The 56,882-nt window shown below is 61.0% G+C and carries 53 protein-coding genes (2 of these 53 cut by a window edge); 15 read left to right on the forward strand and 38 right to left on the reverse strand.

Going from position 1 to position 56,882, the window contains the following annotated elements; all coding sequences use genetic code 11:
• The 3 genes from HU754_RS19005 to HU754_RS19015 form a co-directional block, all read left to right on the forward strand.
• A protein-coding gene (locus tag HU754_RS19005; protein ID WP_186624634.1) for a curlin crosses the window boundary here: on the forward strand, positions 1-863 show its 3' portion. 589 nt of this gene lie to the left of the window's left edge; the window shows 863 of its 1,452 coding nt (coding positions 590-1,452); its start codon lies beyond the left edge, outside the window; its stop codon occupies positions 861-863.
• 325 nt (positions 864-1,188) lie between these two features.
• On the forward strand, positions 1,189-1,380 hold the full coding sequence (gene relB, locus HU754_RS19010; protein WP_026000469.1) for a type II toxin-antitoxin system RelB family antitoxin: 192 nt from the start codon (positions 1,189-1,191) through the stop codon (positions 1,378-1,380).
• The gene (locus HU754_RS19015) at positions 1,370-1,654 is read left to right on the forward strand and encodes a type II toxin-antitoxin system RelE/ParE family toxin (RefSeq protein ID WP_186624635.1); all 285 of its coding nucleotides are present in this window, start codon (positions 1,370-1,372) and stop codon (positions 1,652-1,654) included. The genes relB and HU754_RS19015 overlap by 11 nt, the downstream gene beginning before the upstream one ends.
• A gap of 74 nt (positions 1,655-1,728) precedes the next feature.
• On the opposite strand, the gene HU754_RS19020 is transcribed toward HU754_RS19015, so the two are convergent.
• From HU754_RS19020 to HU754_RS19125, 22 genes are all read right to left on the reverse strand, one after another.
• On the reverse strand, positions 1,729-1,947 hold the full coding sequence (locus HU754_RS19020; RefSeq protein ID WP_186624636.1) for a hypothetical protein: 219 nt from the start codon (positions 1,945-1,947) through the stop codon (positions 1,729-1,731).
• A 269-nt stretch (positions 1,948-2,216) separates the two neighbouring features.
• Positions 2,217-2,585: a DUF6124 family protein gene (locus HU754_RS19025; protein ID WP_186624637.1), complete on the reverse strand. Its 369-nt coding sequence runs from the start codon at positions 2,583-2,585 to the stop codon at positions 2,217-2,219.
• A gap of 2,048 nt (positions 2,586-4,633) precedes the next feature.
• Positions 4,634-5,494 carry a CsgG/HfaB family protein gene (locus HU754_RS19030; protein ID WP_186624638.1) on the reverse strand — a complete coding sequence of 287 codons (861 nt, stop codon included), beginning with the start codon at positions 5,492-5,494 and terminating at the stop codon, positions 4,634-4,636.
• A 29-nt stretch (positions 5,495-5,523) separates the two neighbouring features.
• Complete coding sequence (locus HU754_RS19035) at positions 5,524-5,955, reverse strand: curli assembly protein CsgF (RefSeq protein WP_093439234.1); 432 nt, start codon at positions 5,953-5,955, stop codon at positions 5,524-5,526.
• Positions 5,952-6,344 (reverse strand): curli production assembly/transport protein CsgE, encoded by a 393-nt coding sequence (csgE, locus tag HU754_RS19040; protein ID WP_186624639.1) that lies wholly within the window; start codon positions 6,342-6,344, stop codon positions 5,952-5,954. Before csgE ends, HU754_RS19035 begins: the two co-directional genes overlap by 4 nt.
• Positions 6,341-6,892 (reverse strand): type II secretion system protein, encoded by a 552-nt coding sequence (locus HU754_RS19045; RefSeq protein WP_093439240.1) that lies wholly within the window; start codon positions 6,890-6,892, stop codon positions 6,341-6,343. The genes csgE and HU754_RS19045 overlap by 4 nt, the downstream gene beginning before the upstream one ends.
• Positions 6,867-7,241, reverse strand: a complete 375-nt coding sequence (locus HU754_RS19050; protein ID WP_186624640.1) for a type II secretion system protein — start codon at positions 7,239-7,241, stop codon at positions 6,867-6,869. The genes HU754_RS19045 and HU754_RS19050 overlap by 26 nt, the downstream gene beginning before the upstream one ends.
• A gap of 5 nt (positions 7,242-7,246) precedes the next feature.
• Entirely contained in the window at positions 7,247-7,720 is a 474-nt protein-coding gene (locus HU754_RS19055) for a type II secretion system protein (RefSeq protein ID WP_016987878.1), read from the reverse strand.
• Between the two features lie 2 nt (positions 7,721-7,722).
• Positions 7,723-9,570: a secretin GspD/PilQ domain-containing protein gene (locus HU754_RS19060; protein WP_093439246.1), complete on the reverse strand. Its 1,848-nt coding sequence runs from the start codon at positions 9,568-9,570 to the stop codon at positions 7,723-7,725.
• The gene (locus tag HU754_RS19065) at positions 9,567-10,079 is read right to left on the reverse strand and encodes a hypothetical protein (protein WP_186624641.1); all 513 of its coding nucleotides are present in this window, start codon (positions 10,077-10,079) and stop codon (positions 9,567-9,569) included. The genes HU754_RS19060 and HU754_RS19065 overlap by 4 nt, the downstream gene beginning before the upstream one ends.
• A complete protein-coding gene (locus HU754_RS19070) occupies positions 10,079-10,627 on the reverse strand; it encodes a GspMb/PilO family protein (RefSeq protein WP_186624642.1) in 549 nt (182 codons plus the stop codon). The genes HU754_RS19065 and HU754_RS19070 overlap by 1 nt, the downstream gene beginning before the upstream one ends.
• Positions 10,614-11,159 (reverse strand): PilN domain-containing protein, encoded by a 546-nt coding sequence (locus tag HU754_RS19075; RefSeq protein WP_034152599.1) that lies wholly within the window; start codon positions 11,157-11,159, stop codon positions 10,614-10,616. Before HU754_RS19075 ends, HU754_RS19070 begins: the two co-directional genes overlap by 14 nt.
• Position 11,160: 1 nt before the next feature.
• The gene (locus HU754_RS19080; RefSeq protein ID WP_186624643.1) at positions 11,161-11,964 is read right to left on the reverse strand and encodes a hypothetical protein; all 804 of its coding nucleotides are present in this window, start codon (positions 11,962-11,964) and stop codon (positions 11,161-11,163) included.
• Positions 11,945-13,651 carry a GspE/PulE family protein gene (locus tag HU754_RS19085; RefSeq protein ID WP_186624644.1) on the reverse strand — a complete coding sequence of 569 codons (1,707 nt, stop codon included), beginning with the start codon at positions 13,649-13,651 and terminating at the stop codon, positions 11,945-11,947. The genes HU754_RS19080 and HU754_RS19085 overlap by 20 nt, the downstream gene beginning before the upstream one ends.
• 81 nt (positions 13,652-13,732) lie before the next feature.
• Positions 13,733-14,263 (reverse strand): response regulator, encoded by a 531-nt coding sequence (locus HU754_RS19090; RefSeq protein WP_034152602.1) that lies wholly within the window; start codon positions 14,261-14,263, stop codon positions 13,733-13,735.
• Between the two features lie 219 nt (positions 14,264-14,482).
• Positions 14,483-15,244 (reverse strand): peptidylprolyl isomerase, encoded by a 762-nt coding sequence (locus HU754_RS19095; RefSeq protein WP_186624645.1) that lies wholly within the window; start codon positions 15,242-15,244, stop codon positions 14,483-14,485.
• Between the two features lie 15 nt (positions 15,245-15,259).
• Positions 15,260-16,810, reverse strand: coding sequence for an ABC transporter substrate-binding protein (locus HU754_RS19100; RefSeq protein WP_186624646.1), 1,551 nt, complete (start codon positions 16,808-16,810; stop codon positions 15,260-15,262).
• 9 nt (positions 16,811-16,819) lie between these two features.
• On the reverse strand, positions 16,820-17,440 hold the full coding sequence (locus tag HU754_RS19105) for an SCO family protein (protein WP_093439276.1): 621 nt from the start codon (positions 17,438-17,440) through the stop codon (positions 16,820-16,822).
• Entirely contained in the window at positions 17,437-18,087 is a 651-nt protein-coding gene (locus HU754_RS19110; RefSeq protein ID WP_099758579.1) for an SCO family protein, read from the reverse strand. The genes HU754_RS19105 and HU754_RS19110 overlap by 4 nt, the downstream gene beginning before the upstream one ends.
• Before the next feature lie 14 nt (positions 18,088-18,101).
• Positions 18,102-20,024, reverse strand: coding sequence for a YncE family protein (locus HU754_RS19115; protein ID WP_186624647.1), 1,923 nt, complete (start codon positions 20,022-20,024; stop codon positions 18,102-18,104).
• Positions 20,025-20,324: 300 nt separating this feature from the next.
• The gene (mnxG, locus tag HU754_RS19120) at positions 20,325-26,159 is read right to left on the reverse strand and encodes a manganese-oxidizing multicopper oxidase MnxG (protein WP_186624648.1); all 5,835 of its coding nucleotides are present in this window, start codon (positions 26,157-26,159) and stop codon (positions 20,325-20,327) included.
• 200 nt (positions 26,160-26,359) lie between these two features.
• Positions 26,360-26,968: a lytic transglycosylase domain-containing protein gene (locus HU754_RS19125; RefSeq protein WP_186624649.1), complete on the reverse strand. Its 609-nt coding sequence runs from the start codon at positions 26,966-26,968 to the stop codon at positions 26,360-26,362.
• A gap of 205 nt (positions 26,969-27,173) precedes the next feature.
• Here HU754_RS19125 and gspG point away from each other — a divergent pair, with 205 nt between their 5' ends.
• The 3 genes from gspG to HU754_RS19140 all read left to right on the forward strand — a co-directional run bounded on the left by gspG (position 27,174) and on the right by HU754_RS19140 (position 29,463).
• Positions 27,174-27,602, forward strand: coding sequence for a type II secretion system major pseudopilin GspG (gene gspG, locus HU754_RS19130; protein ID WP_064120121.1), 429 nt, complete (start codon positions 27,174-27,176; stop codon positions 27,600-27,602).
• A gap of 14 nt (positions 27,603-27,616) precedes the next feature.
• On the forward strand, positions 27,617-28,804 hold the full coding sequence (locus tag HU754_RS19135) for a type II secretion system F family protein (RefSeq protein WP_186624650.1): 1,188 nt from the start codon (positions 27,617-27,619) through the stop codon (positions 28,802-28,804).
• Between the two features lie 74 nt (positions 28,805-28,878).
• A complete protein-coding gene (locus HU754_RS19140; RefSeq protein ID WP_217827565.1) occupies positions 28,879-29,463 on the forward strand; it encodes a hypothetical protein in 585 nt (194 codons plus the stop codon).
• A 677-nt stretch (positions 29,464-30,140) separates the two neighbouring features.
• Here the strand turns inward: HU754_RS19140 and HU754_RS19145 are convergent.
• On the reverse strand, positions 30,141-31,040 hold the full coding sequence (locus HU754_RS19145; protein WP_095120153.1) for a LysR family transcriptional regulator: 900 nt from the start codon (positions 31,038-31,040) through the stop codon (positions 30,141-30,143).
• A 161-nt stretch (positions 31,041-31,201) separates the two neighbouring features.
• On the opposite strand from HU754_RS19145, the gene HU754_RS19150 reads away from it, so the two are divergent.
• Together HU754_RS19150 and HU754_RS19155 are read left to right on the forward strand one after the other, a co-directional pair.
• Positions 31,202-32,224, forward strand: coding sequence for an alpha/beta hydrolase (locus HU754_RS19150; protein WP_186624901.1), 1,023 nt, complete (start codon positions 31,202-31,204; stop codon positions 32,222-32,224).
• 108 nt (positions 32,225-32,332) lie between these two features.
• Positions 32,333-33,760, forward strand: a complete 1,428-nt coding sequence (locus tag HU754_RS19155; protein ID WP_186624902.1) for a mechanosensitive ion channel family protein — start codon at positions 32,333-32,335, stop codon at positions 33,758-33,760.
• 212 nt (positions 33,761-33,972) lie between these two features.
• Here the strand turns inward: HU754_RS19155 and ycaC are convergent, their stop codons facing one another.
• From ycaC to HU754_RS19190, 7 genes are all read right to left on the reverse strand, one after another.
• The gene (gene ycaC, locus HU754_RS19160) at positions 33,973-34,596 is read right to left on the reverse strand and encodes an isochorismate family cysteine hydrolase YcaC (RefSeq protein ID WP_007913541.1); all 624 of its coding nucleotides are present in this window, start codon (positions 34,594-34,596) and stop codon (positions 33,973-33,975) included.
• A 70-nt stretch (positions 34,597-34,666) separates the two neighbouring features.
• Positions 34,667-36,505, reverse strand: coding sequence for an amidohydrolase (locus tag HU754_RS19165; RefSeq protein ID WP_099758574.1), 1,839 nt, complete (start codon positions 36,503-36,505; stop codon positions 34,667-34,669).
• Positions 36,506-36,548: 43 nt separating this feature from the next.
• Positions 36,549-37,175 (reverse strand): antibiotic biosynthesis monooxygenase, encoded by a 627-nt coding sequence (locus HU754_RS19170; RefSeq protein ID WP_186624903.1) that lies wholly within the window; start codon positions 37,173-37,175, stop codon positions 36,549-36,551.
• Entirely contained in the window at positions 37,168-37,584 is a 417-nt protein-coding gene (locus tag HU754_RS19175; RefSeq protein WP_186624904.1) for a DoxX family protein, read from the reverse strand. Before HU754_RS19175 ends, HU754_RS19170 begins: the two co-directional genes overlap by 8 nt.
• 215 nt (positions 37,585-37,799) lie before the next feature.
• Positions 37,800-38,159: a DUF6124 family protein gene (locus HU754_RS19180; RefSeq protein WP_016987821.1), complete on the reverse strand. Its 360-nt coding sequence runs from the start codon at positions 38,157-38,159 to the stop codon at positions 37,800-37,802.
• A gap of 520 nt (positions 38,160-38,679) precedes the next feature.
• Positions 38,680-39,603, reverse strand: a complete 924-nt coding sequence (locus HU754_RS19185) for a LysR family transcriptional regulator (RefSeq protein ID WP_186624905.1) — start codon at positions 39,601-39,603, stop codon at positions 38,680-38,682.
• 54 nt (positions 39,604-39,657) lie between these two features.
• Positions 39,658-40,641 (reverse strand): MBL fold metallo-hydrolase, encoded by a 984-nt coding sequence (locus tag HU754_RS19190; protein WP_186624906.1) that lies wholly within the window; start codon positions 40,639-40,641, stop codon positions 39,658-39,660.
• A gap of 248 nt (positions 40,642-40,889) precedes the next feature.
• On the opposite strand from HU754_RS19190, the gene HU754_RS19195 reads away from it, so the two are divergent.
• Both HU754_RS19195 and HU754_RS19200 read left to right on the forward strand, forming a co-directional pair.
• Positions 40,890-41,321, forward strand: coding sequence for a helix-turn-helix domain-containing protein (locus tag HU754_RS19195; RefSeq protein ID WP_099758570.1), 432 nt, complete (start codon positions 40,890-40,892; stop codon positions 41,319-41,321).
• Between the two features lie 125 nt (positions 41,322-41,446).
• On the forward strand, positions 41,447-44,335 hold the full coding sequence (locus HU754_RS19200; protein WP_186624907.1) for an ATP-binding protein: 2,889 nt from the start codon (positions 41,447-41,449) through the stop codon (positions 44,333-44,335).
• Here HU754_RS19200 and HU754_RS19205 read toward each other — a convergent pair.
• Both HU754_RS19205 and HU754_RS19210 read right to left on the reverse strand, forming a co-directional pair.
• Complete coding sequence (locus tag HU754_RS19205; protein WP_186624908.1) at positions 44,312-45,769, reverse strand: ATP-binding protein; 1,458 nt, start codon at positions 45,767-45,769, stop codon at positions 44,312-44,314. The genes HU754_RS19200 and HU754_RS19205 overlap by 24 nt on opposite strands.
• Positions 45,770-45,859: 90 nt before the next feature.
• Complete coding sequence (locus tag HU754_RS19210; protein ID WP_186624909.1) at positions 45,860-46,810, reverse strand: GlxA family transcriptional regulator; 951 nt, start codon at positions 46,808-46,810, stop codon at positions 45,860-45,862.
• Between the two features lie 215 nt (positions 46,811-47,025).
• On the opposite strand from HU754_RS19210, the gene HU754_RS19215 reads away from it, so the two are divergent.
• The gene (locus HU754_RS19215; RefSeq protein ID WP_186624910.1) at positions 47,026-47,748 is read left to right on the forward strand and encodes a pirin family protein; all 723 of its coding nucleotides are present in this window, start codon (positions 47,026-47,028) and stop codon (positions 47,746-47,748) included.
• 49 nt (positions 47,749-47,797) lie between these two features.
• Here HU754_RS19215 and HU754_RS19220 read toward each other — a convergent pair whose 3' ends face one another.
• Both HU754_RS19220 and HU754_RS19225 read right to left on the reverse strand, forming a co-directional pair.
• Positions 47,798-48,193 (reverse strand): hypothetical protein, encoded by a 396-nt coding sequence (locus tag HU754_RS19220; protein ID WP_186624911.1) that lies wholly within the window; start codon positions 48,191-48,193, stop codon positions 47,798-47,800.
• Between the two features lie 250 nt (positions 48,194-48,443).
• Positions 48,444-49,319, reverse strand: a complete 876-nt coding sequence (locus HU754_RS19225; protein WP_186624912.1) for a LysR family transcriptional regulator — start codon at positions 49,317-49,319, stop codon at positions 48,444-48,446.
• A 111-nt stretch (positions 49,320-49,430) separates the two neighbouring features.
• Here HU754_RS19225 and HU754_RS19230 point away from each other — a divergent pair, with 111 nt between their 5' ends.
• The 3 genes from HU754_RS19230 to HU754_RS19240 all read left to right on the forward strand — a co-directional run bounded on the left by HU754_RS19230 (position 49,431) and on the right by HU754_RS19240 (position 52,747).
• Complete coding sequence (locus HU754_RS19230) at positions 49,431-50,630, forward strand: YbfB/YjiJ family MFS transporter (RefSeq protein WP_186624913.1); 1,200 nt, start codon at positions 49,431-49,433, stop codon at positions 50,628-50,630.
• Between the two features lie 61 nt (positions 50,631-50,691).
• Positions 50,692-51,690: an NAD(P)H-quinone oxidoreductase gene (locus tag HU754_RS19235; protein ID WP_186624914.1), complete on the forward strand. Its 999-nt coding sequence runs from the start codon at positions 50,692-50,694 to the stop codon at positions 51,688-51,690.
• Between the two features lie 112 nt (positions 51,691-51,802).
• Positions 51,803-52,747: an alpha/beta hydrolase gene (locus HU754_RS19240; protein ID WP_186624915.1), complete on the forward strand. Its 945-nt coding sequence runs from the start codon at positions 51,803-51,805 to the stop codon at positions 52,745-52,747.
• Here HU754_RS19240 and HU754_RS19245 read toward each other — a convergent pair.
• A complete protein-coding gene (locus tag HU754_RS19245; RefSeq protein ID WP_186624916.1) occupies positions 52,744-54,555 on the reverse strand; it encodes an ABC transporter ATP-binding protein in 1,812 nt (603 codons plus the stop codon). The two genes, HU754_RS19240 and HU754_RS19245, sit on opposite strands and share 4 nt — an antisense overlap.
• Before the next feature lie 223 nt (positions 54,556-54,778).
• On the opposite strand from HU754_RS19245, the gene HU754_RS19250 reads away from it, so the two are divergent.
• Complete coding sequence (locus tag HU754_RS19250) at positions 54,779-55,192, forward strand: VOC family protein (RefSeq protein WP_186624917.1); 414 nt, start codon at positions 54,779-54,781, stop codon at positions 55,190-55,192.
• Between the two features lie 57 nt (positions 55,193-55,249).
• On the opposite strand, the gene HU754_RS19255 is transcribed toward HU754_RS19250, so the two are convergent.
• The 3 genes from HU754_RS19255 to HU754_RS19265 form a co-directional block, all read right to left on the reverse strand.
• The gene (locus tag HU754_RS19255) at positions 55,250-55,579 is read right to left on the reverse strand and encodes a hypothetical protein (protein WP_093439361.1); all 330 of its coding nucleotides are present in this window, start codon (positions 55,577-55,579) and stop codon (positions 55,250-55,252) included.
• Positions 55,580-55,731: 152 nt separating this feature from the next.
• Positions 55,732-56,757 (reverse strand): RNA 3'-terminal phosphate cyclase, encoded by a 1,026-nt coding sequence (gene rtcA / locus HU754_RS19260; protein ID WP_186624918.1) that lies wholly within the window; start codon positions 56,755-56,757, stop codon positions 55,732-55,734.
• A gap of 8 nt (positions 56,758-56,765) precedes the next feature.
• Positions 56,766-56,882: the final stretch of a nucleotidyltransferase domain-containing protein gene (locus HU754_RS19265; RefSeq protein WP_186624919.1), read on the reverse strand. Its footprint extends 672 nt past the window's final position; 117 of the gene's 789 nt are visible here — the last part of the coding sequence; the start codon falls outside the window, past its right edge; it ends in the stop codon at positions 56,766-56,768.

Below are 56,882 nucleotides of genomic sequence, written 5' to 3' on the forward strand. Positions count from 1 at the left end.
GCAACTACGCCTACGGCGATCAGCGCAACGGCACCGGCGGCAACATCACCATCAACCAGTTCGGCAACCTCAACGGCAGCGAAATCTGGCAGGACGCGCAACTCGCCAGTCAGGCCACCGTCAACCAATACGGCGACAGCAACGAAACCGTGGTCGACCAAAGCTTCGGCGCAAACAACAGCGCTGCCGTCACCCAGGTCGGCAACAGCAACGCGATCTACGCCGACCAATTCGAATCGGTCAACTCGACACTGGCGCTGTACCAGGTTGGCAACGGCAACGTGCACTACACCTATCAGAGCGGCGACGGCCACACACTCAGCGCCACCTCCGTGGGCAACGACAACAAGGTCTACGCCAGCAACTGGAAAGGCCCGCAATCGGGTGGACAGTTCGGCAGCAACCAGCGTGCGACCGTTACTCAGGCGGGCAATGCCAACGTGGCCAGCTTCACTCAGGATGGCGTCGGCCATGTGATGACCACGCACCAGACCGGGACGGGCAACAAGACCACGGTCAGTCAGGCGGAGTCGTATAACGAGCTGTATTTTGATCAGAACGGCAGCGACAACATTTTGATCTCGGATCAGCGCGGCACGGGCAACCTGGTGCAGGGTTCTTCGAATGGCACGGGTAACAGTGCTGAGTTTGATCAGTCCGGGTCTGGCAACCAGGCGTATACCGCGCAGTTGTATGGCAGTGACAACATGATCACGGTGAAACAGGCGGACACGATGAACGTGGCGTATGTGACCCAGGGCGGGACGGGGAACATTGCCAATGTCGATCAGAGTGGGGTTACGCAGACGGCGAATATTCAGCAGTTTGGGTCGGCTAACCAGGCGACGGTGTTGCAGCAGTAGGGGTTGGGTGTTGATGGGCCGCGATTCTCTGGTGAGGGGGGTCGCGGTTTTTTTGTGTCCGTAGGACCGATCAACGACACGCGTTGTTTAAAGCCCAGACGCGCCACGTCCTACAGAAAAATGAATGGTTTATGGAAAAGCTGCACGTTTTCCTACCACGTCTAGCGGTTGGCCGTCGGAAGCGCAGCGACTAGGATTTTTCGGGACAACCTGAACCCTACGGAGCTCGACCGACGTGCAAATCATCCAGACAACCACGACAACATTCCCCTTACCGAATAGACTTCCAGGCATTGATCCCGGAGGTGCCATGATCGACCCAAAGATGATTGACCCACTGTGCCCAGTCGTCTCGGACCTTGATCCTGAAGAACAGGCTGCGAGTTATGACCGTTGGTTCAGGGCGGAAGTACAAGCGTCTCTCGATGATCCGCGCCCGAGTATTCCCCATGAGCAAGTGATGGAGGAGATCAATGCCTTGATGGAATCAATGCGCAAAAGCGCTGATGCAGATTAAGTGGCGACCCAAGGCTCGGGTCGAACTCTCGAAAATCCTGAAGTACATTGGCGAGCGAAATTTTGTAGCGGCGACTGCACTTCACAAGTCCGTCGTAAAAACTACATCTGCGCTTTGTTGGCATCCACACCTGTATCGCAAAGGCCGCTCTCCCGGCACTCGAGAGATTGTGGTAAGCCCGAACTATCTCGTCGTTTATCAAGTGGCGGACCAAATTGAGATTGTGAGCATCTTGCATGCGCGTCAGGAGTACCCTCGATGCGACCCCGGTTAAGATCGCTTCCTCGTCTCAACACAAGACACCGTGCTTCCCGTGGAGGTACGGTTTTTTTGTATCTCAGTACTCAGTTAATTGATATGAAATATGCGATTTATTGCAGCTCGAGCCTTCTTGCCGTCTGCCTCGTAAAGCCCCTGTAACAAAACCTGATCGTTTAACCGATGGAGGCGAAAATGGTTGTAGAAGGCTTGTCCCAATCGCTGGTTATTAAAAGAACCCATTTCCCACAGGCCTGAGAATTCTGCATAGGCTGCGCTGTCGATTTCGAGTGGTGGTGAAAGATTCATACGCTCCTCAAAAAATAGTTAGCCGTCAGTAAGCAGTAGAGTAGCCAAAATCGGCATTACGCTTTTCTACTTTTCACATTGCCACCGCCAAGCACTTACCCCGCTTCATGCTTTCTTCGTTTTCCTCCATCAGGGCCGACATTTGATCGTTCCCCTGCGCAGCAAAGGAATGCCTCTCGGGACGCTCCGTATTTCGACTCGGGAATCTGACGCAGAGCGTCAACGGCTGTATTCCTTTGCTGCACGTGGGAACGATCAATCAAGAGCGATCAGTTCTTGAGTTCGACGTGATCAAGGGCCTGGTTGACGGCCAGTTCGCCCAACATCACGACCTGTGCGATGCCCAGTGCGGTTTTGCGCTGTGAGGTTTCCAGGGAGGCGGCGAAGTTGATGAGCATTTCGCTGGCCGAGCCTAGGGTTTCGCTGGCGTTGGCGAGCAGGGATTCGGTGTTGTACCTGGGGTTGGCGAGGTACATGGGTTCCGGCTCGTTGGCGCTGGACATGATGTGGGCGGTGGGGTTGAGGTAGAAATCGAGGGCGCGGTCGGCGGCTTCGTGGAGTTTTTTGCTGTCGACTGAGGCGTAGGGGGATGTGGTGTTGGTGTCTGATTCTGGGGGATTGGGTGTTGGTTTTTTCATGGTTATTTACCCTGTATGACGGTTATAGCTGGCCCCCCATTCGGTTTCCAAGCGAATAGGTGGCAGCTGTACGCAGGTTGGAAACCCGGGACAGAGGCAACCCGGCAGACACAAGGTCTCCCACGCACAGCCGCCATAACAAAGTGCACACAGTGAAGGTGCGCAAGGATACGTTATGAATGGCGCTTGTGCGCTCTGTAGTTACTCGGGTTTCCACGCCCGGTCGCTGAATTGGCAGCGACGAACACAGGCTAGAGACCGGACGTCCGACGGACAACCTGAAAACCTTGTGGGAAGGTTCCGCCGATTTAGACACTTCTTTAAACAAACTTCAGATCGCAGCCCTCACCCTAGCCCTCTCCCGGAGGGAGAGGGGACTGACCGAGTGGTTTGGTAAAGGTACGCCGACGTGAAATACCGAGTCGAACTCAGGTTTTGAACGGCCCACAAATCGGCTCCCTCTCCCTCGGGAGAGGGCTGGGCGGGCGGCGTTCCGATGAGGGGCAGCAACAACACAAATCCAAAGCCGAGCTCGCTGTTGCTCCAACACAAATCCAAAGCCGAGCACGCTGTGTTCTTCACCACTCAACAGGATGAGCGTTAGCTCGGCTGCGGCTTTTGATCTGTAAGGCGACATCGGAAGGCTGAGTGGAGGGATTGATCCGGGCGTGGGAGCGCAGCGACCGTTTGGCGCAGCCAAACACAGCGAGAGGAGGTGCAGCGAAGCAAACCGTAGGCGCTGCGTCCGGATCGATCCCGGAGCGAAGGAACCCCGAGCTTTAGCGAGCGGGCCGCACGCAGGAGCAAGCCTTTTGGGTTACCTTTTCGGCGTTTGGAAAAGGTGACCCGCCGTCAGGGCGGAACCCTAAGTGGCCGTTACCGCAGGAATGGATATGTACTCGGTCAGCCAGAAAATCATTGCCTGAGCCGACGCCTTCGCGAGCAGGCCCGCTCCCACAGTTTGACTGGGTACATCTGCCAGAGATTGGTAGGGTCTTAGGCCGCGATCGCCAGCAGGCTCAGTGGGGACCGAGTACATCGGCAAGAACTTGGTCGGCCCGAAGGCCGCCATGTTTACTCGGCATCCGGATCAACTTTGTTTGATAGTTGCAACTGGCCCATTCGACTTCCAGGAAAAATGGGTGACAGCTGTACGCAGGCTGGAAATCCGGGAGAGAGCAACCCGGCAGACACGAATGTCTCCCGCGCACAACCGCCATAACAGAGTGCACACAATGAAAGTGCGCAAGCATACGTTATGAAAGGCGTATCTGCTCTCTCGTGTCTTCGGGTTTCCATGCCCGGTCGCTGAGTTGGCAGCGACGAACACAGGCTAGAGAGCGGACGTCCGACGGACAACCTGAAAACCTTGTGGGAAGGTTCCGCCGATTCAGACACTTCTTTAAACACACTTCAGATCGCGGCCCTCACCCTAGCCCTCTCCCAGAGGGAGAGGGGACTGACCGAGTGGTTTGGCAGAGGTACGCCGACGTGCGATACCGCGTTGAACTCAGGTTTTGAAAAGCCCAAAAATCGACTCCCTCTCCCTCGGGAGAGGGCTGGGGTGAGGGGTAGCCACAACACAAATCAACAGCCGAACACCGCTTGGCCCTTAACCACTCAATAGGCCGAGTGTCAGCTCGCCTGCTTTTGATCTTGATCCACGGGCGACGTCGGAAGGCTGAGTGGAGGGATTGATCCGGGCGTGGGAGCGCAGCGACCGTTTGGCGCAGCCAAACACAGCGAGAGGAGGTGCAGCGAAGCAAACCGTAGGCGCTGCGCCCGGATCGATCCCGGAGCGAAGGAACCCCGAGCCCCAGCGAGCGGGCCGCACGTAGGAGCAAGCCTTTTGGGTTACCTTTTCGGCGTTTGGAAAAGGTGACCCGCCGTAAGGGCGGAACCCTAAGCAGCCGTTACCGCAGAAACGGATATGTACTCAGTCAAAAAGAACCCCGCCGCCTGACAAAAAACCTTCGCGAGCAGGCTCGCTCCCACAGTGGGAACTGGGTACATCGGCAAGAACCTGGTCGGCCCGAAGGCCGCCACGTTCACTCCGCCTCCGGATCAACCTTGTTCTGAGTCAAATACCGATTCAACACATCATCCTGCCCAGGCACAGAAGCGTCCCCCGCCACCTGCCACAAATGCCGCTCAATCCCCTGCGCCACCATATGCCCCACCGCCGCCTCAATCGCCGACAGAACACAAAGCTGCGCCGGCTCATTCGTCGTATACCCAACCTCAGCCTCAAGCAACTTCTTGAACTCGATAAACTTGAAAATCCCCGCGCTACGCGCCACCGAATAAATCGTCTTGCTGGTCATCACATTCGCCAACACCTGCCCGCTGCGAACATCCACCGCCCGCAAATTCACGGTCACCTGATCCACCCGATACTCACGCTGCAAATCAATCCCCAGATACCGCGCCCCTTCCCCACCGCTACGCACGTTAGTGTCATAAGCGATGATCCCACCCTCGAGCATCATGTTCGCCGCCTGCAACGGCGGCAGCTCACCCTGAATATTCACCGGCGTATTCGGCTTCTTCTGCGACGCGCGAATAATCTTGCGCTCGGTCAACAGGTTCTGCAGCCCTTCCCTTTCCAGCACCACAAACCAGCCACTGGCCTGCATCGCGTCCATCAACATCGACGCCGCACCCTGAGTCACGCTGGTGGAAAACGAACTCGCCGGCGTCGGCTTGTACTGCCCGGTCTGGTCACGGAACCCGTACACCACCGCCATCAACCGCCCCTTGGGCCGCGGCATCTTCAGCAAGTCGTAATAAGTCGAAGCCCTTGGAGTCAGGGTCGGGGTTTCGGTGTCCTGCTCGGCCGACATCGGCTCACGCAGACTGCACCCTTGTAATGTCGCCAACAGCAGCCCTAGCGCGATTAATTTTTTCATGTCCATCACTCCCCGGAACCGTCAGCCCGTCATGGGTTGAGGCCGTTCACCTGAATTTCCGAAACCTCACCGGTCGCTCGATCGGTCACTTCAATGCTCAGTGCCCCGGAGTCGTCGATGACGTTGACGATAAAAGAGTCGGTGGACAGGCTCCCCGTGTTGCCGGTGGAGATGTTGTCCAGCAACTGCCCTAGCAGCCGCGATTGCAATTGACTGGTGAAGCGCTCCAGCGCCGAGGTGCCGGCCACGGTCGAACGGCTCTTGAGATCAGGGTCGTCGTAATCGTTTTGCGCCTGCGCGTTGTTGAGCAGCCAGGTGCCGTTGAGCGGGTTGCCGCCGAACGACGGGTTGACCGGCGTGTAGACCAGTTCAGTGGCCTGGACAGCCGCAACGCTGGCGAGCCCGATCAACAACCCCGAGATCCAGAATCCGCTGCGCCGTGAGAACGTTGTGCTGTTCATAGTTCGTCCTTCTCAAGGTCGGTGGTGTCCTGCAACAGAGCCTCCAGCTTGCGCTGGACAACCTGGCGTCGAACCCAGTCGGCGGCCGCGTAGGCCTCGTCCTTCAGTTCCACGGTGTTCGGCGGCAGGAAGCGCCGATAAACCAGGCGTTGCTGATATTCCACGGTCACCAGGCTGCCCCAGCGCGCGTCGGGCCGCTCGCGCACCACCAGGTTGAAGTCCATCGGGCTGGTGTCGCGCAGGCGTTCACTGAACGAGTAGTAAAAGTCGTGGCCGATGTGCGAGATCGTGTCGTCGACGATGAAGCCCATCATTTCGTCTTCTTCACCGGCGTGGGCGCAGCCCGCCGCCACGGTGAGAATCAGCGCGCACCACCATTGGCGAGTCATGGCTGCAACGCCTGCGGCAAATTTGACTGGCCTTTGGCCGGGCCCCCGCTACTAGTGCCAGTGCCCTCAAGAAAGGCTTTTTCAGCCACGAACTGCCAGTCCGAATAACGCTGCATGCCTTCGAAATCCGACCACTGCGACGGGAAGCCCGCCTGCTTCAACGGCAGCTCGGTCGACGGGCTGTTGAGGCCGGTGATGCGTCCATCGAAACCGCGTTGTACTGCCCATTCACCCTGACCGATCGGGTCTGGATAAAGCTGACGCAAATGATGTTTCGCTTCTGGAAAACGTTGATCGTCGAGCAGGTCGACCAATTCTTTCGGGTACTGCGCCAGCCCCGGCGAACTGCGGTAGTAGCTGCGCAGCGCCTGTGCGTATTGAGTACCGACCCAGAGCAACTGGCGTTCACGGTCACGGCGCGAGGCGGTCGACCACAACTCGCCAGCACTGGCCAGGCCCATGCCCATCACCACAATCAGGAACAGCACGCCCAGGTAAGTGAAGCCGCCCTGCTGCGCGCGGTTACCACTCGGAATACTGGCTGCCATCACGCGCCCTCCCGGTAGCACCGCTTTTGATATCGGCCACACCACCGGCAACGCCGTCCGGTGGCGCGATCAGCACCCACAGGTCTTTGCGTTCGGTGATCGGATCGAGTGGCGCGTTGCGCAGGTAACGTTGTTCGATCAGTTGCTCGATGGAATCCGGGTAGCGCCCGGTGTCGCCGTAAAAGTGATCCAGCGCCTCGCGCATCGCCGACAGGCTCTGGCGCAAGGTGGTTTCCTTCGACGCTTCGAGGCTGTTGAAGTAGCGCGGCAGCGCGATGGTCATCAGCGTGGCGATGATCGCCATCACCACCATCAGCTCCAGCAAGGTAAAACCTTTTTCCCGGCGCATGAGGTTCACCACTCGCGATAGGCGATGCCGTTGAGGCCCTTGCCCCGGGCGTGGGAGTAGACGTCGAACACGTCCTCGCCATCGCGCGGGTTCTGAGCCGAACTGTCGTAGGCGCGCACGCCCCAACCCCCTTCGTCATCCCGTTTGGCCGGCACCAGCGGATCGCGCGGGATGCGGCGTAAAAAGTAGAACTTGGCGCCCTTCGCACTGCGCACATCGCGCACGCCTTCGACCAGCACTTTCAGGTTCGGCGGGTAGCCGCTGCTGTTCAGCGACTTCTCGATGTACCCGGCATCGAAGGCGCGTTTGTAGGCGTCGATGGCATCGCGAATCTGGTACAGCGCGTTGCGCAATTCCTGCTCCTTGCCACGCCGCACCAGCGTCTCGGTCAGCGGCGCGGCCATGCTCGCCAACAGGCCGATCAGGGCCAGCGTCACCACGACTTCGATCAGGGTGAAACCGCGTTGGGAGGCGTTCATGATCAAGGCTTCTCGACAGTGACGCGGGTGGTCGCCACGGCCGATTCACCGACGGCACGCGGCTGCGCGGCAGGCGATGGCATCACGTAACTCTGCGAACGATCCGGGGCCTGGATGTGCATGCTGGTTTCGGTACCGGTGGAGAACTCCATGTCCGAGGGGCTCTGGTACGGCAGGTTGCGCACGATCCGTGGGGTGATCGACAGCACCAGTTCGGATTTGCCGATGGTGTCTTTGTTGCTGCCGAACAAGCGGCCGAGTCCGGGAATGTCACCGAGGCCGGGAATCTTGTTGCCGGTGGCGCCGTGGTCGTTGCGCACCAGCCCGGCGAGGATCTGGGTTTCGCCGTCGTGCAGACGCAGCGAGGTCTGCGCGTTGCGGGTATCGACCTGCACCGGGATCGTGCCTTGGCGGGTCGGCTCCAGCGGCGTGGCATTACTCACTTCCAGGGCGATCTTGATCGCCACTTCGTTGTTCAGGTGTACGGTGGGGGTCACTTCGAGCTTCAGACCGACATCCAGATAGGTCACGCTTTCAGTGATCACCGGGCCCTGTGTCGACGGCACCGAGGTGGCGCTGATGATCGGCACACGCTGGCCGATGTGGATGCGCGCCTGCTCACGGTTGCTGACGCGAATGACCGGGCTGGCAAGGGTGTTGATGTCGTTGTCCTGCGCGTTGATCTTGGCCTGCGGCGACGGGCCGATGGAGATGCGGTCGGAGTTGATGCCCTTGAGCTGGCCCAACAGGGTGACCGGCGAACCATCGCTGTTAACCACGCCGAAAGTGCTCGGCCATTGCAGGCCAAGGTCGAGAATGCGCTGGGTGGCGACTTCCATCACCTCCACTTCGAGCACCACTTCCGGGTTGGACTGGTCCTGCGATTGCAGGAGTTTCTCGGCCATGCGCACGGCGTCTTCGGTGTCGCGCATGGTCAGGGTGTTGAGGCGTTCGTCGACGAACACGTCGCGAGTCTTGAGCATGGTTTTGACCATGTTCAGCGCGGTGTTGGCGTCGATGCTGGTCAGGTAGAAGGTGCGCATCACCAGTTCCTGGTAATCCTTCACTTTCTGCGGCGAATCCGGGTAGATCAGCAAGGTGTTTTCGTTCACCACTTTCTGGTGCAACTGGTTCTGTTGCAGCAGCAAGGTCACGGCGTCTTCGATGCGCACGTCACGCACGAAGATCGTCGCTTTCATGTCCGGGCGCAGGTCTTTGTCGAAGATGAAATTCAGTCCGGCGACCTGCGACAGCACTTCGAAAATGGTCTTCAGGTTGGCGTCACGAAATTCCAGGGTCACCGGGCGATCGAGCTTGGTGCGCAGTTGCGGATAAGCAATCACGTTGCGGCTCTGCACCAGGCGAATGTTGCCTTGCAGCTCCAACGCACCTTCATTGGCCGGGTCGAGTTCGAGGATCTGTTTGACCTGACGATCAGCGCCGTAGATGTCGCCGCGACGCAGATCGCCACGGGCCAGCTCGAGTTTTTCATCCATGCTGCGCAGGTACTCCATCTGCTTCAGGGCATCCTGGGCGCGGCGGTTGTTCGGCTCGATGGTCAGCACGCGCATGTAAGCGGTGCGCGCCGAGGTGAAATCGCGACGCGCGCGGTCGGTGTCGCCGGCCGTCAGCAACGCCGTGATCGCCTTGGCCCGGCCGGTGTTAAGCAGCAGGTGCAATTCGGTGTCGCGAGGGTTTTCACGCAGGCCTTCTTCGATCCGCGCCAGCCCCGCCTCGTACTGACCCTGTTCAATCAGGTCGGCGGCTTCCTTATTGGCCACCTGCGCAGTGCTGCACGCGGCCAGCCCGGCACACAGGCCCAGGCTCATCAGCAAACGGGAACGGTTCATTGCGTACTCCCCACAGACAAGGTCTGCGACAAATGCAAAGGCAGGTAAACCAGGCTCAATTCCACATCGGAAATGCCGGTGATCTTCCAGGTGTCGTCGATCACATCCCCGTTGCGCACGACGTAGATCTTTTCGCCGTTCTGCAAAAACACTTGCAGGTCGCTGCGGTCATGCAGCCGACCGACGAACTGAAACGGCACCGGTGGCAGGCTCGGGGCTTGCACCACTGTGGCCGGGTTGATCGCTTGTTCGGTGACCGTGGCCAGGGTCGGCGCGGCCTTCCAGGATTTCGCCGCGAACAGATCGCCGGCCGGGCTCAGGTCCCTGATCGGCGCGTCTTTGGCCTTGGCGGTGCTGGCCGGCAGCGCGCCCCGGGTTTTCCCCGGCGTGGCGACGGCGACTTCGTTGGAATCGGCGTCTTCGCTCGGCGAGAAATACGCCGGCAACCACGCCAGCGCCGCCGCTACGCCGAAGAACGCCAGCCACCCTGTCACGCGCTTGGTATTCATCACGACCTCGACAGGTAAAGGGTCATACGGATCCGGCCATTGAGGTCGGTGTCGCCAATCTTCTTGCGTTGCAATTCGAGGTCTTCCACCACCACTGCCGGCAACTGACCGAGCAAGGCGTGCACGAAGCGGCGCAGTTGCGGGTAGCTGCCGCGCACTGGCAAGAGGATCTGATAGCGCGCCAGATGGGTTTTCGGGTCGACACCGAGGGCGTACTCACCGCGCGCCAGGGTGATGTGCTCCTGGGCTGCGAGGGCGTAGATGCGGTCGATGGCGACCGTGGCTTGCGGCTGCGCCGGCAGTTTGTTGCGGAAGTCGTCGAGCTGACGCTGCGGCACCACCGGCGGCGCGATGCTGCCGTCTTCAACCTTGGCCAGGTACGCGCTGGCTTCCTGAGTCTGCTGGCTCAAGTGCTGCAACGATTGCCAGCCCGGCAGCAAGCCACCGAGTGCCCAAGCCACGGCGACCAGCATCAGCGCCAACCCGGCCAGGCCCGGAATGCCGAGGCCTTGCAGGTATTCGTGGACGATCAGTCTAGGGATTCGCATCGCCCATCTCCCAGGTCGCCGACAGGTTGAATTGCACCGGTTGTTCCGGCGATTTGACGACAATTTCGTGGCTCAGCAGCGACACGTCGGACAGCTCGTCGCTGGCTTCCAGTCGTTTGTGGAAATCGAGCATCGCTTGCAGATCCCGCGCTTCAGCGCTGATGCGGACCTGGCCTTTACGGGCATCCGGGGTCAGGCTCAGCAGCGCGACGTCATCGCGCGGCATCGCTTCGAGCATGGCGAACAGGCGTTCCCACGGCCGGCGCAGTTGTTGCGAGACCTTGCGCATCTCGGCGAGGTTCGCCGCTTGCTCGCGGATTTGCGCCGGGCTCAGGGTGGACTTGGCGCCGCTGTCACCGGTGAGCTGACGCTGCGTGGTTTGCAGATGACCTTGTTGCTGTTCGGTGTGCGCGTCGAGGTGCTGTTGGACGCCGAAGCACAGCAGCGCCAGCAGCACGCCGCCGCCGAGCAGGCTCCAGCCCAACGGGCCGGAACGTGGCCGTGGCTGAAAATCGAGATTAAGCGCGCGCATGTCAGGCCACCGCCCGGGACATGACGTACAAGCCGTCACGCACGGTCATCGCGTCGTCTTCAAGGGTGCGCAGTTGCACCCCCGCCACGTCCGGATGCGCATCGAGCCGCGCCGGCGCATGCAGATATACATTGAAGGCGCGTTCGCTGGTCGAGGCTTGCAACTGCCGTTCGCGACCGATCAGGGCATTCAACGCGGCATCGCTGTCGCTGCCGCCCACCGAACGCACGCCAGCCCAGCGCCCTTCCCTTGCGAGCAACAACACGCTGCGCTGCGGCTCGGAGACGACGAAGAGGAAGTCGCCGGCATCGAGACTTTTGTCGAAGCGGTTGAACGCCGCCATCAGGTACGGCTGCACCGAGCGCAGGCGCAAACCGCGAGCACTGACCAGCGTGCGCAGGCGTTCGAGCAGGTCTTGCGGCAAGGCGCTGGCGATGCGGTCGTAACCGGCAGGTTCAGCGGACAACACCAGACTCCACGGCTGGGTTGGTGCACCGAACAGGTCTTCGAAACACAGTTGGGCAAAGCCGCGCAGTTCTTCCGGGCTGCTGATCTGCGCGCTCCATGGCACCAGGCAGAAGCGGCTGAAATGCCCGGAGATGACCACGCTCAATTCGGCACCGGCGCGGGCGTGTTCACCGAGCAGGCGATCGAGGGTGTCCAGCGCCACCGCGTAACTCTGGAAGCCTTCGTCGATGTAGCCGACGCTGCCCAGCCACAGGGTGTCGCTACCGCGCCGCTGACCGAGGCCAACACCGCTGGCGCCGAGCACGGCGACAAAACGCTCACGAGATAAATGTGACACGATTGATCTCCTCCAGCGTGGTGCGACCTTGTTCCACCAGCTCCAGCGCCGATTCGCGCAACAGGCGCAAACCACGGGCACAGGCCAGGGCTTTGATTTGGGTGATCGGTTGGCGCTCGACGATCATCTGGCGCAGTTCGTCGTCGAGGTGCAGCAGCTCGGCAATCGCCGTGCGCCCGCGATAGCCGCTGCCCCGGCAGTGTCCGCAGCCCTTGCCGTGGACGAAGTGGTAGTGGTCGACTTTCTGCGGATCGAGGCCCGAGGCGCGCAGTTCTTCATCGCTTGGATTGACCGGTGCGCTGCAACTGGCGCACACCAGCCGGATCAGGCGCTGGGCGAGAATCGCGTTGAGCGCCGAGACCAGGCTGTAGGGGTCGATTTCCATTTGCGTGAAGCGGCCAATCACGTCGAAGACGTTGTTGGCGTGGATGGTGGTGAACACCAGGTGGCCGGTGAGCGCCGACTGAACGGCGATCTGCGCGGTGTCGGGGTCGCGGATCTCACCGACCATGATTTTGTCCGGGTCGTGGCGCAGGATTGAGCGCAGGCCCCGGGCAAAGGTCAGGCCTTTTTTCTCGTTGACCGGGATTTGCAGCACCCCCGGCAATTGATATTCAACCGGGTCTTCGATGGTAATGATCTTGTCCACGCCGTGGTTGATCTCGGTGATCATCGCGTACAGCGTGGTGGTTTTGCCGCTGCCGGTCGGGCCGGTCACAAGGACCATTCCATAAGGTTCGGCGGCGAGGCGACGCAACTGGCGCAGGGTTTCGTCTTCAAAGCCCAGCGCCTGCAATTGCACGCCGCAGACCTTGTCGGCGAGATCCTGTTTGTCGAGCACACGGAGTACGGCATCTTCGCCAAAGATGCTCGGCATGATCGACACGCGAAAGTCGATCTGGCGGCCACTGATGCCGATCTTGAAGCGACCGTCTTGCGGCACGCGTTTTTCGCCGATGTCCAGTTCGGCCATGACCTTGACCCGCGAAATCACCTGCTCGGCGAATTCGTTGCCCTGGACTTTGCTGATGTTGTTGAGCACGCCGTCGATGCGGTACTTGATCACCAGGCCATGGCCGGTGGTGCCGAGATGGATGTCGCTGGCGTGCATTTTCAGCGCGTCGTACAGGGTCGAGTTGACCAGTTTCACCACGCTGCTGGCGTCTTCGCTGATGCTGGTCAGCGACAGGCTTTGCAGGGTGTCGATTTCGTGGTGAGTGTCGCCCTGAGCGTTCAGCGATTCGACGGCATGAAAGCTTTCTTCGTGGCGGGCCAGATACGCCTTGAGGTCATCGGCGTGCACCAGGTACAGCGGCGCGCCGTGCAGGCAATCGTCGATCCAGGCCAAGCGCGCCGGGTCGAAGGGGTCGGCAAATACGCCGATGACTTCGTCGTTGTGGCGCAGCAGGATGAATTCACGTTTCAGGCATTGTGCGAGGGTGACCCGGTCGAACACCGGCGTCGCGGCAAACAGGCTGTCCGTGTCGAGCACCGGGTAATGCAGGGTGGCGCCGAGGGTGTGTATGAACGGCATCGGCGCCAGTTCACAGAGTACGGCGAGGGCTTCCAGGACGCGTTCGCCGGAGGTGGCGGCCCGCGCCCGGGCCTGGGCAAGCTGTTCACTGGAAAAGCGTTCTGGCGCGCTTTCGGCCAACAGCGGTTCGACGACAACGGACAGACGTTCCATGGCTTGCTCTCCAACCGGGGCTCAGAGCCCTGTCGGCGCGGCAAACCTTGGCGGCAAGTGCCGGAACGTCTGATCGCGCCATTACTCCCCGGTGAGCATTTGATCGTCGTCCGGTGCCATGGCGTGCAACTGTCGTCGCCGATCCGCCAACACCCAACTGCCATCGTACAACTGCAACGGGAAGCTCTCGGTCCTGCTCTGGCGTCGTTCGACAAAGCCCTCGGAAGGGCTCGCACCGGGTTTCGCTTCACGCTTGATGCCCAGAAGGTCGCAGACCGCCCGCGCCAGTTCCGCCAAGGGAAACGGTTTGAACAGGATGTGGCTGACCCCCAGTTGCCGCGCCCGCTCACAGACTTCAGCGGTCGGGTGACCCGTTATCAGCACAAAATGGCACGTCCTGTTCTGGCGGACCGCGTCGAGCACCTCAAAGCCTTCCATATCGGGCAAGCGGTAATCGAACACCAGCACGTCGGGGGCAAAGGTTTCGGCCAAACCGATAGCCGTCGCTCCGTCATGTGCAATCGCGACGTCCAGCCCTTGCGCCGACAGATAATCCTGAAGGTTCTGTGCAAGCAGCTGTTCGTCTTCGACAACCAGTACTTTGTTAACCAAGGTCGACTCCTTGAAACAGCAGGTCCGATGACCCCGCCCTGAGAGTGCGCCTTACCAGGGGTAACGCACACTTCATGCCAGGCTGAGCGCCGGTAATTTTATCTGTTCATGTCCTTGAATTTAATGACAATGCCCGCTCGTCCCGGTACCCCGTTCCCCAGAAACGGGGAAGCACCTGAATGGGCATCGAAGCCATTCCCCACTATTGGGGGGGAACCTTCAGTCGTCGTCAATTCGTTCGATCCTGTTCTGCACCCGTAATTGCGCGAGCACCTGACGACGAGCCTGGGTCTGTTGCTGTCGGGCGAGCTCTGCCCTGACTGTATCCAGCCCCTGTAAATCTGGGACATCGGCGGCCTCCAAGTGGTTCGGCAAATAAATCACATGCCAGCCAAACGGTGAACGCAGTGGTTGGCTGGCAAAACTCGCCCCGCTGACAATCGAGGCGCGCATTTGCATCAAGCGTAGACGCGCTTGAGCCACTGTGGCTGCATCGGCTTGCGCGGGCACGCGAATCAACAGGTGCCGGGGTTGCAAGGTATTGGCGCGGATCAGTTCGGCGAACATCTGCTGCGCCGCCAGTTCGCGGCGGGTGTACTCGGTGAAGGAGGCCTCATCGAAACCGGCGTCCTGCAAGCGCCGGACGAATTTTTCCGCGCCGCCGATGGCCATGCGGGTTTGCTCGATCTGCTGACGCAGCGCTTGCTCGTCGATCTGCCGGCCACGTTTCTGCGATTCCTGCCACAGCAATTCTTTGTCGATCAGCATTTGCAGCGCCGCCTGGCGCAGTTCCTTGTAGGCCTTGGGGCTGCGAATACTCGTCACCGCGCGGCCCTGATCTTCCAGGTATTCGGCGAAGAAGCGCTCGAAGCGAAACCCGGAAATCTCCGTGCCGTTGACCCGTGCCACGGCCGGCTCGTTATTCGCCCACGCCAGCGGCAGCCAGCAAGTCAGCAGCAAGATCAGCGTTGTGCGTTTCATGATCGGGCCCTCCGTTCAGGGGCTGGCAACCATCGGTTTATAGGGTGCGACCAGATAGAAACGTTGATCGGGCAAATCCACGGTAACCACATGCGCGCCGCTCAAGCCCAGCCGTCGACCGGGACCGAAACTCAGGCGCGGGGTCAGGCCGGTGTCGAAGTCGTGCAGGCCTTCCAGCGCCGTCACCAGTTTCTCGCGGCTGGCGTCGCGGCCAGCCTGTTTCATGCCCTCGCTGAGCAGCAGCATCGAGGCATAGGCGCCGACTTGCAGCACCGCGTGCTGGGCGCCGAGGCCTTGGCCTTCACGCAGTAACGTCAGGGCCATGCGCCCAGCCTGGGTCCAGTCGCTGGGCACGAACGGATAGGCGAGAAACACCCGCCGGGTGAATCCGTCCGGCACTTGCAGCAGATCGCCGGCCACCTGGCTTGAAGCGGCGAACAAGTACGGCACCTGTCCGGCCCTTTGCAGCCGCGTCGCCAGACGACTGAAGCCGCCGCCAGTGCCCAGATAAAACACCGAACGCGAACCCAGCGGCAGCGCATCCGCCGCCGGGTCGTAGGCTTGCAGATGGACTTTCTGCCAGCCGTGATCCTGCAAGTACTGGCCGAGGTTTTGCGCGGCTTGCGTCTGGATCGGGTCATCGGGATAAGCAATCAGCGTCGGCCCTTGCAGCACGCGCAAACTGGCCGTGGCGTAATCGGCCAGCGCGATCAACTGCTCACGCAATCCCGGTAATGGCTCGAATATCTGCGGACTGGCCTGCAGGGTGCCGAGGATCGACATCGGCCCGATCAGCGGCATACCGGCCTGTTCCAGGCGTGCCCCCAGTTCGCTGTCAAGAGCCGGTGCCAGTGGTGCGATCAGGGCGAAAACCTGCTCCTGCTCGATCAATTGCTGCAAGGCTTGCTCGGCACTGGCGCGGTCCGGGCCGGGATCGATCACCGTCAAGCGCAACTGCCGGCCGTGAATGCCACCGGCCTGATTGATCCGCGCGACACTGCCGTTGAGCACCGCCGCAACGGTCATGCCCTCCTCGGCCAGCGGCCCTTGGCTGGGCAGTAAGGTGCCCAGATGCAAGGTCTCGGCATCGAGGCCAGGGTCGCGTTCGTCGGCGAGGCGTTTGAGATAGGCGGTAAGGTTGCGCTGATCCTTCATCGACAGCAGAAAGCGCGGCATGCTCGGGTCGAGACGGTTGTGGCCGGGGTCTCGGCCCTGCTCAATGGCCGTGGCCAGCGTGCTTTCGCTGTAGGCCGGATAGCTGCGGCCGTTGACCTGTTGCTGGCCATACGTGCTGGTCAGTCGCGCCCAGTTCAATTCGGGGGGACGCACGCCACCTTCAGGTCGGCCGAGGCCATCGGCGCCATGGCAATTGGCGCACGGCAGGCTGGTCGCCGGCAGCAACACATCCGCCGCGCCGAGCCGTGCCATGATCGCTTCGCCACTGACCGACAAGCCTTGGCGGTACAAGCGTTTTCCCGCCGCCTCTTCGGGTGTCAGCGGCGCAGCGCTCGTGCCAAGGCTGACGCCGGCGAGCAGGACCAGGGCGAGGACGCGGCAGCGTTTCATGGCGCGGACTCAGCGGCCGGCCACGGGCATTGTCAGCAACTGCAAGCGCTGGGCAATGGCGGCAGCCGGGGCGTCGGGACGGATTTTGCTCCAGCGTTTATTGGCGACATCGCCGACGATCAACTGCGTGGAGTGTTGCTCGGGCGTCGGTACGATCTGGCCGATGCGACTCAATACCAGGTCCATCTGCGCCTTGTCGCCGGTAAGAAAAAGCCAATGAGGGTCATCGGAACCCTGCTTCAAGGTGTAAGCCTTGAGCACCGCCGGCGTGTCGCGCAGCGGGTCACTGGTAAGGGAAATGAAGGTGATGTCTTGCGCCTTGTCGCCCAACAGCTCGCGGACTTCCTTGAGCTTTTGCGTGATCAGCGGGCAGGCGTCATTGCAACTGGTGAAGATCACGTTAAGCAGGACGATGCGGTTTTGCAGCGCATCGCTGTAGAAGCGCAGGGTCGCGCCGTTCTGATCCTGTAAAGGCGTGTCGGTGAACCAGGTTTTCGCGTCGTGGGTACCTTTGGCCGGCGCGGCGGCCACAGCGGCTGGCGGCTCAGAGACGTGGTCTTCGTGAGCAAACGCGACGTTACCAAGAATCCAGAAGCACACGGTCAGGGCGATCCAGTCGAGCAGTCTCATGGCTGTTGCTCCATGGCGATGGCTGTGTGTTTGGCGTGGGTGCGCAGGCCGCTGAGTTTTTCCACTTCCTTGGCCAACAGTGCTGGATCGGTGAAGCCGTAATAGCGCATCCAGTGACGATTGTTGCCGTCGCCGACGAGGATCAACGGTTGGTGATTCTTGAAGTCGCCACTGAAACTGCCGAGGCCCTTGAGGGTTTCATTGATCGACTGCGGCGAGCCGGTCAGCCAGCTCCAGCCCGGCCCGCGCTGGAAGGTGCGGGCATAATCCTGCAGGCGTTTCGGGTCGTCGCGCTGTGGGTCGATGCTGATCGACACCAGTTGCACTTCCTCGCCTACCCGCGCACCGAGCTGTTTCTGCACCTTGCCCATGATCGACGAGACCACCGGGCACACCGTAGTGCAACTGGTGTAGATAAAGCTCATAACGACGATTTTGCCCTGCACCAGATCCTGCTCCAGGCGCACTGTTTTGCCGTTCTGGTCGAGCAGCGGCACGTTGGCGAATTTCACCTGGGCGTGTTCCTGAGTGCTGCTGGCCGGGGCTTTGTGCCCAGCGTGTTCGTCTGCCGAGTGAGCGTTGGCGTATTGGATGCCAAGGCTCAACAGGCACAGGGTCAGCAGGCCACTGGATGCAAATCGGTTCATGTCGAAACTCCTCTTCAACGGGCCTGGCCGGGGGCTACCCGAACACTGGCAAAGGTCTTGTCATCGAAACCGGCGCCCAAAGAGGCCGCACGCACATGCAAATACCAGGCGCCGCTGCGGTCGAGGGTGATCGGCGCTTCGTACACGCCGTCGGCGACTTCCAGCGCCGCCACTTCGCGGGGATGCGAGGTGGGCGCGAGGTAGTAGCGCAATTGCACGTCTTTCACGCCTCTGCGCTGGGTTTTGTCTTTGCCCTGCACGATGCGGAAACGCACGACGTAGGGGTCGTTGAGCGCCACGGCAGTCTTGTCGAGGAGGAACTCGACTTTCGGTGCGCCGAAGTGTTTTACCAGGGCGCCATTGGTTTCGATCTGCGCGGTAAAGCAGTGAATGATGTTCGGTTGATTGAGCAGGAACGCCACGTCAAAGCGCCCCGCCGCCGGCAGCTTCACCCGCGCGCTGTACAGTCCCGGCGAGACTTCGCGCAAGCTGCGATCGATGACCAGGGCGGCGCGGGCGATCTGGCCACGGTTGGGGTAGCCGGACATCGGCGCGTTCATGCCTTCGGCGTAGAAGTAGGTGGTGTTGTCGACCGGGTTGACCACGAACACCGCGTTGTCATCGCGCGACACCGCCAGGCTTGAGGCCAGTGGCAAATCCCCAGCCAGACGCGGCGCTTGCGGGCCGGCTTCGAAACTCTGGCTGATCGGCTGGCGGCCTTCGCCTAAAGAAGACAGGTTGATCATGGTGACTTTCGGTGAAGCGAGTCCGCGGATGTAGGCGTAGGCCTGGGTGAACACCACTTGGTAGGGTTCGGCGCTGACGTCGAGGTCGTGAATGGCGCCGTTGGTCGCGGCGTCGATGATGCTGGCGCGGTTTTCCACGGTGTTGAGCACCACGCCGAAGCGGCCGTCGGCGCTGAAACCCATGGGGCCGAGGCCTTGTTGCAGTTTGATCACCCGGCGGACGGCGTGCGTGTTGGCGTCGATCACGGTCACCGTGCCGTCCTTGCCATCGGCCACATACACCGCGCCGGACAGCGCTGAATAGGCGACTGACAGCGGATGCGAGCCGGTTTTGATTTGCTCGACGATGTTCAGGCTGGCGATGTCGACCACGCTGACGGTGCCGTCGTCACGGTTGCTGACGAAGGCGAAGCGGCTGTCCTTGCTGAAGCTGATTTCGTGGTGGCCGCGCCCGGTCTGCAAATGTTTGAGGGCTTTTAGGCTTTGCGTGTCGATCACCGTGACGCCGGAGTCTTCGCCTTTACTGGCGTTGTTGCCGACCCAGAGCAGGCGTTCATCCGGTTGCAGTGCCACACGCACGGGTTGGCTGCCGGCGCTGATCGAATCGAGGACTTTGAATTGTTCGCTGTCGATGACCGCGATTTCGCCTGCGGTCGGCATCGAAACGAACACGCGTTTGTTGTCTTTGGGCGTGACCCAGTCCATCGGCGGTTGCTTGAGTTCGATTCGCGCGAGCGTGCTGGTGATGCCGCCGACCGACACCGACGGATCGACCACGGCGATGCTCGCGTCGCGGTTCATCACCAGCAGGAAATAGCTGTTGAGGTCGAGCAACGGCCGCGCACCGATGTTGGATTTGAGAAACACCCCGACCCGGGCCTTGCAGCTCTGGTCGCGGCCCTGGGCCTGATCGGCGGCGAGGGTTTGCGGATCGACCCAGGCCCCCGGCGCTACCCCGGACAACGGCTGGCCGGAGGCGCTGTCGGTGACGTAGAACTGCACATCGGCGAATTCACCTTCACGCAGTTTGCCGTCAGCGGCCAATGGCTTGAGGTTGAAATCCACCGCCACGCCGTCGCGGTTCAGCGTCTGACCCGCACCGGTTTGTGCCAGCGCAATCTCACTCAGCGTCAGCAACGCACCGGCCATGGCCAGCGTGCAAATACCGATGATGTTGATGATCCTGTTCATCTAACTCTCCCCTACCTCTTCACCTGGCAAAACACCGCCCCCCATGTGGGAGCGAGCCTGCTCGCGAAAGCGTCTTCAGCCTCACCCTCACAAACCGAGTTGCCCCCATTCGCGAGCAAGCTCGCTCCCACAAGGGATTTGCGTACATCCACTTCCTCACAGCCAACCACTGTCCCCTGTGGGAGCGAGCTTGCTCGCGAAAGCGGTCTGTCAGCCAACACACCTTTTGCATGTGCCGCCCTCTTCGCGAGCAAGCTCGCTCCCACAGGGATTTGCATCCACCGGGGCATTGCCGCTCTGCTACTGCCCCTGTGGCGCCGGTTCCGGTTCGTTGGTTACCCGCAGCAAGCCCCATAACCCGGAGGTGTTGCCGTAGGCGGCGTAATCGCGGAACAGGTAGTCCCCCGGGATCGCATTGCTGCCACCAGCGCTCGGGATCATGAAGCTGAAGTGCGCGGCCGGCAGGACGCTTTCGTGGGCGCCGATGTACATCGACATCGGGTTGTAGCCGAAGCGCACTGAGCCGACGCCCGGCGACCCCATCGGATAACCACCGGTATCGCTCTTCTCGGCCTGGAACGGATTGACCGACCAGACGTGCCCATCGAGCTGGAACGTGGTGCCACGACTGCCACCGCTCGGCATCAAAATATGCGTGCGGAACGGTTGCCCGGGTTTGGCATACAGCACCGGCGTCTGCGGATCACCGCCCACCAACGCGTTGCTGTAGGCCATGTGCGCATTACTCATGTCGCCGTAACCCGCGCCATCGGCATGCCCGAACGGTGCGTCCGGAGCGAGGCCGAAGCGGTACCACAGCGGTTCGGTCTTGTAGTTGATCGCCATGCTCGAGTTGTCCTGCGGATCGGTCGGCACGCCGAAGCCTTCAGCCGCAATCCCTTCCACCGGCCGGCCATTGGCCCAACGGGTGTTCAGCGCCTTGTGCCAGACCATCGCAAAGTCGCGGTAGCTGGTTTGCCCAGGCGCGGTGACCGTGGCGTTGACCTTGCGTGCATCGTCAACCCAGGTCGCGCCGATCGGCAGGATGCTCATCGCACCACCGAGGCCTTTTTGCGGTTGCTTGATCACGTCCGCCGGGGTGATGTTCAAGCCGCCGAACTCCACCGCTGTGGCGTTGATGTTGTCGACGCTGCGGCCCAGTTGAGTTACCGGTTTGCCTTCACGCTCCAGGTGCCCGGCGTAGTACTGATAGGTACGGGTCGGGTACGCGCCGCTGTTGCCGACACGCGGTGGCACGGTCTGAATCGGGTTGGCGCCGACATTGGCCCCGTCGGATTTGGTGATGTCGTACGCCAGCAACTGCGCGTGCAGGCCGACATGGCTGGACGGCCGCATCAGGTTATTGCTGAAGGTGGTCGAGCCCAGACCACTGTTGCGATCACGCTTGACCATGCCTTGCATCACCGCGGTTTGCGTCAAGTCGGGCATCACGCTCGGCAGACGGTTTTCCAAAGTGATGTTGATGCAATCCCCCGCCGCTGCACGCAACACCAGCGGTTCAACCGGAATACCGGGTTTGAGCTTACCGCTGAGCGGATCCAGGTCGGATTTGCGCACGTACAGGATCGCGGTCGGGTCATGCAGCGGCCCGCTCTGCCCGCCGATGGTGATGGTTTCGCCATCCTCCGGATCGGTCACGGTGACTTGTGGAATGCTCACCGTGCGCGAGTTCAGCACCAGGGTGCCGCCCGCCGGATTCAGCGACCCGCCGACATGTTGACCAAGCCCTTCGGGATCGCCGATGGTCAGGCCCAGCGCATTGCCGAGAATGTCGTTGGCCAGCGCCGCGACCACTTCGTAGTTACGCTGCACCGTAGGCCGGGTGCCAATGCCGTTAGGGTTGGCGCCATAGCGCGGGCAACTGCCCTCGAACGCCACGGTGTTGCGCATGCCCGCCGGATTCGGGTTGTTGGGGATGGCGAACAGGTCGGCGCGTTTGGCGGTGTAGTTGCGCATCACGCCCCAGATACCGCTCCAGTAGCCTTCGATCGAAGCGTCCATCGAGTACAGATAATCACCCGTGGTCGCCGCCGAACTGGACAGCATCGACACCGGCGCAATAAAGCCCATCTGCTCGGAGATGCCGATCATCTGCGACGCGCGCCAGCCGGAGTTGGAGCTGTTGCCGAAACCGGAACCGCTCTGCAGCCATTTCACACCGTGCAGGGTGACGTTGTGCTCTTCTTCATGGCCGCCGGCATGCACACGTAGCCGCACGTTGTCGCCAGTGTAAGTGCGCAGCATCGGCGTGAACGGATCGCCCGGTTCGGCGCCGCCCTTGTTGATGTGCGGCGGGAACAGCGTGGTACCGCCGGTGGGTCCGGTCGCCGAAGTGAGCAGATTCGGCGCCAGGTTCATCGCCGGGATCGCCCGATCGGTGCGGCTTTGCATGGCGAACGACAGATCGCCGCCGAGGCCGTCAGCCTGCATGCCGCGTTTGCCATCCGGGCCGACCTTGTTCGGGTCGTATACGCGCAGGGCCAGCGGTTCGTTGCGATAGTTGACGACGAACATGCCCGGATCATCCACCGAGATCGCCTGCGGACATGGCCGGCTCGGGCAGCCCGGCACCTGACCGCCCTGCACTTCCAGCACGCCTTCTAGCAAGTTGCTGGCGTTGTTGCGCACTGGCGGGTTGATCGCGTAACGGAAGCTGTCGGCGGTGGCCGGGAACGCCTGCGCGTTGGGCACACCGTTAGGGCCAGCCCCCACATAGACGCCAGCTTCATAGGCGTGCTGGAAGTCGCTGTATTCGAGGAAGAACTCGCGGAAGCTGTCGTTCTTGCCGTCGCCATCGAGGTCGCCGGTGTTGATCACCGCCTGCCATGAGGTCGGCCCACCATCCTGGCGCGCGCCGCTGTACAACGGCTCGCCGGTTTCGGCGTGGAACCAGGTGGAACCGGCCGGCTCGGCAAGCACAGTCGCGTACAGTCCAATCTGCTGATGCGTCGATGGGCCTAAGTGGTCGTGGGTGAAGATGGTGCCGAGGCCGCGATCGACGCCTTTGGCGTTGACCACCGGATCGACGAACCAGCGCTGCATCGCCGTGCGCGCACCCAGCCAGTCGGCGCGACCATACTGGCCGAAGAATGGGTGGTTCCTGGCTATCGGGCAGGCCTGGGTGCCGTCACGTGGATCGGTGCCGGCGCACTGGTTGAACTCGCGGATCGCATGAATGCGTTCCTGCACGGCGCCGGGTGAGAGCACGCCGTCCTCGTAGTTCCAGCCGTTGGAGGAGCCGTCCGCCGAGGTCAGATCCCACTTCGGCAAGTGAATGTGCTGGCCGATTACGTCGGTCGGCGTGCGCACCTGATAGTCGTCCATCTCATAGGTGGCCGGGACCAGGTTGGTTTGCTGGTATTGCACGCAATCGAAAGTGTTCATGCGCATCACCAGCGGCTCTGGTGGACGTTGCTTGGTGATCACCGGCCAGGCGTCTTCCCACAGCGCGAGAATGCGCGCCTGCGGAAAGTGATAACCGACTTTGTTGTACACCGCGTCGAACTGAATGTTGGCGGCTTTGTAGATCCGTGGGCGGTCGGCGGTGAAGCTCGAGGCGCCGACAAAGGACATGCCGTCGATGCGCTCACCGCTGGCGAACTCGCCGCTGCCGGCGTTGCTGGTCAGGCGTTTTTGCCGATCGTCCATGCACGGCTCGTAGTACGGCGCGCCGGCCATCGGCAAGGCACCGTTGGTGCGGAACGCCTTGGCCACCACTTGATTGCCGGGCAGCAAGGCGTAGCTTGGGTGATCTTTTTTCGCGTGGAAAGCCATCGCGGCCTGTTCGACTTCAGTGCCTTCTTCCGGCAGGTAAATCGGCTTGGCACGGCTGACTTCCTTGGAGAAGTCCAGCGAAGTGGTCACGGTGTGCGCTTCGCCACCGGCCGCGACGCCATCCAGTGCGTGACGCTGCAAGCCGCCATTCCAACCGCCGGACTGCGCCGGGTCGAGATTGGCCCACAGTGCCTTGCCGCTGGCCTTCAAAGACTGCGCGGTGGCCGCGTCGAGCATGTCCAGCGGCGGCGTTGGCGGACGTTGGCCGACCGAGCTTTCCATGCCGCCGATCCAGAACGGATAGCCAGGGTTTTTCAGGCTGCCGTCGGCATTGCGATTGGCTTCGCTGCGATCGACCAGCGCCAGCGAACCGATGGCTTGACCAGCGGCATTGCCGCCATGGTGCTCACCGTCGTCATCGCCCTCTTCTTCGTCATCGTCGTCATCATTGCCGGCGACCAGGGTTTCGCCGATTTTCGGCACCACCACGACTTTGCCCGGCATCGGTGCCATGGCTTTGCCGGGCAGCGGCACGATGGCCGGAATCGGCGTACCGGCGACGATTTCGCCATCGGGCAAGGCCCGTGCACCCGCCGCCGGTTTGCCACTGCGCAAGGCAAACGGTTCGCTGTGATAGCCGTCGGCGCCCTGCTGCGAAACATCGAGTCGCGTGCCTTCTTCGAACACATCGTGCACCCGCCACATGGCCCACATGCCTTGGGCAAAGTGCGGATAGAAATGGCAGTGATAGATCGCATCGCCGGCCACGCGGTTGCGGTTGCCCGAACCGCCATTGGCGATTTCATAGGTGTAACCGGCGCCCGGGCCAATGCCTTGGGCGTCGACGTAATCGGAGTTGTCGTCGTTGGGGTTGAACAGCCACTGATGGCCGTGCAGGTGGAAGATGTGTTGCTCGTGGCCATTGTGGGTATTGCGGAATTTGACGAAGTCACCGATGTAGCTGTGGTTGACGTTCGACGGCTCCGACGGATACAGCGCCATGGTGGCTTTCACCCCGATCTGATCGGCGCGCGGTGTCTGCCCTGGGGCGATGTTCTCCAGCCCGGTGTTGGCCGGCACATCCACCAGCATCGCTACATCGCCGACGGTGTGCGAGCTGAGGAAGAACTCTTCGTAAGCGCACGACAGGCAGTCGTGCATCGGCCCCACGCCCAAGCGGTTGGCGACCACTTCGGCGCCCATACCGCCGGAGCCGTAGTTGATCATGAACGAGTCGCGTGTCGGCTCCAGCACATGGGCCATTACCGGGTCAGCCCAATAGGCCGGGAATGCTTGAGTAGCGGCGGTTTCGTCCTGGAATTGCGAGGCGAAATCGCGGAACGCTTCGAGGCGATTGGGAATCGCCGGGTTGCGTTTGCCCATCGACTCCAGCGGGTAGGTGCTGGATGGGAAACTGCCGTCGGCGTTGCTGCCCATGACAATCGCATCGCTTTCGCTGGAGATGATTTCATTGCCGTCGACCATGCCGATGATCGGCGTACCGGCCTTGCCTTCGCGCAACCACGGTTCGCGCTGCGGGTAGCGCGCCTGGTAATCGACGATCGGTTGGCCGGTGGGTGCGCGGCCGGTGGTGGCCAGGCGCATTTCTTCTTCGGTGAGGGTATTGCGATAGGTGCGACCGCCCTTGGGCAGCACGACGACCTGGCCGAACAGACCATTGGCAACGTTGCCGGCCGCGCCCTCGCCACCAAACGTCGCGCCTCGGCTGCTGACGGCAAACGCGCCCTCGCGTTCGGCGTACAGCGTGTAGGAGCGGCTCGCCCCCGGTGGCACCAGACTGTTGGCGTTACGTCCGGTGAATGAAGAGATGTCATCAATGCTGTTCACTGCTTGCAGGCCGTTGACCTGGAAACCGACGTGACGATCCGCCACCTGCTCATCGACTTTGAAGGCTTCGGCGCCGTTGGCGTTTTCCGCGCCCTCTTCTTCGCCCAGGTTTTCAAAATGCTTGTTCGGGTTGGCCTGATAGTCGAGCAGGTTCTGCAGATTGATCGTCAGGCAATCGCCGGCGGCCACACGCAATACCAATGGCCGAGGGCGCTTGTCCGGACGCAGCGAGACTTTGCCCGGCACTGCGGCGCCGCCGTAAGCCAGCGACTGCTCATGTTCATCGACCACGTCGCGGCGCAGGGCGAACATCATGCCGTTGATGTTCTGCGCACCGAGGCGGTTGAACATCAGTGGTTGATCGAAGGCGACGACGTTGGCCACCAGGTTGCGCTCGCAACGCACGGCCGCGCCGGCCAGCTCGACGCTGAGCATCGAGGCCAGAATCACCAGCCAATTCAACAGAGACGGAGCGTGATGAATGCCAACCATGATCAGTAACCTCGTAGTGGGTGCTCTTGGGAACACTTCTCGACAAATGCCTCGGAGCAATCCGCGTGCCACAAAAAATCTCATTACCGTTCAACCAGTTACCGCAACCATTTGAGGGTCCGGGGGATATTCCCCACCGGTTTTCCCCACTTTTCGGGCCTCTGCGGTTTGCCCCCGAATGTGGGGAAAACCGGGTTGGGTCACAACGGCGCATCCATGGCCAGGCCCTGCAGACGCCGGTACTGACGCAATACGTTCGGTACATAACGCTGGGTTTCGGCGAACGGCGGAATCACCCGGCCACGGCTGAGCACCGCGTCGGGCCCGGCGTTGTAGGCCGCCACGGCGAGAGCAATGTCGTTGTCGAACAAGGTCATCAGGCGTTTGAGATATTTCGCCCCGCCCTGGATGTTGGCCTTGGGGTCGTAGACGTCGGTCACACCGAGTTCGCGCGCGGTGTCGGGCATCAACTGCATGAGTCCGCCTGCGCCTTTGGCTGAGGTCGCACCGGGGTTGTAGTGGGATTCGGCGTTGATCACCGCGTGCAGCAGCGCTTCGGGTAATTGATTGACTTTGGCGGCTGCCGAGACCAGTTCCGCGTAGGGCTGGTTGGCGATCATTTGTGGCTGTTGATCGAGGCTGGCCACGGCGGCGTCCGCCTCGTGGATCACCCGTTCGTAGGTGCGTCCGGGCCGGTGAACGTTGGACAGGACATAGCTGCCCTTGGCGTCCACGGAGATGAATACGTCGGCTTGCGCGGCGCCGCTGAGCAGCACACATCCGAGCAATCCGCTGGCGAGAAATTTCATGTCGGGCCTCCCCGGATCGACCCCGATAAATTGGGGGAAATGCCCCAATGGCCGATCACGTTTGAGCCATACGCAAGCACTGTGCCGACTCTTGAAATGCCCGATTTACAAGGGCTTCAGCCAATCATCCGGTTTTCAGTGAGGCTGAGCATGGCAATTGCATAGGCCCTTCAGGCGACACGGCTGCCACTCACGGGAGGTCATCATGAAGCTGCAATTTCGTCCGCGTGGCCAACGCGGTTTTACCCTGCTCGAATTGCTCGTGGTGCTGGTGGTGCTCGGCCTGTTGGCCGGGATCGTCGCGCCGAAATACTTCGCCCAACTCGGTCGCTCGGAAGTGAAAGTGGCCAAGGCGCAGATCGAAGGGCTGAGCAAAGCGCTGGATATCTATCGACTGGAAGTCGGCCACTACCCGTCCACCGAACAAGGCTTGCAGGCCTTGGTCACTGCACCGAGTGACGAAGCGAAATGGACCGGCCCGTACTTGCAGAAAAAGCTCCCGCAGGATCCGTGGGGACGTAATTACACCTACCGCTATCCCGGCGAAAACAGCGAGTACGACTTGCTCTCGATGGGCAAGGACGGCCAGCCCGGTGGTGAAGGTGAAAACGCTGAAGTGACCAACTGGCAGTAAACGGAGCGCGGCCCATGCGATTTCATTTGAAAGCGGTCGGCAAGGCGGGCGTGGTGTCCTTGAGCGTCGAAGCGGCGGGTGACAGCGACGCACGGCGGATCGCCGAGGATCAGGGCTTGCGTGTGCTCAGCTCGCACGCCGACAAGCATTGGCGCTCACTGAAACTGCGCCAGCGCGAGACCTTCAACCTGGTGTTATTCAGCCAGGAATTGACCACCCTGCTCAATGCCGGCCTACCGTTGATCGATGCGCTGGAAAGCCTCGCCGAAAAAGAAACAGCGCCATCTGCCCGGAAAACCTTGAGTGAGCTGGTGCGCCTGCTTTATGAGGGCAAATCCTTCTCGCAGGCGTTGGGCCAGTTGTCGGCGGTGTTCCCGCCGTTGTACGTGGCGCTGGTACAGTCCAGCGAGAAGACCGGCGCGGTCGGCGATGCATTGGGCCGTTACGTCAGTTACCGGCAGCGCATGGACGAGGTGCGGCAGAAGATCATCAGTGCCTCGATCTACCCGATGCTGTTGCTGATCGTCGGTGGTGGCGTGGTGTTGTTCTTGATGGGTTACGTGGTGCCACGCTTCAGTCTGGTGTTTGAAGGCTTGGGCAATAACCTGCCGTGGCTGTCGCAGGTGCTGATGAGCAGCGGCATGTTTTTGCATGCGCATCAGGCTGAGTTTTTTGGCGGGCTGGCGGCGCTGGTCATTGCCCTCGCCGTCCTGCAGAAGCAACCGGCGTTTCGCCGTGGGCTGGATCGGCTGGTGGAGAAACTGCCAGCCGTGCATCAACGGATTTTCATGCATGAGCTGGCGCGGTTTTATCGTTCGCTGGGGATCTTGCTGCAAGGCGGAATTCCGCTGGTGACCGCCATGAGCATGGTGCGCGGCTTGCTCACCGTGGCCTCGCGGGTACGCCTGGATCAGGCCTGCGAGCGGGTGCGCGAGGGGCAGTCATTGTCCACCGCGCTGGAGCTCAATCACCTGGTGACACCGGTGTCCCTGCGCCTACTGCGCGCCGGCGAACAGTCCGGCAACCTCGGGCAGATGATGGAGCGCAGCGCCGACTTCTACGACGAAGAAATCAGTCGCTGGCTGGAGTGGTTCGTGAAGTTGTTCGAACCGCTGCTGATGACCTTCATCGGCCTGCTGATCGGGGTCATCGTGATCCTGATGTACATCCCGATTTTCGAACTGGCTTCGAGTATTCACTGACTCCGGGAACGGGTCCGATCCCTGCAACAACGCACTTTGACGTTCCCAACAAAACCACAAAGACGGAGAACGATATGCACATTCAAAAGCTCGTGCTCGCAATGGCCATCGGCGCAGTTCTGTCGGCGTCTACGGTGCTGATTCCGGACAATTTGTCCGGGGTATCCAGTGCTCATGCCAAGGATGGTGGGAGTGGTGGTGGAGGCAGTGGTGGCGGTAGCGGAGGGGGCGGCGGCGGAAATGGTGGGGGCGGAGGTGGAGGAAGTGGCGGGGGCGGCGGCGGTCACGGTGGCAACGGTGGTGGCAGCGGTGGAGGTGGCAGCGGTGGAAATGGTGGGGGCGGAAGTGGCGGCGGAGGCAGTCACGGCGGTGGCGGCAACAGTGGCAATGGTGGTGGCGGTGGCAACAGTGGCCACAGCGGCAGCGACCACGGCTCGGGGCACTCGGGCGACAGTGCCTCATCCGGCCGCAACGGCGCCCATGCTGAAGCGGGAGATGACCATGGCGTCCACCGCGCCGGTGAAGTCGGCGATGACCACGGGGTCCACCGCGCTGGTGAAGTCGGTGATGATCGTGGCGTCCACGCTGCGGCTGAAGCCGGCGATGATCGCGGCGTACATGTCGGCGGCGAGCCGGGCGATGACAAGCGCGCCAACTGATCATTAGAAACACCACAAAACCTGTGGGAGCGAGCTTGCTCGCGAATGCTGTATGTCAGCCAATGATGTTTTGACTGACACACCGCTTTCGCGAGCAAGCTCGCTCCCACAGGGTTTTGTGGCGTGCGCAGATTACGCAGACAACCACCATCAATTGTAGGAGTGAGCCTGCTCGCGATAGCGGTCATTCAGACACTGAAGCTGTGACAGACGAAACGCTATCGCGAGCAGGCTCACTCCTACAGGGTTTTGCGGCGTTTACAGATTACGCAGACGACCTTTATCAAATGTGGGAGCGAGCTTGCTCGCGAATGCTGAGGGTCAGCCAATGATGTTTTGCCTGACACACCGCTTTCGCGAGCAAGCTCGCTCCCACAGGGTTTTGTGGCGTGCGCAGATTTCACAGACAACCACCATCAATTGTAGGAGTGAGCCTGCTCGCGATAGCGGTCATCCAAACACTGAAGCTGTGACAGACAGAACGCTATCGCGAGCCGGCTCACTCCTACAGGGTTTTGCGGCGTTTACAGATTACGCAGACGACCTTTATCAAATGTGGGAGCGAGCTTGCTCGCGAATGCTGAGGTCAGCCAATGATGTTTTGCCTGACACACCGCTTTCGCGAGCAAGCTCGCTCCCACAGGGGTTTTGCAGGGTTTGAAAATCTGCTGTAAGGCTCAGAGGGCGACGTGGCTCTCGTTCAAGCGTTCACGCAAAAACTCGACCAACGCCTGCACCGGCCTTGAGGCCTGACGATGCTGCGGATACACCGCCGATAACGTCAGCGGCTCCGGGCGCAAATCATCCAGCACCGGCACCAGCCGGCCATCCTTCAACGCCGCGCCGACAATGAACGTCGGCAGATAAGTAATGCCCATCCCCTGCACCGCCGCATCCCTGAGCAGCTCGCCGTTGTTCACCCGCATGCGCCCGGTGACATTGACCAACACAGGCTTGCCCTGCCCCGCGTTGAAGCGCCACTGCACCGAACGACTATGCCCGTACGGCAGGCAGTCATGGCTGTGCAGATCTTCCGGCTCGAGGGGCGTACCGCGTTCAGCGAGGTACGCCGGACTGGCGCAGTACACCCGCTCGATCGACGCGATGCGCCGGGCAATCAATGTCGAATCTTCGAGCACGCCAATGCGCAACGCCAGATCGTAGCCCTCACCGAGCAGATCGACCGGCCGATCACTCAGATCCACTTCCACCGTGACCTCGCGATAACGCTGCAAGAACAGCGGCAGCAGACACCCCAGATGCGCCACGGCAAACGACAGCGGCGCGCTCAAGCGAATCGTCCCGCGTGGCTCGGCGGTCTGCCCGGCGATGCCCTGCTCCACTTGTTCGACTTCACCCAACAGGCGCAACGCCGATTCGTAATAACTCTGCCCCAGCGGCGTGACGTCCAGGCGCCGAGTCGAGCGGTTCAATAAGCGCACGCCGAGACGCTCTTCCAACTGCATCAAGCGACGGCTGACGAACTGCTTGGACAGGCCTAACTGATCGGCCGCCGAGGTGAAGCTGCCGGAGTCCATGACCTGGCAAAAAATACGCATGTCTTCGAACGGGTTCATTGTCACTCTCTGGTAGACAGTTAAACGCTTTATAGCCGCTTTTTCACTTTTGAGCAGCCCATTAATCTGTGTTCACGGTGTTGCTGAGGCCTGAAGCCCAGCGCCACAGCAGCCCGCAACCCAGGCATAAAAAATCAAAAACATTCAAAAGGATTTCCACCATGAACATCGTCAAGAAAACCCTTACCGCTTCCCTCCTCGCCCTATCCATCGGCAACGCTTTCGCCGCCGAAAACAGCGGTGTCGAACACAACACCCAAGCCTTCCTCAACGCCCTCGCCGCCGGCGGTGGCAAACCGCTGGAGCAGCTGAGCCCGAAAGACGCCCGTGCGGTGCTGACCGGCGCGCAGGCTTCGGTGAAGGTGGATCTGTCGGGTGTTGAAGTCAGTGACAAAGCGATCAAGGTCGATGGCCAGACCATTAACTTGAAAGTGGTGCGGCCGGCCAAGGTCAAAGGCGAGTTGCCGGTGTTCATGTTCTTCCACGGTGGCGGCTGGGTGCTCGGCGATTTCCCGACTCACCAACGCTTGATTCGTGACTTGGTGGTGGGTTCCGGTGCGGTCGCGGTGTACGTCGACTACACGCCGTCGCCGGAAGCCCAGTACCCGACCGCGATCAACCAGGCTTACGCCGCAACCAAATGGGTGGCCGAGCACGGCAAGGAGATCGGTGTCGACGGTAAGCGCCTGGCCGTGGCCGGCAACAGCGTCGGCGGCAACATGGCGGCGGTCGTGGCGTTGATGGCCAAGGAGCAGAAAGCCCCGGCGCTGCGCTTCCAGTTGCTGATGTGGCCGGTGACCAACGCGCAGTTCGACGACGGTTCGTACCAGCAATTTGCTGAGGGCCACTTCCTCACCAAAGGCATGATGCAGTGGTTCTGGGACAACTACACCACCAACCCGGCCGAGCGTGCGCAGATCCATGCCTCGCCGCTGAATGCCAGCGCCGAACAGCTCAAGGGCTTGCCTGCGGCACTGGTGCAGACTGCCGAGTTCGATGTGCTGCGTGACGAAGGCGAAGGCTATGCGCGGCACCTGGATGCGGCGGGTGTAGCGGTGACCTCGGTGCGCTACAACGGGATGATTCATGACTTTGGTTTGCTCAATCCGCTGAGTCAGATTCCGGAAGTGAAAGCGGCGGTGCGTCAGGCGGCGGCTGAGCTGAAGACTCATCTGAATCCTTAACAGCAAAAGATTGCAGCCTGCGGCAGCGCCTACATTGGAATACGTTCTTCTGTAGGCGCTGCCGCAGGCTGCGATCTTTTTATTGGCAGACACTGCGGAGCACCGGCCATGACCTTTTTCTACACTCACCTGCTGTCCTGGAGCGCTGCCCTGCTGCTGCTCGACGCGGTGCTCTGGCACTTCTCGCCCTTCACCCATCGCGCCCCGAGAGTCGGTGTTCGCCTGGTGCTGTTCCTGGCGTTCACGGCGCTGGTGATCAACGCCGGCGTCAGTCCGTTGCAAGCACCACAATTCACCGATGACCGCGTGGCGCAACTGGGTGCGACGGCACTGGGAATTCTCTGGTGGCTGTACGCTGCGCGGGTGCTGACCGAGGTGATCGGCCTGGCGCTGATGCGCCGCATCGGCCACAGCGGTCGTTTGCTGCAGGACGTGATCGGCGCCCTGGTGTTTCTGGTCGCCACCGTCGCCGCAGCCGGTTACGTGTTGGAATTGCCGGTAAAAGGACTGCTGGCAACCTCGGGCGTGGTGGCCATCGTTGTCGGTCTGGCGCTGCAAAGCACCTTGGCCGATGTGTTTTCCGGGATCGTGCTCAACACCACCAAGCCGTATCAGGTGGATGATTTCGTGGTGATCGACGGCGTCGAAGGCAAGGTCTTCGACATCGACTGGCGCGCCACGCACTTGCTGACCAGCGCTGGCACCATGGCGGTGGTGCCGAACTCGGTCGCGGCCAAGGCGAAGATCGTCAATCTCAGCCGCCCGAACAACATGCATGGCGTGTCGATCAGCATTCAGGTGCCGAATCACATCCGCCCGCGGCGGGTACTCGATGCGCTTGATCGCACTTTGCAGGGCAGCAGTTCGCTGTTGCTGACGCCAGCGCCGAAAGCCGTGCTGAAAGAGGCCGGCGAAACCATGTCGGAGTACGTCGCCAGCGGGTTCATCGCCGAGCTCGGCAAAAAAAGCGAAGTACGCAATCAACTGTTCGACCTCGCCCACCGGCATCTGGAAGCGGCGGGGATTTCGCGGCATCCGGACGGCGTGATCGAACCCTCGACCCGCGCCCGTGCGTTGCTCGATGAAGTGAAAATCTTCCGCTCGCTGAGCAGTGATGAGCGCGATCGTCTGGCGGAATCGATGGTTGCCCAGCAGTACACGGCGGGCCAGGTGGTGCTGGATCTGGACGAGGTTCCGGACAGTCTGTTCGTGATTGCCACCGGGGTGGTCAGTGCGACGGTGCCGGACGGCGACAGCCAGGTCGAGGCCGGGCGGATGGGGCCGAGTGAGGTCATGGGTGAACAGAGCATTCTGGCGGATACGCCGTCGCAGGCGACGTTCACGGCGTTGACGTCGAGCATCATTTATCGACTCGACAAGAATCTGACCCGCGAGTGCATGGTGCAGCGCACGGAGGTGGGTCGGGCGTTGAATAAATTGCAGGCGGTGCGTCAGCAGAACAGTCGCCTCGCGTTGATGGCTAAACCGGTGGCGGTGAGGAAAGGTGGTTTTCTCGGTTGGTTGCAGAAGCGTTGAAGCGGCAAGATCAAGATCAAGATCAAAAGCCTCCCCCTCACCCCAGCCCTCTCCCCCGAAGGGGGCGAGGGGGAAAGGGAGCAGACCGCATGCAATTCAGAACCTGAGTCCGGCTCGGTATTGCACGTCGGCGTACCTCGAAAGAACCCCTCGGTCAGTCCCCTCTCCCTCCGGGAGAGGGTTAGGGTGAGGGGCTCTTCAAGATCAGCCGATTACTTGGCCGTGAACTTGGTATAGCTGTTGATCAAATTGCGATAGTTAGGCAGACGCTCCGACAGCAAATGCGCCAAACCTTCCATGTCGTTGCGCCAGTCACCCTGCAGCTCGCACGCCACCGAGAACCAGTTCAGCAGGTGGGCACCCGCCGCCGACATCCGCGCCCACGCCGCCTGCTGCACGGTGGTGTTGAAGGTGCCGGACGAGTCAGTCACCACAAACACTTCATAGCCTTCAGCAATCGCCGACAGGGTCGGGAACGCCACGCAAACGTCAGTCACCACACCGGCGATGATCAGTTGCTTGCGACCGGTTGCCTTGATCGCTTTGACGAAATCTTCGTTGTCCCACGCATTGATCTGGCCCGGGCGCTGAATGAACGGCGCATCCGGGAACTGCTCGCGCAGCTCAGGCACGATCGGGCCGTTCGGGCCGGCATCGAAACTGGTGGTCAGAATGGTTGGCAGCTTGAAGAACTTGGCGATGTCGCCCAGCGCCAGCACGTTGTTCTTGAATTCGTTCGGAGTGAAATCCTGGACCAGCGAGATCAGACCGGTCTGGTGATCGACCAGCAATACAACCGCATCATCTTTGTTCAGACGTGTGTAAGGAACGCTCATGGGAAAACTCCTGATGGACGGATGGATGAAGCATGAAGCGCCGACCGGATGGCCGGCGCTTCAGGGGAAATCAGAAAGCGAAGCAGGAACAGCCGAACGCGCCCCAGAAACCGGCGAAATCGCTGACCGGTGCGTTCGACATCCGCGCCTTTTCATGGCTGTGGGTGTGCACTGCACACGGCCCGCTGCACTGGTGAACCTGCGCCTGCAATGGCGAATTTGGCCGCCAGTGGCCTGGGACTTTGACCACCGGCGACCAGTCCGGCAGCACTGGAATCGAGCGTGGGCCGAGGTCTTCGAAGTCGCCGGCCGCGTAGACAATCTTGCCGCCGACCACGGTCATGACCGATTCGATCCACTTGATCGCTTCTTCTTCAACATGGAAGAAGTCCGCGCTCAGCGCCGCCAGATCCGCCAGTTGCCCGACCTTGATCTGGCCTTTCTTGCCCTGCTCCGAGGAGAACCAGGCGCTGCCGTGGGTGAACAGTTCCAGCGCGGTGGCGCGCGGCAGACCTTCTTCGTACAAGGCCAGACCGCCGACGGTGCGACCGCTGACCATCCAGTACAGCGACGTCCACGGGTTGTAACTGGAAACGCGCGTGGCGTCGGTGCCGGCGCCGACCGGTACGCCTTCGGCGAGCATGCGCTTGATCGGTGGCGTCGCTTCGGCGGCTTGCTTGCCGTAGCGGTCGACGAAGTACTCGCCCTGGAACGCCATGCGATCCTGAATCGCGATGCCGCCGCCCAGCGCTTTCACACGCTCGATGTTTTGCGGGGTGATGGTTTCGGCGTGGTCGAAGAACCACGGCAGACCGTTGAACGGAATGTCGCGATTGACCTTCTCGAACACGTCGAGCATGCGGCTGATCGATTCGTTGTAAGTCGCGTGCAAGCGGAACGGCCAGCGTTGCTCGACCAAGTGGCGCACCACCGGTTCCAGCTCTTCTTCCATGGTCTGCGGCAGGTCCGGGCGTGGTTCGAGGAAGTCTTCGAAATCGGCTGCCGAGAACACCAGCATTTCCCCGGCGCCGTTGTGGCGCAGGAAGTCATCGCCCTGATGCAACTTGACGCTGCCGGTCCAGTTCTGGAAATCGCTCAGCTCTTCTTTCGGTTTCTGGGTGAACAGGTTGTAGGCGATGCGCACGGTCAACTGGTCGTCTTTGGCCAGTTGCTCGATCACCTGATAATCGTCCGGGTAGTTCTGGAAACCGCCGCCGGCATCGATCGCACTGGTCAGGCCGAGGCGATTGAGTTCGCGCATGAACTGGCGGGTCGAGTTGACCTGATATTCCAGCGGCAGCTTCGGCCCCTTGGCCAGCGTCGAGTAGAGGATCATCGCGTTAGGCCGCGCGACCAGCATGCCGGTCGGGTTGCCGTTGGCATCGCGAACGATCTCGCCACCCGGCGGGTTCGGCGTGTCGCGGGTGTAGCCGGCCACGCGCAGGGCGGCGCGATTGAGCAGCGCGCGGTCATACAGGTGCAGGATGAACACCGGGGTATCCGGCGCGGCCTGGTTGATTTCTTCCAGAGTCGGCATGCGTTTTTCAGCGAACTGGAATTCGTTCCAGCCACCGACCACGCGCACCCATTGCGGGGTTGGCGTGCGGTCAGCCTGATCCTTGAGCATGCGCAGCGCGTCGGCCAGCGACGGCACGCCTTCCCAGCGCAGTTCGAGGTTGTAGTTCAAACCGCCACGGATCAAGTGCAAGTGCGAGTCATTGAGGCCGGGAATAACGCAGCGGCCATGCATATCGACCACTTGCGTGTTCGGCCCGCGCAGGGCCATGGCCTGGTTGTCGTTGCCAACGACCACGAAGCGGCCGTCGGTGATGGCCACGGCACTGGCCAGCGGTTTGGTGCGGTCTACGGTATGAAACTGGCCATTGAATAAAATCAGATCGGCGCTCATCGCAGTTCCTCAAGCAAAGTGAAAAGGAGCAAACCCCGCGCGCTCAGCGTGGCGAGGTCTCTTGGGAATCGAGGTGTTCATGGGCTTGGCTGGCTTCGAGCCACGGCGTAAACAAACGGGTTACCGGCGGCATCACCACGTAGACCACCGACAGAACGATGGTCAGGGTGATCAGGAACGTGGCCACCACGTAGTTGGAAAGAATCGGATGCAGCGCCAGCAGCGGTCCCCAGATCAGCGGCACGAGCAAGGTGTGCGGCAGAATCACCAGCAGCGTGACGACCGCTTGCTTCCAGCGCGGCGGCGGCGAAGCGGCATCGGCCAGTGGTGTAAACCAGAACTCCTTGATCGGCGCGACTTCAGTCTGATCGCCGTCAGCCAGCATCGGCGCCGCTTCGGCGACCAGTGCCTGACGCTGCGGCGACTCCAGCCACCCCTGCATCGCTTCAGTGGAGCTGAAACGCAGCACGCAAGTGTAAAAATCGAGACGCCCGCGCTTGCCGCGCACCACGTCCACGCCCAAATGGCCTTCACGCTGGCTCGCGACGCGGACGATATTGCGCAGCCAGGTTTCATACGCTGACTCGAAACCGGCCTTGACCCGGTGCTTGATGATCAGCGTGACCGTCTCATCGGCCCCCGGCGTCTGTGGATCGAGGACTTCAGGCATAACGCAGCACTCCGGGCAAACGAACAGGAATCACCAGCCGTCCCGGCCCGGCGATCAACACAGTGGTAAACAGGATCAACAGCAACCAGCCGAACTGCCCTTCGGCCACACTCCATTGCGGATGCACGACCAGCAGTGCCACCAGCAGCACAAAGAGAATAGGCAAGCACGCCAATCGCGCCAGCACCCCGGCGACGATCAGTAGTGGACAGAGGACTTCGGCGAAGATCGCCAGGATCAGGGTGAGGTGGGCACCGAGGTGGAACGGGTCTTCGATCAGTTGCAGTTGCGCGGTGAAATCCAGCAGTTTGGGCAAGCCGTGGACCCACAGCAGAAACAACCCGCCGCTGACCCGCAGGAACAGCAAACCGATGTCGCGTGCCTGTTCTTCCCGTTGAGAAACGTGCATGGACTCACCCGTGAATAATTATTGGGTGAATCATGCCGGGGTTGGGTGGGAGGAAATTGGATGTGTGTGCTCAGTTCCACGGCGTGCCAGGATTTTTGAAACACCGCAGAACATTGTGGGAGCGAGCCTGCTCGCGAAGGCGTCGGTTCAGTTACAAATACTTTGAATGACACAGCGCTTTCGCGAGCAGGCTCGCTCCCACAGGGGGGTTGTGTTCAGGCCGGTGGTTCGAGGTTATCCAGCACCCGATTCACCGCCAGCTCTCCGAGCATGATCAACTGCGCAATCCCCAACAACGCCCGACGCTGCGGCGCGGGCAACAGGTGGGCGACGTCCTGGGCGATGGTTTTGGCCGAGGCAAGTGTTTCGCTGGCGTCGGTCAGCAGTTCTTCGGCTTTGGTGTCGGCAGTTACCGCGTACATGCCGCGAGTTCTGCGTGGAGGTGGTGTAGAGCCGGGTGGAAGGAGGTAGTGGTCGAGGGCGCGGTCGGCGGCTTCGTGGAGTTTTCGGGAATCGATGGATTCGTAAGGGGATGTGGGGTCGATGTCGGGTGGGTTGGGTGTGACTTTGAACATGGTGAATCTCCTGTCCTGGGTTAACCACCATGACTTGTCGCTAAACAAATAATGGTGGCAGCTGCACGCAGGTTAGCGAACCGGGAGGAACAGGAACCCGGCAGACCCGAAGGCCTCCCGCGCGCAGCCGCCATAACATCAATTGCAAAAAGACAATCTGCAAAGACGTAGGGTGCACTGTGCGCCTGTATCCAATTCGGGTCGCTAAACCCGATCGCTGAACTATTCAGCGACCACCAAACGATAGAGACCCGACCACAAGCGCACAAGCCGGCGGATTCTGGCGTAGCTGTAGGCAACGGCGCAAGGTTGCGTAGCCTGAAAGAGTGTCTGAGGGTGTTGCTTAAACGGCGATGTTTAAACCACCGAAAATCTATGGATCGCACCGAGCCAATGTGGGAGCGAGCCTGCTCGCGAAGGCGCCGGGTCAGTCAACAAATGTTTTGAATGACACACCGCTTTCGCGAGCAGGCTCGCTCCCACAGGGGATTGGTGTTGTTTGTGAGATTTGTGCAGGGATTTAAATCGGCGGGATATTCAGCGGCGCCGCCATGAACTGACTGATCCGCGACCTGAGCCATTTCTCCGCCGGATCGTTGTCATGCACCCCGCTCCACGCCATCGACAATTGCGCCGCATCGATCGGGAACGGTGGATCTTCGGCGCGCAGCGCACACCCTTCCACCAACGCGCAGGCGGCGTAATCCGGCACAGTGGCGATCATCTCGGTGCCGGCGAGCAAGGCGCGCAGGCCGCTGAATTGCGGCACGCCCAACACCACGCGGCGGGTACGACCGACCTTGGCCAGGTCCATGTCGATATTGCCGCTCAGGTCGCCGGAGAACGACACCATCGCATGCGGACGCTCGCAGTATTCGTCGAGGGTCAGCGGCCCGGGACGGTCGTCGCCGCGCAGGACTTTGCAGGGAATGTCGCGCAATGTCTTGCGCTTGGCGTTGGCCGGCAGATCGGTGGTGTAGCTGACGCCCACTGAGATTTCCCCTGAGGCCAACAGTGCCGGCATCAACAAGTAATTGGCGCGGCGCACGACCACGACAATCCCCGGCGCCTCTTGCTGAAGCTGACGCAACAACGGTGGAAACAGGCCAAATTCGGCGTCGTCCGACAGGCCGATGCGAAACACGTCGCAACTGCTCGCCGGTTCGAACTCCTTGGCCCGGCTGACCGCGCCAGAGATAACGTCCATCGCCGGTTGCAGCTCTTTGAGAATCGCCAGCGCCCGCGCGGTCGGCTCCATGCTGCGACCGTTGCGCAGCAGTAACGGATCGTCGAACAGATCGCGCAAACGCCCCAACGCAGCGCTGACGGCCGGTTGCCCCATGAACAGCTTTTCGGCAACGCGGGTCAGGTTCTTTTCGAACATCAGCGCTTCGAAAATCACCAGCAGGTTCATGTCGACGCGACGCAGATCGTTACGGTTCATGGGCATGTTTTCCTTTTCGGTGTCAGCTGCTTTTGCGGGTGGGCGCTGCGCACTTTACTCGATTAACGGCACCTTGGCCGCGCGCTTGTACGGACCGTATTCCACGGGCACCCACTGAAAATGTTTGCCCTGCGCGGTAATGTGACCGATGCCCGGGAACGGCAGGTGCGCCGCCGTCACCCACGTCTTGCTGGCGACCGCCGCACTGAAGACTGCCTGACGCGCATTGATCGCTTGCGCACTGTTGACGTCAAAGCCGATGGACACTTCCGGATGCTCAAACTGCACAGCGAGGTTATGCACCAGATCCCCCATGAAGACGATGCTCTGAGTCTGCGAGGTGAAACGGTAGGTGGTGCTGCCCGGCGTATGTCCGGCTTCCAGTGTCGCTTCGACTAACCCCGGCAACGGCGACTGGCCCGCGGCGAAGGTCTTGAAACGCCCGGCGGCGACGTAGGGCGCGGTGGAGTCCTGGGCAATCTTGAAAAACTCTCGGGCGCCGGCCGGAGCTTTGGCCAGCGCGGCCGGATCGAGCCAGTAATCCGCTTCAGCCTTGGCGGCATACACCGTGGCATGGGTGAACAACGGTTGTTTCTGGGCATCGACCAGACCACAGACATGATCAAGGTGCAGGTGCGTCAGCAAAACCGTATCGACCTGCTCTGGCCGGTAGCCGGCCGCCTGCATATTCGCCACGAGCTGCCCGGCGGTGGCGCCGATGCATTGCCCGGCGCCACTGTCGACCAGAATCAGTTGCTTGCCGGTATTGACCAGAAAGGCATTGAACGCCGTCTGGACCCCCGGGGTTTCAATCGAACGGCGTGCCAGCAGCGCGCGGATCTGACTCTGACTCATGCCCTGCAACAGCTTTGGCGACAGGTCGTTGTAGCCATCGAACAACGCGGTGACCTCGTAATCCCCCAATGCCAGGCGGAAATAGCCCGGCGCCTGGGTGCCCTGCTGTGGTGCCTGCGCCATGGCACCGGAAATCACCAGCGCGCACGTCAGCGCCGTCGCTGCGTTAAAGATGCCTTTCATTTGATTCCCCTTGGACCTGCCGATTGCGGCGCCCCCTCGGTTCGCCACGCTTGCAGTCATGGTGCCGCAAACCGCGGGGCGCAGACTTGCAGGGATGTGCTGAGTTCAGGCCAATGCGCTGGAATTAACAACGATTAACTCGTCAGCCTCCCGCCCTCGGCCAACAATGAAACCCTCTGCGCAGCGTTGTTTTTTTGACCTGAGGGGATGCGCCGACCGTGCATTCCCCATCAACACGGACTTTGGCCATGGCTCACTTACAGCACAGCGTCGCCCTTGCCCCTGCCAACGAACCACGCAAGACCGGGGTCGGCGGACTCAGTCCGCAACGCGAACGACAGGTCAAACAACTGATCCTCGAACGCCTCGGCGAAAGCCTCGAGGTCACCGAACTGGCCCGCGCCTGCTCACTGTCACGCAGCCATTTTTCCCGCGCCTTCAAATGCAGCACCGGGTTATCGCCGCAGGACTGGATTCGCACCCAGCGTCTCGCGCGGGCCAAGCTGCTGATCCAGCATACCGACCTGAGCCTGACGCAAATCAGCCTGGAATGCGGGTTCTGCGATCAGGCGCACTTCTGCCATATGTTTACCCGCAGCGAGGGCATTAATCCGTTTGCCTGGCGCTGCCAGATCATGCGTGAACCCAAAGCCCAGCGTTCACAACCCGCCATGTTTTGATCGCGGCCCCCGTTGCACTGACGCTCAAACCTGAGGATTATGCCGGGACACCCCGGAATAGAAGGCCTGCGCACCCGCCCGGCCCTACTCCGCTCTGTCCGCCGCAGCACCGCAGGAGTGAGCTGTTGAGTCTTTCCCCGAATCAGGCCCTCGGTTTTGGCCCCTATCGGATTCATCCCGGCCAACGCTTGGTGCTCGAAGGCGAGCAGCCGTTGCGCCTGGGCCGACGGGCGATGGACATCCTCCTGATTCTGCTGGCCCATGCCGGCGAAGTGGTGAGCAAGCAGCAACTGATGGCCGGGGTCTGGCCGGACAGCGTGGTCGAGGACATCAACCTGCGGGTGCACATGGCGGCACTGCGCAAAGCCCTCGGTGACGGTCAGGCCGGCCAGCGTTACATCATCACCGTGGCGCAACGCGGTTACAGTTTCGTCGCCCCGGTTCTACCGCAATCCATGGAGGAGCGTCCTGTGGGCGATGCTGGCGGTCGGCACAATTTGCCCTTGCGGCGCACGCGGATGCTCGGTCGCCAGGCGCTCGTCGACAGCTTGATGACGCAGTTACCGCGCCAACGCTGCATCACCCTGGTCGGCCCCGGCGGGATCGGCAAGACCACGGTGGCCTTGCGCGTGGCCGAGCAGTTGATCGGGCATTACCGCGACGGTATTCGGCTGGTGGACCTGGCACCGCTCAACGATCCACGGCTGATTTGCTCACACCTGGCCGCCCTGCTCGATCTGGCACTCCCCGAAGGCGATCCGCTGGCGGCGCTGGTCAATGGCCTGCAACAGCGACAGATGCTGTTACTGCTCGACAACTGCGAACACCTGATCGATGCCGTCGCGATGCTCAGCGAAAGCATTCTGCGCGGCGCGCCGAAGGTGCATATCCTCGCCACCAGCCGCGAAAGCCTGCGGGCGGAAGGCGAATTCGTGCAGCGTCTCGATTCGCTCGAATACCCATTGATGAACGCGACATTGAATCGTCAGCAAGCGCTGGATTATTCGGCGCTGCAACTGTTCATCGAACGGGCCACGGCCGCGCAGGAAAGCTTTGAACTGAGCGATGCGCAGTTGCCGCAAGCAATCGAAATCTGCCACCGACTCGACGGTATTCCTCTGGCGCTGGAGCTGGCGGCAGCGCAGGTCGCCGAACTGGGCCTGGAAGGTTTGCTGAGCCAACTGCAGGGCCGTTTGCCACCGCTGGCAGCGGGTAATCAAAGCAGTCTTGAGCGCCATCTCACCCTGCGCGCCACGCTGGACTGGAGTTTCAACCTGCTCGACCGGTGCGAACAAACCTGCCTGCGTCGTCTGAGTGTGTTTTGCGGAGGGTTTACCCTGGAGTCGGCGGCGGCCGTCATCGTCGGCCAACAGATCGATCCCGGTGTGGTGTGTGTGTCGATCACCCAACTGGTGGCGAAATCCCTGCTCAGCGTCGAAGTCGGTGACGAAGAGGTGTTCTATCGTCTGCTCGACACGACCCGCCGCTATGCACTGGAAAAACTCGAGCACGCCGCCGAATGCGAAGAAACCCGCGAACGCCACGCCGAACGCTGCCTGGCATTGATGCAACAGGCGCAAAGCGATTGGGAAATGACACCGACGGCTTTGTGGATCGAGCGTTACGCCCGAGGGCTGGAAGACCTGCGCGCGGCGCTGGACTGGAGCCTGAACGGTGTCGGCCCGGGTAGTCTGGGGATTCGCCTGACAGCAGCGTCGGCGCCCCTGTGGCAAGAGTTGTCGCACCTCAAGGAGTATGGCGGCTATGTGCGGCGGGCGCTGAGCCTGCTCGATGAACTCGGCGAGCCCTGCCCGCGTCTGAAAATCTCCCTGAAACTGGCCCTCGGCAGTGCCTGTTATCACACGTGGGGAGGCACCCCGGAAACCATCCAGGCGTTCGTCGAGGCTCGCCAGTTGGCCCTCGAACACGACGACGTCGCCGGGCAATTGCGCGCGGTGTCCGGACACATGGCGGTCAACCTCAGTTGCGGGCACTACCGCATGGCGCTGGCGCAGAGTGAGCACTTCGATCGCCTCGGCGTGCACGGCGACCCGTTGTTGTCACTGAGTACCCACCGGTTGCGCGTGCTGGCCCTGCACTATGCCGGCGATCAACCGCAGGCGCGCACTCATGCCGAGCAGGTGCTGCAGCGCATGGCACACAGCGGCCACGTCAACCGCTTCACTCACGGTTTTGGCGTGCAATACGACCAGAGCGTCGCGTCGCTGACGGTGCTGGCGCGGGTGCTATGGATGCAGGGATTGCCGGAGCAAGCGTGGCATTCGGCGCGACTGGCCCTGGATATTGCCGTGCAGATCGACCATGGCACCTCGATTTGTTACACCCTGGCACTGGCCAGTTGCCTGATCGCTCATTACAACGGCGATCAGCAGAACGCCCGGGCGCTGTTGCAACTGCTGCTGGAACAATCGCAGAAGCATTCGGTGCTGCTGTTCAACACGTGGGCGCGACATTACGCGCAGGTGATCGACACGCAAACCAGCACGCCCGTGCCGAAGGACAGCAGTGGGCTGATTCGGGAAATCATGGTGACGCTGGATGACCGCTTTGTGGATGACGCACTGTTTGAGCGAGCGCTGAGTGGTGATGCGGGATGGAGCACGGCGGAGATTTTGCGGGCTCGGGCTGCTGCGTTATTGAAAGACGATCCGGATTGCCTGGACGGGGCCCTTCGCGAGCAAGCTCGCTCCCACAGGGATTTTGGGTGTACTCGGAACCCATGTGAGAGCGAGCTTGCTCGCGAAGAGACCCTCAAGGAAGCCGAAGCACTCCTGCAACAATCGCTGACCATCGCCCGCAGCCAAGGTGCGCTCGCCTGGGAACTGCGCAGTGCCACCTCACTGGCGCAACTCTGGCAGCGCCAATCGCGCAGCCAAGAGGCGCTGGATTTGCTCACGCCGATTTATCAGCGCTTCACCGAGGGCTACGCGACCCCGGATTTGCGCAAGGTGCGCCTGCTGATCGACGATTTACGCGAGCACAGGCACGCCTGAGGCCCGGCGTATCCGGTTGATATAGAGCGTATGCCGGCGCTCAAGATCAATCCCTTCACCGCAACGCTCCAGTTGCTTGCGCGCATAGCAGCGAGTGGTGTGGAGCATTCGGTATCGGCCTGTGCTGCCGCCCCGCTCCGCCACCAGCAATGACTTGCACGCCAGGCCTTCAATGATCGCAGCAAGCCGCGACGACGCGAGTTGCGGGCAACTGATCACCGCCAGCGCCGCCTCCAGGGTAAACGCCATTTTGAACACCGATAACCGCTGTAGCGCGCGTTGTTCCTGCTCGCTCAAGCGTTGATAGCTCCAGTCGAGTGCCGCCTGCATCGATTGATGCCGCGGTACCGCCGTGCGCCGGCCATGGCTGAGCACTTGCAGACCATTGCTCATTTGCGCCTGTAAGCCGACCAATGCCAAGGCATCGATCTGCGCCGCCGCCAGTTCGATCGCCAGCGGCAAACCGTCGAGTTGGCGACAGATCTCTAGGACGGCTTTGACATCCTGTTCACGCAGGCGGAAATCATGCTGTCGTGCGCGAGCGCGGCTGACAAACAACTGCACCGCAGAATGGCCCATGGCTTCAGTGATGCAATCGCCTGCGGAACGTTTCGGCAGGGTCAGCGGTGGCACGCCCTGAAGGGTTTCCAGACCGACCTGCAAGGCCTCGCGGCTGGTGGCGAGAACCGACAGGCGGGGAGCGGCCTCGAGCAACGTTTCAACTGCTGCCCGGCAAGCGCCGAGACGGTGGTCACAGTTATCCAGCAGCAGCAACGCATGGCGAGTCGACAGTCCGGGCAAATCGCTTTCAAGAGTGCGTAGCACCTGATCGAGCAGCGGTGTGTCGTCGTCGATCAAGCTCAGATCGATCTGCCACACGCCGTCTCTGTAGTACTGCAACAGCAGTTCCGCGACCCGCAACGCGACAGTGGATTTACCCACACCAGCCGCCCCCGTGACGGTCATCAGCCGACACAGCGGCATTTGCCGCACCAGCCCGCCGACCAGCGAATCGCGCCCGGCGACCGGGGTCAGCCGCGCCGGCAGATTATGCTCGGGTGTTCGCAGCCCCTCGAAGACCACTTGCGCGACGCTGTCGCAGCGCACCGGGGCGATAAAACTGTAACCGCATTGCGGCACGTTAACGATGTAGCGCTGACCGTTTTCGCCGTCACCCAAGGCGCGCCTGAGCGCGGCGATGTGCACGCGCAGGTTGATCTCCTCGACCACCGACGTTGGCCAAACCAGGGCAATCAATTGCTCCTTCCTGACCACTCGCCCGGCACGCTCGACCAGCACCTGCAAAATGTCCAGCGCACGACCGCCCATGCGCAAAGGCCGATCTCCGTCGAGTATCAGCCGTTGGCGCAGGTGGAAGGCGTAGGGGCCGAAATGCAGCACCGACGCCGTGTTCAAATCGATGAGGCTATCCATGCCAACTATCTTGGCAGCCTCAGATGACGCGACAACCGCTACACGAGACTCAATTCGGACATACGGGTGCGCCAGACGGACAACAGCGCTCTAGCTGAACTGTTCGCGGTATTGCGCGGGCGTCAGGCCGAGCTTTTCAGCGAACAGCGAACGCATGTGCCGCACACTGCCGAAACCACTTTTGTAAGCCACGGTTTTAAGCGGCAGATCGCTGGTTTCCAGCAAGTTTCGTGCGCAGTCGATGCGCGCACTTTGCAGAAACTCCATCGGCGTCATGTTGATGTCGCGGGTGAACACCCGCGCGAAGTGCCGCGCGCTCATATTGGCAATCGCCGCCATGCGCTCAACCGTGAAGGCTTCGTCGAGGTGTTCCAGCACGTAACTCTGCGCGCGGGTAATCGGCGTTTCCTGCGGTGCCACGGCAGCCATCAACGGGCTGAACTGCGCCTGCCCGCCCTGGCGTTTCATCACCACCAGCAGGACTTTGGCCACATCCTGCGCGAGCTTCTTGCCGTGATCGCGGGCGATCACAGCCAGCGCCATATCGATCCCCGCCGTAACGCCTCCCGAGGTGATCAGGTTGCGATCCTCGACATAGATCTGATCAGTCGTGACATGGGCGTTCGGGAACCCCTTGATCAGGCGCTCGGTGTAGTTCCAGTGCGTGGTTACACGGTAACCGTCAAGCAAACCGGCGTGCCCCAGGACAAAAGCGCCAGTGCAGATGGATCCGTAGTACTCGACGCGCCGGACTGCGTCTTTGAGCCAGGCAAACAACGACGGGAACTGCTGGTTGTAGGCACCGGGGCCTCCCGGCACCAGCAGCAAATCATAACGCTCGGTGTCGTCGCCAATGATCCGGTCGGCCTGCACCATCACACCATTGGAGGCCCGCAGCGGGCCCTCTTCGGTGCCAAGGGTGATCAATTGATAATGCGTATCGGGTTTCAGGTAGCGATTGGCAACCGAAAAAACCTCCAATGGCCCGGCCATGTCGAGCAGAAGAAAGTCGGGAAACAGCACCATTGCCACGGTTTTCATGGGAAGACATCACTTCAATCAGAGAGACATGATACGGACCAGACATTATGGCCAACTGTCGCCGTTTGAGCGCAAAAGTTTTGTGTGAAGGCTATCGCAAAACTGTCAACCTGACAGGGACAGTCTTTCAATTTTCATCTACTTACTGCGCAATACAGTAAACAGTAACCTTCTCCTCACTCGGACGAATTCACGTCCCGCAAGGAGATTTCATCATGCTGACCCTTCGCAAAGCCTCCGATCGTGGCCTCGCCAATCATGGCTGGTTGAAGTCCTTTCACACCTTTTCCTTTGCCAGCTATCGCAACCCGCGCGAGCAGGGTTTTTCCGATCTGCTGGTGATTAACGATGACCGCGTCGCTGCCGGCAAAGGCTTCGGCCAACACCCGCATCGCGACATGGAGATCTTTTCCTACGTGCTGGAAGGCGCACTGGAACATAAGGACACGCTGGGCACCGGCTCGGTCATTCGCCCGGGCGACGTGCAGTTGATGAGCGCCGGCAGCGGCGTAGCGCACAGCGAGTTCAACCATTCGGCGACCAAACCGGTGCACTTCCTGCAGATCTGGATCGTGCCGGAAGTCAGCGGTGCCAAACCGCGCTATCAACAGGAGCATTTCAGCGCACAGAAAAAACGCGGTCGCCTGCAATTGATCATCTCGCCGGACGGCAACGGCGGTTCGCTGAAAGTGCGTCAGGACGCACGGGTCTTTGCCGGGCTGTTCGACGGTAAAGAAACTGCCACGCTGGAGCTGCCAGCCAACCGTTATGCCTACGTGCATGTGGCGCGCGGCAGTGTTGAACTCAATGGCCAGCCCTTGCAGGAAGGTGACGGCGTACGGGTTCGCGAAGAACAGTTGCTGACCTTGAGCAATGGTGTCGATGCCGAGGTGCTGGTGTTCGACTTGCGGCCGCAGGAGTTGCCAGAAATGCCATGATGCGGTGTTTCAATGCTCACGAAAAACGGCCTTCTTTGAAGGCCGTTTTCTATTGTGGTGATTCGGGTGCTTGTTGCGAAGCAGGTCTTGGTGCACTTATATCCTTGCCGATCTGGATCGCGGCGAGTGTCGTCTGCAAGGTGGTTAATACCGCTGCTTGATTGGCAAAGTGCGCCCCTACGACGACGGTGATCATTCCGAGAAAATGGACGGCGGTCGTCGCCCAGTAATGCGCCTTCACTGTCGAGGCATGTTTGATGGCTTCTTTTGAGTCTTCGGCGATTTGTTGTACGCCGTCCCACATCAGATCGTATCGTTTGTCCCTCTCCGCCTGAGTCAAAAGATAAGCATCGATTTTTGTCGACACACCCTCGAACCGAGCGTCCATTCTGGTCTCAATGGTTTCTATCCTGGCATTGAATTCTTCACGACTGATAGCGTTCATGGCTTGAGTATTCCGACCTTTGCTCGCAAGGTCACTGATTGGGTTTTGACTGAATTCCGTGGTTCTCAATTCGACACCTTCCTGGGTTTACCGATACCGTCCCTGGTATCAACATCAGTGCGAGCCCTGCGCCCCTCACCGACATGACGAAACAATAGGCCCCATCCAACCGCCTCACAAGCCGGGAGATTCTGCCTCTGATGTAGGCCGTTTCGTCAGAGCTTGTAGCCCCGCCAAAAAGAACGTCTGCCTAGTCATTCTCCGACACGAACACGTCGACAATCTGCTCAATCACCGCCCGCACCCGCGCGGTATGCCGCAAGTCCGCGTGGGTCACCAACCACACTTCGTACGGCAATGGTCGAGTGCGCTCCGGCCAGAGCCTGATCAGGCCATCGCGCTCGCCCATGTACACCGGGATTTCTCCGACACCCAACCCTGCGGCAATTGACCGGCGGACGAGCAGGCTGGAACTGAGGCTGGCGACGATGCGACCGCGACTTAGCGGCTCCGACACCAGGGTCAGGTCCTTTTTGCTTTGCAGATACGGTTGATAGACCACCAGATCATGCCCCTCAAACGCTGTGTCCGGTTGCGGCACGCCATTGGCGTCTATATAGGCCTGAGAGGCGAACAGGCCCACCGGCCATCGGGCGATTCGCCGAGCGATCAGATCAGGATTGTCCGGCCGGGTGTTGCGCACCGCGATATCCGCCTCGCGCTTGGCCAGGCTGAGGATCTGCGTGGACGCGTCCAGTTGCACTCGTACGTCCGGGTGCTGCTCGTGCAAACGGGCGATGGCCGGGATCAGAAAGTCGATCGCCAGCGAATCCGTGGTACTGACGCGCACCGTGCCGGTCAGGCGATCATCCAGGCCCTGAATCTGCCGCTCCAGCTCCAGTGCCGAATGCTCCATTTTCTCCACACTCCTGAGCGCCGCCTCACCGACAGCGGTCAACGCGTAGCCGTCGGAGGTGCGCAGGAACAACGTAGCGCTCAGGGACTTTTCCAGCGCCGTGATCCGTCGCCCGACAGTGGCCTGATCCACCCCCAAAACCCGTGCAGCGCCACGTAGCGTCGACTCGCGGCAAACGGCCAGAAATACCCGTGCGTCATCCCAATTCATGCTGCCTCCAAGTGATGCAAATTCGCATCGCAGCAACGCTAAATCGCTGCATTAACGCAGCAACAATAGCCGATATGCTGAACGCCATAAACCTTCCGCGAGATCGCTATCATGCGCACTTCAACCTCCACCGGTATCTGGCTGCCGATTTTCGCCGGCCTCTGCGCCAGCCTGGTCAGCATCGGGCTGGCGCGTTTCGCTTACACCCCATTGATCCCTTCGCTGATTGAGGCGCAGTGGTTCAGCGCCAACGATGTGGTCTACCTCGGTGCGGCCAATCTGGTGGGCTACCTGATCGGCGCTCTGCTCGGCCGGCCGACAGCGCGCCAGCTCGGCAATAAAAATGCCTTGCGATTGATGATGCTGGTGGTCACGGCGGCATTTTTTGCCTGCGCGTTTCCGTTGTCGGTGAGCTGGTTCTTCGGCTGGCGACTGCTGTCGGGGATTGCCGGCGGTGCGATCATGGTGCTGGTAGCCGCGACAGTTCTGCCGCATGTTCCGCCGGCGCGTAAAGGGCTGGCCAGTGGCGCGATCTTTCTCGGCATAGGTCTTGGCATTGCCGGTTCCGGGACGCTGGTGCCGCCGCTGTTGAGCCTCGGTTTGCAAGCGACATGGCTGGGCCTGGGGGCTTTGGCCTTGGTGCTGACGGCGCTGAGCTGGTTTGGCTGGCCGGCTGATTTCCTGCACCCGGTCGTTGCGCAAGAAACGGTGTCCGCAGAACCGACACCGCGCGGTGTGTATTTGCTGTTCGCCCAATACGCCTTCATGGCCGCTGGCCTGGTGCCGGCCATGGTGTTTCTGGTGGATTACGTGGCACGTGGACTCGGCGCCGGGGCACATATCGGCGCGCTGATCTGGGTGATGTACGGTTTGGGCGCAATTGTCGGTCCGGTGAGTTATGGCTTTCTTGCCGATAAGCTTGGCGCACGCTCCGGCATTCGCCTGGTGCTGGTGGTGCAGGCGATTGTCCTTGGGTTGCTGGCAATGACTCACTCGTTTCTGGCGCTGGCGTTGCTGGCGGTTATTCTCGGTTCATTTCCGCCTGGTATTGTGCCTCTGGCTCTGGCGCGAGTGCATGAGCTGGTGCCGGAACACCATCGTCAGCAGATCGCCTGGAGCCGTGCCACGGTGTCATTCGCCACCTTTCAGGCGCTGGCCGGATTTGCCTATTCAGCGCTGTTCAATGCCAGCGGCGGTCATCACGCGCTGTTGTTCGTCATTGCCGCTGGCGCAATCGTCGTGGCGCTGCTGCTGGAGCAAGCCATGAAATGGCTGCCCGCTCCTACTGAGTCGCGCTGCTGTGCAAATTGAAGGGAATCATTACTTGCATAGCACGCTCCCATCTACAGAACTTATGCCAACAGGAATCGATATGTCCCTGCCCAACGAAATGACCCGAATCGAAATCAGCGAACCCGGTGGCCCCGAGGTCTTGCAACCCAAACGCGTGGCGCTTCCAACCGTCGCAGAAGGCGAGGTGCTCATCCGCGTACACGCCGCCGGGATCAACCGGCCGGACGCCTTGCAGCGTGCTGGCAAATACCCGATGAAACCCGGCATGAACCCTATTCCCGGGCTGGAGGTCGCCGGCGAAATTGTGGCACTCGGAGCCGGTGTCAGCCAGTTTGCCGTGGGCGACAAAGTCTGCGCGCTGACCAACGGCGGTGGTTATGCCGAATACTGCGCCGTCCCCGCCGGCCAGACTCTGCCGATTCCACACGGTCTGGACTGGGTGCACGCCGCCGCAATCCCGGAAACATTCTTTACCGTGTGGGCCAACCTGTTCGGCCTCGGCAGCGCCAGTCGTGGTCAGCGCGCACTGATTCACGGTGGCACCAGCGGCATCGGCACAACCGCACTGATGCTGTGCCGCGAGTTCGGTATTGAAGCGTTTGCCACCGCCGGCAGCCCGGACAAATGCGCAGCAATTCGCGATCTGGGCGGCGCAGCGATCAATTATCGCGATGAGGATTTCGCGGCAGTCATCGCCGAGAAAACCGCAGGCCAAGGCGTCAATGTGATCCTCGACATCATGGGCGGCTCGTACCTCAACGATAACGTCAGCGCCCTGGCGATGGATGGCCGTCTGGTCATGCTCGGTTTCCTCGGCGGCGCGCGAGCCAATGACTTTGACTTGCTGGCAATGATGGCCAAACGTGCGGTGATCACCGGCTCGCTCTTGCGCGCCCGTACCGCTGCTGAAAAAGCTGCGATTGCCGATCAACTGCGCGAGCACGTATGGCCGGCGCTGGCTGCCGGGCGCTGCTTGCCGATGATCGACAAGGTCTACCCGCTCGCCGACGCCGCTCAGGCTCACGCGCACATGGAGGCTGGCGACCATATCGGCAAGATCGTTCTGCAGGTCGTGTGAGTCTTTGCAGCATTTGGTAATTGTTGCACCGGGGCAGTGGTCGAAAAACTCACGCGCAGACCGAGGCATCTGGTAAAAAGCCTTCTTTGTCTGCGCCTGGGTGAAACGTTTAATGTTCCTGTCCTTCATGACGCGTCTGCGACGCCGCCGTTTGGCGTTTGCCTGCATGGCCGCGCTGATTATCGGCGTGCCGACCAGTTGTGCCGTGCTCGAACACACCGAACGCAAACTGCTGTTTCGCATCGAACCGGGCACTGCCGGTTGGTATCACGGCTTGCCCGGGAGCGTGCAGGAACTCGACCTGCAACCGAAGACCTTCAAGGCCGGGGAAAACATTCATGCCTGGTGGTGGCCGGCGGAAAAAGCCAATGCGCCGGCCATTCTCTATCTGCATGGCGTGCGCTGGAACCTCACCGGGCAGTTGTTCCGTATCGAACAACTGCGCGCTGCGGGCTATTCAGTGCTGGCCATCGACTACCGAGGATTCGGCAAGAGCCATGGTGATCTGCCGTCGGAAAGCAGCGTTTACGAAGATGCGCGGGTGGCGTGGGAACGCTTCAAACTGCTGCAACCGGACCCAGCCAAACGCCTGATCTACGGGCACTCCCTCGGTGGCGCCGTGGCGATCGATCTGGCCGCTGAACTCGGCCAGGCCGCCGCTCGCGATCATTCCGCGCTTCCTGTGCGCGGGCTGGTGATCGAGTCCACATTCACCACGCTGGCGGATGTTGCCGCGTCGGTGGCCAACACTTCGCTGCCGGTGCGCTGGCTGCTGTCGCAGAAATTCGACTCGATCGACAAGATCGCTGATATCCACATGCCGCTGCTGGTGGTCCACGGTTTAGCTGACGCTTTCGTGCCGCCGCGCTTCAGCGAGCAACTGTTCAACGCCGCGCAACAACCCAAGCGCCTGCTGTTGGTGCCGGGCGCGACGCACAACAACAGCATGGCGCTCGGCGGGCAGAATTACCGCAAGGCGCTCGACAGCCTGATGCAGAGCAAACCGGCCCCCCGGGTGGCCGGACCTGCCACCGTGCGCAACGGGCGGGACACTTAACGGTAGCCGCGAGCCTGCAAATCGAACAGTTGCGCGTAATGCCCAGAGGCGGCGATCAATTGATCGTGGCCACCCTGCTCCAGAATCCGGCCTTGTTGCAGCACGATGATGTGGTCGGCATTGCGCACGCTGGAAAAACGATGGGAAATCAGCAACGTCATGCGACCTTCGCTGTGCTGGCTGAAATGCTCGAACACCGCCGCCTCGGCCGCCGGGTCAAGGGCGGACGTTGGCTCATCGAGGATCAGAATGTCGGCATCACGACGCATGTAAGCGCGGGACAAGGCAATCTTCTGCCACTGCCCACCAGACAATTCCTGGCCACCGGCAAACCAGCGTCCCAACTGCGTGGCATAACCCTTGTCGAGCCCTTCGATGAAGGGAGCCGCCATGCCTTGGGCGGCGGCCTCCTGCCAGCGCTGCGCGTCGTTGAACGCCAGGGTATCGCCGACGCCAATGTTTTCTCCGACGCTGAACTGGTAGCGGATGTAGTCCTGAAAAATCACCCCAATGCGTCGACGTAACGCGGTCTCCTGCCAATCCTGCAAATCGCTGCCGTCGAGCAGGATGCGTCCTTGATCGGGGCGGTAGAGCCGGGTCAGCAACTTGATCAGCGTGGTCTTGCCTGAACCGTTCTCGCCGACCAGCGCCATGCTCTGGCCTGGCACCAGTTGCAGGTCAATGTTTTCCAGCGCTGGCCGACTGGCACCCGGATAACGGAAACCGACGTTCTCGAAACGCAAACCATCGCCCGGGCAGACGCCGACCGTCAGGTGACCGCTATCGACCTGAACCGGTTCGGCCAGGTATTCATACAGACTGGTCAGGTAGAGGCCGTCTTCGTACAGGCCACTGATCGCACTCAGACTGCTGCTCACCGCGCTTTGGCCTTGCTTGAACAGCACCAGATACATAGTCATCTGGCCGAGGCTGATCTGGCCATGCACGGCATCGATCACCACCCAGGCATAGGCCACGTAAAATGCCGCAGTACCGAGCAGGCCGAGACCGAAACCCCAGCCATCGCGCCGCAACGTCAAACGGCGGTCTTCGGCATACAGCCTGGCGAAGGTGTCGCGGTAGCGTTGCAGCAACAGTGGGGCAAAGCCGAACAGCTTGACCTCTTTGATATAGGTTTCGTGGGAGAGCAAGGTTTCGATGTAATTCTGCTGCCGACTCTCCGGCGCGCGGCGGGTGAACAGTCGAAAGGCGTCACCGGAAAAATGCGCCTCGGCAAAGAACACCGGCAACGCCCCCACCACCAGCAGCACCAGCGCCCAAGGGGAGAAGTGCACCAGCAGCACCCCGAAGCTGATCAACATGATCAGGTTCTGAATCAAGCCCAACGACTTCATGACCAGCGCCAGTGGCCGGGTCGACGCCTCGCGACGCACGCGCACGAGTTTGTCGTAGAACTCGGAGTTCTCGAACTGCACCAGTGACAGGGTCTGCGCTTTTTCGAGGATCAGCGTATTGACCTTCTGCCCCAGTTGCACCCGCAACAACGACTGCTGCACCGACAGTGCCCGTTGTGTACCGGACAACAGCGCCAACACCCCAGCCTCCAACAACACATAACGCAACACCGGCCACAGCGGCGCACTGCCGTGCTGTGCGTGCAACTGCATCGCTGCCACCACCGCATCGACAATCCGCTGGCCCAACCATGCCGCCAGCGCCGGCAGCAAACCGGCAACCAACGTTGCCAGCACCAGCCCCAGAAACAAGCCACGCGATGTCCCCCAGACCAGGCGCAAGGCTCGCTGCGCCTGATCGAACAAGGACGTGAAACGCGATAGATCAGGCATGGGGCATTGGACTCTGCAGGTGATGATTGTGCGTCATGGTACTCCAGCGCTACGACTGAATTTCACACGACAACCGCGTTATCGTCGACACGCTTTTCAGAACAAAAACATCTGGAAGACAATGGCCTTTCCGACGTCCAACGCTTTGCTATGTTTTAACCGCCCTACGCGGAACCCGGCGAACCCCCGCCACGCTCCGCGCCTGACTGCCGGGAGCAGAGACATGAGAATCGACCCGTACCTGATCTTCAATGGTGACTGCCGCGAGGCCTTCACCTTTTACGAGCAAGCCTTGCAAGGGAAGCTTGAGGCGATGATGACGTTCGGCGAGACACCCGCCGCCGAGCATGTGCCCAAGGACCATCATCATCTGGTCATCCATACCTGCTTGAAAGTAGGCGATCAGATGATCATGGCCTCGGACACCACACCCGATCGCCCGACTCAGGGCATGAGTGGCTGTTCGATTTCGCTGAACGTCGACAGCATCGCCGAAGCCGAGCGCGTGTTCAACGCACTGGCCAGCGACGGCCGCATCGACATGCCACTGGAAGCGACGTTCTGGGCGGCGCGTTTCGGCATGCTGGTCGATCGTTTTGGCGTGTCGTGGATGGTCAATTGCGAGAGCGAAAAGTAACCCTGACATTTCGTCAGCCATGAAAAAGCCCAACCGGTTCAGGTTGGGCTTTTTGCTTCAGCGCTGGGCCAATTCGTGGCGTACACATTGTTCGTAATAGGTCTGCTTGACCGCTGCCGGCTTGAGCTTCGACGTGCTGTTGTAGGTTTGCTCGGTGATTCCCATCGCGGTCATACGCATCCACGGTTGCTGGAATCGTCGCACCTGCAATTGCTTGCGCGCGCCATACAGCGAGACGCCTGACAGCTTCGATTGCTGAGCACCGGCAGCGATATCAGAACCCCAGGTGCAGGCAAAGCGATGGCTTTTGCTTAACTCTTTCGCCTGCACGCCTGTGGCGAAGACAGCCAGGGAAAGCGTTGCAACGGTGATAACAATCGTCCGCATAGAGCCCACCTAACCTTTTGAAAAAAGGCGATTTTGCCGGGGAAGCGAACGCCCGGGGGCCAGCAATTTGCCGCCTTTTCAGAGTTTTTTGCGGGCCAAAAAAAAGGCGACAGGATTTCCCGATAAAATCCTGTCGCCCTGTTCATCACCAATCAACTGCCAATGACCTCAACACGCAGTCGATCGGCACCCTCCTCGCGACAATCAATACGAACCGGCAAGAACAGCTCGATCACCGCGATATTGCTGTGCAAATGCTCGGTCATGCGCGGCGTGGTAAACGAGCCACCACCGGCCAGCGCCATTGGCAACAGCAACTGATCGGCGAGGTGTTCAGCCACCGCAGCGCCACTGCGCAACCAGTCGGCAGCCTGACTGATCGCAGCATCGGCAACCCTCTCTGCGCGCAATGACACTTGGCCGAACGCGCTGAACACCTCGGTGACGTGTTCGAAAGCGTACTCCAGCAGCAACACGTTGCCTGGCCCGCGAGCCGGATCGAGTGTCACAGGATGCAGCGCCGTAGCCGGAAGATTCAATCGCTTGGCCACTCGGCTCAGCTCACGTTGGGCGACCGTAGGTCCAAGCCCGGCGGTCAGAGCCCACGCGCTTGGTGAAATCGCTTCGCCACGGTCACACAAATCGAGTCGCGTCAGGTTCGCCGGTTGCACATTCACCTCAATCTCGCCACCGCCGGCCGGGGCAAAACCATGGCGCAACAAGTCCAGCTCAACGTTGGCACCCATGCGGCGCAGCAGCGGCAGCCAACTGCGCGTGAGAAAATCGGCCGGCGGCGCCAGCGGGTTATGCGTGCCACCGGAAATCCGTAGCCGACTCGCCTGCGGTGCCCGTAACAGCGCCGGCAACAAAGTCTGTAACACCAGCGTGCAACTGCCAGCCGAGCCGATGGCGAATTGAAAGTCGCCATCGCGAATCGCGCCGGGTTCAAAGCTCAAGGCTTGCGAACCCAAATGTGCACCGCCAACCGTTGCACCACACACCTCGGCCGCCGCCATCACCGCCGTCAAGTGTTGGCGCAGCAGTCCCGGACGGCTGCGCCTGGCACGAATCTGTTTAATGCGAAACGCCCTGCCCGTCACCATCGATAGGCTCAAGGCGCTGCGCAACACCTGGCCGCCACCGATGGCACCGTCCAGTTCTATCACTTCCTGTTTCATGGCATTCCTTACGCGTACAGCCCGACGGTATCCCGGAGGTACTGATCCAGCCGTCGCGAGTCTTCCTGAGTTCTGAGTAATGTGGGCACTTCGCGCTCGAGTTCGGCCGCGATGAACCCGTGCAA

This window comes from Pseudomonas zeae (assembly GCF_014268485.2).
Classification (GTDB): Bacteria; Pseudomonadota; Gammaproteobacteria; order Pseudomonadales; family Pseudomonadaceae; genus Aquipseudomonas; species Aquipseudomonas neuropathica.

Bases quoted from the DNA above. Each gene is read 5' to 3' on its own strand.
- HU754_RS19205 (WP_186624908.1), bottom strand. From the start codon at position 45,769: ATGGATAGCCTCATCGATTTGAACACGGCGTCGGTGCTGCATTTCGGC.
- HU754_RS19245 (WP_186624916.1), bottom strand. From the start codon at position 54,555: ATGCCTGATCTATCGCGTTTCACGTCCTTGTTCGATCAGGCGCAGCGA.
- relB (WP_026000469.1), top strand. From the start codon at position 1,189: ATGATTGACCCACTGTGCCCAGTCGTCTCGGACCTTGATCCTGAAGAA.
- HU754_RS19195 (WP_099758570.1), top strand. From the start codon at position 40,890: ATGGCTCACTTACAGCACAGCGTCGCCCTTGCCCCTGCCAACGAACCA.
- HU754_RS19125 (WP_186624649.1), bottom strand. From the start codon at position 26,968: ATGAAATTTCTCGCCAGCGGATTGCTCGGATGTGTGCTGCTCAGCGGC.
- HU754_RS19255 (WP_093439361.1), bottom strand. From the start codon at position 55,579: ATGCGGACGATTGTTATCACCGTTGCAACGCTTTCCCTGGCTGTCTTC.
- csgE (WP_186624639.1), bottom strand. From the start codon at position 6,344: ATGACTCGCCAATGGTGGTGCGCGCTGATTCTCACCGTGGCGGCGGGC.
- HU754_RS19180 (WP_016987821.1), bottom strand. From the start codon at position 38,159: ATGTTCAAAGTCACACCCAACCCACCCGACATCGACCCCACATCCCCT.
- HU754_RS19225 (WP_186624912.1), bottom strand. From the start codon at position 49,319: ATGAATTGGGATGACGCACGGGTATTTCTGGCCGTTTGCCGCGAGTCG.
- HU754_RS19030 (WP_186624638.1), bottom strand. From the start codon at position 5,494: ATGAAAAAATTAATCGCGCTAGGGCTGCTGTTGGCGACATTACAAGGG.
- HU754_RS19250 (WP_186624917.1), top strand. From the start codon at position 54,779: ATGAGAATCGACCCGTACCTGATCTTCAATGGTGACTGCCGCGAGGCC.
- HU754_RS19215 (WP_186624910.1), top strand. From the start codon at position 47,026: ATGCTGACCCTTCGCAAAGCCTCCGATCGTGGCCTCGCCAATCATGGC.
- HU754_RS19165 (WP_099758574.1), bottom strand. From the start codon at position 36,505: ATGAGCGCCGATCTGATTTTATTCAATGGCCAGTTTCATACCGTAGAC.
- HU754_RS19050 (WP_186624640.1), bottom strand. From the start codon at position 7,241: ATGCGCCGGGAAAAAGGTTTTACCTTGCTGGAGCTGATGGTGGTGATG.
- HU754_RS19170 (WP_186624903.1), bottom strand. From the start codon at position 37,175: ATGCCTGAAGTCCTCGATCCACAGACGCCGGGGGCCGATGAGACGGTC.
- HU754_RS19085 (WP_186624644.1), bottom strand. From the start codon at position 13,651: ATGGAACGTCTGTCCGTTGTCGTCGAACCGCTGTTGGCCGAAAGCGCG.
- HU754_RS19100 (WP_186624646.1), bottom strand. From the start codon at position 16,810: ATGAAACGCTGCCGCGTCCTCGCCCTGGTCCTGCTCGCCGGCGTCAGC.
- HU754_RS19045 (WP_093439240.1), bottom strand. From the start codon at position 6,892: ATGGCAGCCAGTATTCCGAGTGGTAACCGCGCGCAGCAGGGCGGCTTC.
- HU754_RS19015 (WP_186624635.1), top strand. From the start codon at position 1,370: ATGCAGATTAAGTGGCGACCCAAGGCTCGGGTCGAACTCTCGAAAATC.
- HU754_RS19235 (WP_186624914.1), top strand. From the start codon at position 50,692: ATGTCCCTGCCCAACGAAATGACCCGAATCGAAATCAGCGAACCCGGT.
- HU754_RS19075 (WP_034152599.1), bottom strand. From the start codon at position 11,159: ATGCGCGCGCTTAATCTCGATTTTCAGCCACGGCCACGTTCCGGCCCG.
- HU754_RS19025 (WP_186624637.1), bottom strand. From the start codon at position 2,585: ATGAAAAAACCAACACCCAATCCCCCAGAATCAGACACCAACACCACA.
- rtcA (WP_186624918.1), bottom strand. From the start codon at position 56,757: ATGAAACAGGAAGTGATAGAACTGGACGGTGCCATCGGTGGCGGCCAG.
- HU754_RS19135 (WP_186624650.1), top strand. From the start codon at position 27,617: ATGCGATTTCATTTGAAAGCGGTCGGCAAGGCGGGCGTGGTGTCCTTG.
- HU754_RS19035 (WP_093439234.1), bottom strand. From the start codon at position 5,955: ATGAACAGCACAACGTTCTCACGGCGCAGCGGATTCTGGATCTCGGGG.
- HU754_RS19105 (WP_093439276.1), bottom strand. From the start codon at position 17,440: ATGAGACTGCTCGACTGGATCGCCCTGACCGTGTGCTTCTGGATTCTT.
- HU754_RS19185 (WP_186624905.1), bottom strand. From the start codon at position 39,603: ATGAACCGTAACGATCTGCGTCGCGTCGACATGAACCTGCTGGTGATT.
- ycaC (WP_007913541.1), bottom strand. From the start codon at position 34,596: ATGAGCGTTCCTTACACACGTCTGAACAAAGATGATGCGGTTGTATTG.
- HU754_RS19095 (WP_186624645.1), bottom strand. From the start codon at position 15,244: ATGAAACGCACAACGCTGATCTTGCTGCTGACTTGCTGGCTGCCGCTG.
- HU754_RS19060 (WP_093439246.1), bottom strand. From the start codon at position 9,570: ATGAACCGTTCCCGTTTGCTGATGAGCCTGGGCCTGTGTGCCGGGCTG.
- HU754_RS19110 (WP_099758579.1), bottom strand. From the start codon at position 18,087: ATGAACCGATTTGCATCCAGTGGCCTGCTGACCCTGTGCCTGTTGAGC.
- HU754_RS19220 (WP_186624911.1), bottom strand. From the start codon at position 48,193: ATGAACGCTATCAGTCGTGAAGAATTCAATGCCAGGATAGAAACCATT.
- HU754_RS19240 (WP_186624915.1), top strand. From the start codon at position 51,803: ATGTTCCTGTCCTTCATGACGCGTCTGCGACGCCGCCGTTTGGCGTTT.
- HU754_RS19175 (WP_186624904.1), bottom strand. From the start codon at position 37,584: ATGCACGTTTCTCAACGGGAAGAACAGGCACGCGACATCGGTTTGCTG.
- HU754_RS19115 (WP_186624647.1), bottom strand. From the start codon at position 20,024: ATGAACAGGATCATCAACATCATCGGTATTTGCACGCTGGCCATGGCC.
- HU754_RS19070 (WP_186624642.1), bottom strand. From the start codon at position 10,627: ATGCGAATCCCTAGACTGATCGTCCACGAATACCTGCAAGGCCTCGGC.
- HU754_RS19055 (WP_016987878.1), bottom strand. From the start codon at position 7,720: ATGAACGCCTCCCAACGCGGTTTCACCCTGATCGAAGTCGTGGTGACG.
- mnxG (WP_186624648.1), bottom strand. From the start codon at position 26,159: ATGGTTGGCATTCATCACGCTCCGTCTCTGTTGAATTGGCTGGTGATT.
- HU754_RS19230 (WP_186624913.1), top strand. From the start codon at position 49,431: ATGCGCACTTCAACCTCCACCGGTATCTGGCTGCCGATTTTCGCCGGC.
- gspG (WP_064120121.1), top strand. From the start codon at position 27,174: ATGAAGCTGCAATTTCGTCCGCGTGGCCAACGCGGTTTTACCCTGCTC.
- HU754_RS19020 (WP_186624636.1), bottom strand. From the start codon at position 1,947: ATGAATCTTTCACCACCACTCGAAATCGACAGCGCAGCCTATGCAGAA.
- HU754_RS19210 (WP_186624909.1), bottom strand. From the start codon at position 46,810: ATGAAAACCGTGGCAATGGTGCTGTTTCCCGACTTTCTTCTGCTCGAC.
- HU754_RS19150 (WP_186624901.1), top strand. From the start codon at position 31,202: ATGAACATCGTCAAGAAAACCCTTACCGCTTCCCTCCTCGCCCTATCC.
- HU754_RS19145 (WP_095120153.1), bottom strand. From the start codon at position 31,040: ATGAACCCGTTCGAAGACATGCGTATTTTTTGCCAGGTCATGGACTCC.
- HU754_RS19155 (WP_186624902.1), top strand. From the start codon at position 32,333: ATGACCTTTTTCTACACTCACCTGCTGTCCTGGAGCGCTGCCCTGCTG.
- HU754_RS19190 (WP_186624906.1), bottom strand. From the start codon at position 40,641: ATGAAAGGCATCTTTAACGCAGCGACGGCGCTGACGTGCGCGCTGGTG.
- HU754_RS19065 (WP_186624641.1), bottom strand. From the start codon at position 10,079: ATGAATACCAAGCGCGTGACAGGGTGGCTGGCGTTCTTCGGCGTAGCG.
- HU754_RS19140 (WP_217827565.1), top strand. From the start codon at position 28,879: ATGCACATTCAAAAGCTCGTGCTCGCAATGGCCATCGGCGCAGTTCTG.